Raw genomic sequence first — 57,671 nt, forward strand, 5'->3', positions numbered from 1 at the left:
TCACCCGTCCGCCGCTCGCCACCTCAGGAGTAAACTCCCTTGTGCTGCCGCTCGACTTGCATGTGTTAGGCCTGCCGCCAGCGTTCAATCTGAGCCATGATCAAACTCTTCAATTAAAGTTTTGTTGCTTCTGTCTTACGACTTCAGCGGCTCAATGAATTCTGATTTTTTGTTTCTAACTAAAGAAACAAACTGTACATATTACTATGAACACTCATTGTTACATTGATTTAAATTTTTGACTGCCAACCCGAAGGTTAAGCAGTTTCGATTAACTCAACACCTGTGAGTGTCCACACAGATTTCTTGTTTTATCTTGTTAAAGAGCAACTCAATATTCGTAAGAGAACTTGAGTACCACACTGAGCGTCGAACGCTTCCAGTTGGCTAGGGCTGCGTATTCTACGCATTTCCCGTTTCGCGTCAAGGAGTTTTTNAAGAAACAAACTGTACATATTACTATGAACACTCATTGTTACATTGATTTAAATTTTTGACTGCCAACCCGAAGGTTAAGCAGTTTCGATTAACTCAACACCTGTGAGTGTCCACACAGATTTCTTGTTTTATCTTGTTAAAGAGCAACTCAATATTCGTAAGAGAACTTGAGTACCACACTGAGCGTCGAACGCTTCCAGTTGGCTAGGGCTGCGTATTCTACGCATTTCCCGTTTCGCGTCAAGGAGTTTTTTCAACTTCTTGCTGCGCTTGAATTAAGTGCTTAAAAGCGACTCAATTCAACCTAACTCGTCAGGCTGCTTAACGCCGTCTGCCGTGTCAGTGGATGCGCATTATAGGGAGATTAAGAAAGTCCGCAAGGGCTTTTTGTAGGAAAATAACGATTAATGGTTTAGACGTTTACTTATCAAACGATACGTATAAAAAAGGGGCTAAAAAGCCCCTTTATCTCGATTAAGTCTGACAATCTATATGAGTCACGCTCAGCTAGATCATCATAAATACTGTTATCTATGGACTAAAGAAGCGAGATTCTTGCTCAACTTCGACTTCTTCACCGTCGATATGAGTTTTCACTTTTATCTCGATATTAGTAACTGAACGAGACAGCTCAACCGGATCGATACCCACGCTAATAGGGAGAGTTAACACTTCACCACCCGCAATAGTGACCGAAGTTGGACCGTACCATTTATAGTTGTCTAATCCTTCGACACTCATAGTGTATTCGTGGGATTGCTCTGTCTTATTAAGAATCTTCAAGGTGAAGGTGTTTTCAATCAAACCTTGATTGTTCTCTCTATAGAGCTGGTTGCGGTCACGAATGATGTCCATACGCACAGGCGCTATGGTCGCACTGGAGTATATAAAGACTAATATCATCGCTATCAGTACCACGCCATAACCGACAAGTTTAGGTCGCAGCACTTTTTGCTTAATTCCTTCTAACTTGTTCTCGGTGGTATAACTGATAAGCCCTTTTTCATATCCCATACGATCCATGGTTTGATCGCAGGCATCGATACAAGCGCCGCAGTTAATACACTCATATTGCAGACCATTACGAATATCGATTCCCGTAGGACATACCTGCACACACAAGTCACAGTCGATACAGTCGCCAAGCCCTAGCTCTTTAGGGTCATCTTTGCGTGAGCGCGGACCACGAGTCTCACCACGTTTAGTATCGTAACCCACGATAAAAGTATTCTTATCGAACATGGCCGCTTGGAAACGAGCATAAGGGCACATGTGGATACACATGATTTCACGCATCCAACCCGCATTGCCGTATGTGGCAAGTGTAAAGAACACGACCCAGAAGTAGATACCGCCAGAAGCATTAAGCGTAAATACATCGACATAGACTTCACGACTTGGCACAAAATAGGACACAAAGGTCATCGCCGTCATCAGTGAGAGCAATAGCCAGGCCGTATGTTTTGCCGTTTTACGCCAAAGTTTGTCAAAGCTCCATGGCATTTGATCTAACTTAATGCGTTTATTGCGTGCGCCTTCAAGTTTTTCCTCGAACCAGATGAACATAAAGGTCCATACTGTTTGAGGGCAAGTGTATCCACACCAAACACGGCCAAGATAGGTAGTCACAAAAAACAGAGCGAAGGCAGCGATCATAAACAACGCTGCAAGCAAGGTGAGATCCTGCGGCCAAATCGTTAAACCGAAGACGTGAAACTTTTGTTCGCCCAAGTTAAACCATACGGCTTGACGGTCGCCCCAAGGGATCCAAGGTAAAAGCAGGAAAAATAACATGGCGATCCAGCCCATGCGGCGACGTACGCTACTCCACAAACCGTCTATGGCTCGGACATAAATCCGATTACGAGGATTAAAGCGATCGGCTTTACTCGCATCTGGCTGGTGAATCTTAATTCGATTGGTTTTCGAATAGTCCTTGTTGTTAGATTCTGAGTTCATCGTTACAGCCTTTTACTGCTTTAATATTGGACGAAAACTAGCTTATTATACCCATATTCTTAATGGTTATTCACTTATGTTGGACTAAAAGATGAAAGGTTGGATCATATTGGCGCTACTCGCGGGTGCTTTATATTACTTATACACAGAAACAGATAAATTAGATGTTCCTATTGCAAAGACTGAGGCGATGATCAAAGAAATAGAGAATAAAGTTGACTCTATGACAGGAACAAAAATTATTAAAATCGACCATAAACTGACTAAGGTAAGAACCGACATAATAGAACGTTTATCCTCATTAGAACTCGAAGCCTTCAATCAAATTCCAATGACACCCGAGTCTATTGCCGACTTTAAGGCTAACTATTGCGGTACTATGGCACCTCAACATCCAGTGTTTAGCAAAGATAATCAGCTTTATCTATGTGATCACCTCTAATCATTACAGACTCATAGGCAAACGGGATTTTGCTATATAGCGCTAAGGTTTAGACTTAGGTGATTGACCTTATATATGATTCCGCCTAGCCTTTGAGGCATTACAGCATAAAGGCCTATGAATCATGACCCAACAAGTATCAGACATTTTTGATCCCACCCTATGGGATGAAGTCAGTGGATTTCATTTCGACGATATTACTTACCACAGAGCCAAAGCGCACGGCACAGTACGCATTGCCATTAATCGCCCAGAGTGCCGCAACGCCTTCCGACCTAAAACCGTTGATGAATTATTTATCGCACTCGACCATGCACGCCAATGGTCTGATGTGGGTTGCGTACTGCTTACGGGTAACGGTCCTTCGGCAAAAGATGGTGGCTGGGCGTTCTGTTCGGGTGGCGATCAACGTATTCGCGGCAAAGATGGCTATAAATATGAAGGCGCCGAAGAAGGTAAGGCCGATCAAGCCAGAATGGGCCGCTTACATATATTAGAAGTACAACGCCTTATCCGCTTTATGCCTAAAGTGGTCATCGCCGTTGTGCCGGGCTGGGCGGTGGGTGGCGGCCATAGTTTACACGTAGTGTGCGACTTAACCTTAGCCTCGAAAGAACACGCAATATTTAAACAAACCGATCCCGATGTTGCGAGCTTCGACTCAGGTTATGGCAGTGCTTATCTCGCCAAAATGATAGGTCAAAAACGTGCCCGCGAAATCTTCTTCTGCGGATTTAACTACAGTGCTGATGAAGCCTTCGACATGGGTATGGTTAATAAATCCGTTCCCCATGCAGAGCTAGAAACCGAAGCATTAATGTGGGCGAAAGAGATTAACTCTAAATCACCTACGGCTATGCGTATGCTTAAATACGGCTTCAACATGACTGATGATGGTATGGTCGGTCAGCAATTATTTGCCGGTGAAGCGACGCGTTTAGCCTATGCGAGCGCCGAAGCACAGGAAGGACGCGATGCCTTCCTCGAAAAACGCGATCAAGATTTTTCAGCCTTCCCTTGGCACTACTAATTTTAGAATCGTATTAATTTACGTTTAAATACTCAAAGCCCTCCATCGTGAGGGCTTTATGTTTTTTACAACGGATAAATAGATAAAACCGTTTAAACTAATCTGAAAACACAGCTTTTAATTTTAATGAGAATTGTTATCATCTAGATATTCCCGATGGGAGCCTATTTAGAGGACAAGATCATGACTAAGACACTCACTTTTGCTGTACTACATTTTAGCGTCGCTTTTACCGTAACCTATTTATTAACTGGCAGCGTGGTCGTCGGTGGCGCAGTAGCCTTAGTAGAACCCGCGATTAACACTGTAGTGTTTTACTTCCATGACAAAGTGTGGAAACGCATTGAGGCAAAAAAGCAGCACGAGCTAGATGCCATTCCAGCATAGAAAGCTAAGCCACCAGCATTTGCTATTGCTGTAAGTTAATCGTCATTTTGTCGTGAATCTAAATGAAAAAACCGCCAATAAAGGCGGTTTTCATTTAAATACCTCTATTTATTCTACTGTTACAGATTTTGCCAAGTTACGTGGTTGATCCACGTCAGTACCTTTGATTAATGCAACATGGTACGACAATAGCTGTAAAGGAATAGTGTAGATCAGTGGCGCCATAAAGATGTCACAGTGTGGCACAGGGATCACTTTCATCGTGTCATCCGACTCGAACTCGGCATCCACATCGGCAAACACATACATTAAGCCGCCACGGGCACGCACTTCTTCAACATTCGATTTCAGTTTTTCGAGCAATTCATTGTTTGGCGCAACGACAATCACTGGCATATCGGCATCAATAAGCGCTAGTGGGCCGTGTTTTAATTCGCCAGAGGCATAAGCTTCAGCATGAATATAAGAAATCTCTTTCAGCTTTAACGCGCCTTCCATCGCAATCGGATATTGATCGCCACGGCCAAGGAATAATGCATGGTGTTTATCGGCAAAATCTTCAGCCAGTTCAGCAATCGCAGCATCTAAACCTAAAGCTTGTTCCACTTTTGCAGGCATAGATTGTAGGCTTTGAGTAATTTGGGCCTGCATTTGATCAGACATACCATTGTGGCGACCGATCACCGCAGTCAACATTAATAAGCCAGCAAGCTGAACTGTGAAAGCTTTAGTCGATGCCACGCCAATCTCTGCGCCTGCTTTCATCATGTAAGCCATGTCAGATTCGCGAACCAGTGATGAACCTGGCGCATTACAAATCGTCAATGTGGCTTTGTAACCCATTTCTTTCGCTAAACGCATGGCCGCTAAAGTATCGGCAGTTTCACCCGATTGTGAAATCGTCACCAACAGGCTATTTGGGAATAAGTGCGACTTGCGATAACGGAATTCAGAGGCAATTTCGACGTTACAAGACACGCCAGCCCAATCTTCTAACCAGTAACGTGCCGCCATGCCCGCATGGTAACTAGTACCACAGGCGATGATTTGCACATGTTTGATATCTTTTAAAAACTCAGCAGCGTTGTCACCAAAAGCCGTGTCTAGCACTTGCTTATTAGCAATACGACCTTCAATTGTGCGCGTCAGTGCCAATGGCTGCTCGTAAATTTCTTTAAGCATATAGTGGCGATATTCGCCTTTGTCACCGGCATCGTGGGTAATTTCAGATTCTTTTACTTCACGCTCAACAGCATTACCGTTTAAGTCGAAAATACTCACGCTGCGACGGGTCACTTCGGCCACATCACCTTCTTCGAGGAAAGCAAATGAGCGAGTGACGGGTAATAAGGCGAGTTGATCTGAAGCGACAAAGTTTTCACCTAGACCAAAACCAATCACCAATGGACTACCAGAGCGAGCAACAACCATACGTTCACTATCACGACGGTCGATAACGACTGTGCCATAGGCGCCTTCGAGTTGTTTAACCGTGGCTTGTACGGCACCAAGTAGAGTGTTATGGGTTTTCAGCTCATGGTGCACTAAGTGACAAATCACTTCGGTATCGGTATCTGAACTAAAGTTGTAACCTAAACCTTTAAGCATTTCGCGCAGTTTATTGTGGTTTTCGATAATACCGTTGTGCACCACGGCAATATCACCTTCCGATAAATGCGGATGAGCATTACGCTCACTCGGCTCACCGTGGGTCGCCCAACGAGTGTGCGCGATACCGGTTCCGCCTGCTAATGGGTCAGTTTCAAGCGCAGCCGACAACTCTTGTACTTTGCCAACGCGGCGCGTACGGTTGAGTTCACCATTGTGAATAACGGCAACGCCTGCGGAGTCATATCCGCGATATTCTAAACGGCGTAAGCCTTCTACCAGAATTTCAGCCACATCCCTTTGCGCCACGGCGCCTACGATTCCACACATAGTCTTTACCTATAAATTAAAATGAAGTTGTTAAGCTATTTTGTCTAATGAGCATAGGGCGCTAACATAACTCGCACGCCCTGATCTGAAATTTGTTTTAACGCACTCTCGTCGATACGTGAGTCGGTGACCAACACACTGACCTTGGCCCACGGTAACTCTAAGTTAGGGATCCGCTTGCCGATTTTGTCTGAATCCACCATAACGATTACCTCGCGGGAAACTTCTGCCATCACTTTGCTTAGGCCTGTTAACTCGTTAAAGGTGGTGGTCCCGCGTTCAAGATCGATACCATCGGCACCAATAAACAGTTGGTCGAAATTATATGAACGCAACACTTGCTCGGCGACTTGACCTTGAAAGGATTCAGAATGCGGGTCCCAAGTGCCACCGGTCATCAATAAGGTTGGCTCGTTTTCGAGTTCATGGATGGCATTTGCAAGGTGTAGCGCATTCGTCATGACCACCAGCCCACGCTTATCGTTCAGCTGTTCAATCAAGCCTGACGTCGTAGTGCCGCTATCGATAATGATGCGATTGTGATCTTTAATCAGCTGCGCGGCAGTTTTCGCAATAGAAAGTTTATTAGGCGCGATCTTGGCAGAGAACTGTTGAGTAACTTCGTCTGGAATCGCCACGGCGCCACCGTAACGGCGCAATAGCAGGCCAGTTTTCTCAAGCGCGGCGAGATCCTTACGAATCGTCACTTCTGAGGTTTCAAAACGTAACGACAGTTCATCAACGCTCACTTCACCCTGTTCGTTCAATATGGTGATTATGCTGTGGCGACGCTGCTGTGTGTTTCGTTTATTCATAAAACCTTTCAGTTAAGTTTCGATTCGAAAGGTGCATTATAGTGAAACGAAACTTTTTTGCTAGTCATACGAAACACACTTTTGCATGATCCAAGCAATTTTTTTATCTGTCTAGCCAGTCAACTTGGAAATTAGCCCATAAAAAAGCAGTTTATCCTTTAGGGATAAACTGCTTTAAATGGATTAAAAATCCTAATAAGTATTAGAACTTAGCTTCAACTGCAACACTGAAGTTACGGTCTTGGCCAATAGTGACCATATTGTACTGACCACCATCGATATAATCGGTATCGAAGAGGTTTCTCACGTTGGCGCGAAGGCTCACATCTTTGCCCATGATATCCATAGTGTAGGCTGCACCTATATCGAAACGCACATAACCATCTTTAGTAATAGTGTTATCGAGATCGGCAAAACGCTCACCCACATAGATAGCACCGAAGTTCATAGCAAAATTGTCAGTCACTTCGTAACGGGTCCAGATATTGGCCGACCACTCAGGGGCATCAATCGGAGTTTTACCTTCACGGGCATCTCCCGTTTGATACTCTGCATCTAAATACATCATGGAAGAAGTCACAAACCAGCTATCACCGATTTGACCCTGTGCTCCCATTTCAAAGCCACGATGTTTCTGTTCACCACCCTGAGTAGTGATATCGGTATAATCACCAATTGGTGTTGATAATTTCTCTGAAATTGTGATGTTTTCGAGCGTAATATCGAATACCGCTGCGGTTAATAACAGGCTATCGTCAAACAATTCCCACTTAGTACCCAGTTCATATTGAATACCGTATTCTGGCTTTAAATTCAGGCCATCGTTGACATCGAATTCGTTATTTACCGCGCCTTGTGGTGTAAAGCTTTTTGAATAGTTAACGTAAATATTGCCATTACTCATTGGCGAGTAGATCACACCAAACTTAGGCGATACGGCATAGCTATTTTCGCCATAACCATCTTTTTTCTGTTCGTCGTAACGCACGCCAGCAAGCAATTTCCATTGCTCATTAAGCGTCATTAAGTCCTGTAAATAAAAACCGTAATACTTGTATTCGCTTGGGGTACCTTTTTTGCCATTGTGGTAATCAAGATCTGGCTCAATTACCGTTTGCCCAGGAATAACGGTTTGAGTTGCCCCACGCTGAATTTGCTGCTGGTAGAAATAGTCTAAGTAGTTAGCACCAATAAGGAATTGGTGCTCCATGCCCGCTAAGGTAAATTCACCCGTAAAGTCCACGAAAGCGGTTTTATGCTGCCAATCGTCGTAACGATCGAATGGTTTGATGCTATACCCCTTAGTGAATGGGTCTTCCGTATATTGGGGAGCAGAATCAAAACGTTGACGATTAAATTGTTGATCGTTATAGCCGACTTTAACTTTCCAATCATCACTCATCTGCCAAGTTAGATCGGCACCTAAGTTAGAGACTGTGTTATCGGTAAAGGCCCAAGGTGCATCCCAAACTGTTTTACGTTCACCGATAACATTACCTTGTTTATCTAACCAACCACCCGCATCTATGCCCGCTTTATCTTGGGTGTGATCGTACTTCACAGATAACAGAACATCATCACTGATATCAAATTCTAAGTTTAAGTAACCCAACCAGCGATCACGCTCTTGGTTTTCATCTGTGGTCGAATATTCACGCCAGTATTTAGTATCTTGCTTCACTAACACGCCGCGGTAACGAAGACTCTGAGCATCATTTAAACTGCCGCCCGCATCTAGCTGAGCACGGGTTGAACCGTAGCCATCCGTATCAAAACCAAGATCTAACATTGAATCATAGGTCGGTTTCTTAGTGACCATATTCACTAAACCACCAGGGCCAGATTGGCCGTACAACATGCTCGAAGGACCTTTCAATACTTCGACTTGCTGTAAAGTTTCAATTGGTTGTACGTAGTGAGACCATTGTTGATGGCCATTAATAAGATAACCGTTACCCGAATCAATCTCAAAACCGCGGATACTGAAGACTTGGCGGTTCCAGCGCGTGGTTCCCGCCGTCACACTCGAATCATTAACTAATACTTCCGCTAGATTGGTTGCCAACTGTTCATCAGTCACAAAATCTGGGATCACATTAACTGACTGTGGAGTATCCATTAAGTTGATATCGCCACGCATGGCACCCGATGCACTACCGACTTTATAGTCATTAAAAGTACGGCCAGTCACATTGATGCGCTCAATATTTTTATCGTTCGCCACATCTGCAATAACCGGCATAGCCATTAATGCCGAGCCTACAGCTAAACCTATAACTGAATATTTAAATACCATTGCCAACACCTCAAATAGACCTTTCGTCTTAAAATTGCAGGCAATATAAATGAGAAGTGTTTTTATTTTCTCTTCTTTACGAAAATTTACAATTGCGTGTGATAGTGATCAAATTAACTTAAAAACCAACAATTTGCCCATACCACAAAAACATGAAGAAAATCTTAATTATTAAGCATTACTTAATAAAAAGGCTTTTTAGTGCAAAACATTGAACACAATAAAGATAAAAGCGGCACATGGCCGCTTTTTTGACATTAAGTTGAGTTTTAAAACTTACTTTTTAATTTTCACTGGACGTTGCCAACCAGTGAGGTGTTTTTGTTTAACACGAGTGATCACTAACTCATTCTCACCTACATCACGGGTAATCGTTGAACCGGCCCCTAAAGTTGCCCCTTTACCTATGGTCACTGGAGCCACCAACTGAGTGTCAGAACCGACAAAGACGTTATCTTCGATAACAGTAAGATGCTTATTCGCGCCATCATAGTTGCAGGTAATAGTACCAGCACCAATGTTGACGCCATCACCAATGATGGCATCGCCTAAATAGGCTAAGTGTCCAGCTTTGGATCCCACACCAATCACCGCTTTTTTCACTTCAACAAAGTTGCCTATATGTGCATCTTGCTTAAGTTCTGCTCCCGGACGTAAACGTGCAAATGGGCCAGCACTGGCTGCAACGCCAAGCGTAGCACCTTCTATAATAGAGTAAGGCTTGATCTCAGCATCATCGGCAATCTCGCAATCAATTAAAATCGCGCCTGCGCCAATAGTGACATTATTACCCAAGGTCACTTTGCCTTCGAATATCACATTAATATCGATCATCACATCCATACCAACAGTGACTTCACCACGGATATCGATACGGCTTGGGTCGCGAAGGTTCGCCCCCGCCAACATGAGCTTTTCGGCTTCACGAGCTTGGTAAGCACGTTCAAGTTGCGCTAATTGCACGCGATTATTGGCGCCTTCGACTTCAATGGCCGATTGTGGCTGAGCAGTATCAATAGCAACGCCATCAGCGTGCGCCATAGCAATAATATCCGTTAGATAATATTCGCCTTGAGCATTATTGTTCGATAAACGGCTCAACCAAGTTTTAAGTTGTTTACCCTGAACCGCCATGATGCCGGTGTTAATTTCGTTGATCAGCAACTGTTCTGCTGTCGCATCTTTTTGCTCAATAATTCCAATGACTTTTCCTTGCTCACGGACAATACGGCCATAACCCATAGGATTCGCTAAATTCACTGTTAAAATAGCAACACCATTTTCAGGACGGGCGGCGAGTAATGCTTCGAGAGTCGATGTTTGGATCAACGGCACATCGCCATAAAGAATAAGTACTGTATCGCTGTCGGCGATATGTGGGCTAGCCTGTGCAACCGCATGACCTGTGCCTAATTGATCGGCTTGCAATACCCAGTTAAGTTGTTGCTCACCCAAACAGGCTTGTAGCTTGTCGGCACCATAACCATAGACTAACTGAATAGAGTCACTGCCAACTTTATTAGCGGTATCGATGACATGTTGCACCATGCTCTTATGGGCGATGGGATGTAATACCTTAGGAAGATCAGAGCGCATCCGTGTTCCCTTGCCAGCCGCTAAGATCACTACATTTAATGCCATTACCATATCCTTGAAAAAATACCCAAGAGGGTGAAAAATTGCGGTCGATTTAGTGGCGCAATTTTAACGGAAAGCACATCGAAAAGCGAAGTAGATAGCGATGCTAATCAATCAAAGACATGCAAGAATGCCAATCTATCCCATTTTTAGACACAAAAAAGGCGACCATAGGGTCGCCTTTTTTCACAAACAATAACCTTATCTGGCAATGTTTTTCTTGATGGTTTCAACAACACGTAATTGAGCCATAGCCTTAGCTAACTCAACCATAGCCGCGTCATAATTGAAGTCAGCGCCAGCAGTTGCCATATGGGCTTCTGCACGACGCTTAGCTTCTAATGCCGCTTGCTCATCAATATCTTTGGCACGCATAACCACATCAGCCAATACGGAGACAGAAGAAGGCTGCACTTCCAGAATACCACCTGAAAGGTAAAACACTTCTTCACTGCCGTCTTGCTTGACGATGCGCGCCATGCCAGGTTTGATATAACTAAGCAAAGGAGCGTGGCCATGCATTATGCCCAACTCACCTTCAGAACCAGTCACTTGCAGCGAAGCTACACGACCAGAGAAGATTTTGCTCTCTGCGCTTACAATATCAAGATGTACTGTCATGGCTGCCATCCCGTTCTCCTTAAAAAACTAAGTATGAATACTTAGTTATTTCTTTTTGTTCGCTTTCTCGATGACTTCATCGATTGAGCCAACCATGTAGAACGCTTGTTCTGGCAGGTGATCAAACTCACCGTTCAAAATACCCTTAAAGCCACGGATAGTGTCTTTCAGAGAAACGTACTTACCAGGAGATCCAGTAAAGACTTCTGCTACGAAGAAAGGCTGAGATAAGAAACGCTCAATCTTACGAGCACGGAATACGACAGTCTTGTCTTCATCAGACAATTCATCCATACCCAGAATCGCAATAATGTCTTTCAGCTCTTTGTAACGTTGCAGTACAGTTTGCACGCCGTTAGCAACGTCATAATGCTCTTGGCCAACAACCAATGGATCTAATTGACGTGAAGTCGAATCCAATGGGTCAACCGCAGGGTAAATACCCAGAGAAGCAATTTGACGTGACAGTACAACAGTCGCATCTAAGTGAGCGAAGGTTGTTGCTGGTGACGGATCGGTCAAGTCATCCGCAGGTACGTATACCGCTTGTACAGAAGTAATAGAACCCGTCTTAGTTGAAGTGATACGCTCTTGCAGAACGCCCATCTCTTCAGCCAATGTTGGTTGATAACCTACCGCAGAAGGCATACGACCTAACAGTGCAGATACTTCAGTACCGGCTAAGGTATAACGATAGATGTTGTCAACGAACAACAGTACGTCACGACCTTCGTCACGGAACTTCTCTGCCATAGTCAGACCAGACAGTGCAACACGCAAACGGTTACCTGGAGGCTCGTTCATCTGACCATAAACCATGGCCACTTTGTCGAGAACGCCAGAATCTTTCATCTCGTAGTAGAAGTCGTTACCTTCACGAGTACGTTCACCTACACCGGCGAATACAGAAAGACCCGAGTGGGCTTTAGCGATGTTGTTAATCAGTTCCATCATGTTAACTGTCTTACCAACACCCGCACCACCGAACAAACCGACTTTACCGCCCTTAGCGAATGGACAAACAAGGTCGATAACCTTGATGCCAGTCTCTAACAGTTCAGTAGAGCTTGATTGATCTTCGTATGAAGGAGCTGTACGGTGAATGACATAACGCTCTTCTTCACCGATTGGACCCGCTTCATCAATAGGCTCGCCTAATACGTTCATGATACGGCCAAGAGTGGCGGTACCAACTGGAACAGTAATAGGTGAACCTGAGTTTACTACTTCAAGACCACGACGCAGACCGTCAGAAGAACCCATAGCGATGGTACGAACTACACCACCACCTAGCTGTTGCTGAACTTCCAGCACCAAACCATTACACGGGCCTTCACCTACGATTTTCAGAGCGTCATATACTTGAGGTACGGCATCTTGTGGGAACTCTACGTCCACAACCGCGCCAATCACTTGGACAACAGTACCTGTGCTCATGATTAATCCTCTAAAACTTGTATTCGTTACCTAACCTAAACCGCAGAGGCACCAGAAACAATTTCCGACAGTTCCTGCGTAATCGCAGCCTGACGGGCCTTGTTATAGACCAGTTGCAAGTCGTTGATAAGCTCACCCGCGTTGTCTGTTGCCGACTTCATTGCCACCATACGGGCAGCTTGTTCAGAGGCAATGTTTTCAACAACACCTTGGTAAACCTGAGATTCTACATAACGGACCAATAAAGTATCCAAAAGTGCTTTTGGATCTGGCTCGTAGATATAATCCCAACGATGAGCAGTTTCATCATCTTCTGATTTAGGCAAAGGTAGCAGCTGCTCGATCACAGGAGTCTGCGTCATAGTATTCACAAATTTGTTAAATACCACGTACAGACGATCCAGCTTGCCTTCGTTGTAAGCTTCTAGCATGACACCGACTGTCCCGATCAAGTCAGCGAGCTTTGGAGCATCGCCTAAACCTGAAGCGTGAGCAGACACTTGTCCACCGAAGTTTTTGAAAAACTGCACACTACGTGCACCGATAGGGCAAAATTCAAATTCTGCACCTTGGGCTTTCCAGCTTTTCACGTCTGCAATAACCTTTTTGAAAAGGTTAACGTTCAGACCACCACAAAGGCCACGGTCGGTTGCTACAACAATGTAACCAACCCGCTTAGCCTCTCTCACCTCCAAATAGGGGTGTTTATACTCGAGAGAACCTTGCGCGACGTGACCGATCACCTTACGCATGCTTTCCGCATATGGACGGCTCGCAGCCATGCGTTCCTGCGCTCTGCGCATTTTGCTGGCTGCCACCATTTCCATGGCGGACGTGATCTTCTGAGTGTTTTTCACACTCGCGATCTTGGTTTTAATCTCTTTAGCGCCGGCCATCTCTACTCTCCAATCTGGACCTGAGGTGTCTTAAGACACCTCTATCATTGTTACCAGGTTTGGGTTGCTACGAACTTGTCGAGGCCAGCTTTTAATTCAGCTTCGATATCAGCGCTATAATCGCCAGTATCATTGATAAGCTTCATTAAAGGAGCATGCTCGCTGTTCATGAACGAGAGCAGAGCGGCTTCGAAATTACCGACCTTATTCAGCTCAACACTCTTCAGGTAACCTTTTTCAGCTGAGAAAATAGACACAGCTTGAGCGGCTACGCTCATAGGAGCATATTGCTTTTGCTTCATCAGTTCGGTAACACGCACACCATGCTCAAGCTGAGCACGTGTTGCATCGTCAAGATCAGATGCAAATTGCGAGAACGCAGCAAGCTCACGATACTGTGCTAGTGCGGTACGAATACCACCAGACAGTTTCTTGATGATCTTAGTCTGAGCCGCACCACCAACACGAGAAACAGAAATACCTGGGTTAACCGCTGGACGTAGGCCAGAGTTAAACAGATCGGTCTCAAGGAAGATCTGACCATCGGTAATAGAAATTACGTTGGTCGGTACGAATGCAGAAACGTCACCCGCTTGCGTTTCAATAATCGGCAGCGCGGTTAAAGAACCAGTTTTGCCAGTTACTGCACCTTTAGTGAACTTCTCTACATAAATCGCGTTAACGCGTGATGCACGCTCTAATAAACGTGAGTGTAGATAGAATACGTCACCTGGGTAAGCTTCACGGCCTGGTGGACGCTTGAGCAGTAACGAAATTTGACGATAAGCAACTGCTTGCTTAGACAAATCATCGTATACGATCAAAGAATCTTCACCGCGGTCACGGAAGTATTCACCCATAGAACAACCAGAATATGGCGCTAAGTATTGTAGAGCAGCGGCTTCAGAAGCAGTTGCAACAACAACGATAGTGTTAGCTAACGCACCGTGTTCTTCTAGCTTGCGTACTACGTTAGCGATAGTAGAAGCCTTTTGGCCAATCGCGACGTATACACATTTAATGCCAGAATTTTTCTGGTTGATAATTGCGTCGATCGCCATTGCTGTTTTACCAGTTTGACGGTCGCCAATGATCAATTCACGTTGACCACGCCCGATCGGGATCATGGCATCAACGGCTTTGTAACCAGTTTGAACTGGTTGATCAACAGACTGACGTTCAATAACACCTGGTGCGATAACTTCAATTGGCGAGAAACCATCGTTATCGATAGGTCCTTTACCGTCAATTGGCTCACCTAGAGTGTTAACAACGCGGCCAAGAAGACCGCGGCCAACTGGAACTTCCAGAATACGGCCAGTCGTTTTCACTTTTACGCCTTCTGCTAAATCAGCATAAGGACCCATTACTACGGCACCGACAGAATCACGTTCAAGGTTCAACGCGATTGCAAAACGGTTACCAGGCAGTTCGATCATCTCACCTTGCATCACGTCGGCTAGGCCGTGGATGCGGATGATGCCGTCACTTACCGCAACGATAGTACCTTCGTTACGAGATTCGCTAACGACTTCGAACTGCTCGATCCGCTGCTTAATCAGATCGCTGATTTCAGTGGAATTCAGTTGCATGCTCAAACTCCCAATTACGACTGCAGCTTATCAGACAGACGCGATAACTTACCGCGGACCGAGCCATCGATGACTAGGTCTCCTGTCTTAATGATTACACCGGCGATGAGCGCGGCGTCAGTGCTACAATTCAGCTTAACTTTGCGTGCGAGACGTTTCTCTAAAGAAATACTAATCTGCTGTTGTTGTTCAGAGCTCAACTCAGTTGCAGAAACCACATCGGCTTCTACTTCTTTTGCCCACTCATTACGGTATTCAGTAAATAACTGAGATACAGCAGGTAGCACCTTTAAGCGACCGTTTTCAGCCATTACCTTTATCAGGTTCTGACCTTGCACATTGACTTGCTCACCACACACACTAATAAAGAGTGCTGCGAGCTTAGTGCTGGCTAAAGAGCCAGCTAACAGTGGTTGCATGGTTTCGTTTTCACTCACCAATGCGGCAAACGTGAGCATTTCAGCCCAAGAATCCACTGCATCTTGTTCAATAGCAAAGTCAAAAGCTGCCTTTGCGTAAGGGCGAGCGATGGTGGTTAATTCAGCCATAACTCAACTCCCTTATCAAATTTCAGCGACTAGTTTATTAACTATGTCACTGTGGGCGGCTGGATCAATAGAACGCTCAAGGATCTTCTCAGCACCCATGATGGCAAGAGTAGCAACCTGCTTACGCAGATCCTCTTTGACGCGATTACGTTCAGCTTCAATTTCTGCTTTACCCTGAGCGATGATTTTAGCACGCTCAGCGTCTGCTTCGGTTTTGGCTTCTTCAACTATTTGAGCTTTACGCTTGTTAGCTTGCTCAATAATTTCATTAGCCGTTACCTTGGCTTCTTTTAGTTGGTCAGTCGCTTTCGCTTGTGCCAACTCCAGGTCTTTTACCGCACGATCAGCATCAGCTAGACCGTCAGCAATCCTTTTTTGGCGCTCTTCGATGGCATTCATCAAAGGGGGCCATACAAACTTCATGCAAAACCACACGAAGATGATAAAGGCGACCGTCTGACCGATTAGGGTAGCGTTGAAATTCACAACAGCCTCCTATTTAGAGTTAAGACAGAAGCGTTTTTTACAGCATTGCACCCAGTGGGTTGGTAAATAGCATAAATAATGCGATACCAACACCGATCATAGTTACGGCATCAAGAAGACCCGCTACGATGAACATTTTAACTTGTAGCATAGGAGCCATTTCTGGTTGACGCGCAGCGCCTTCCAAGAACTTACCGCCTAATAAGCCGAAACCGATTGCAGTACCAAGAGCACCCATACCAATCAGCAGAGCAACAGCGATAGCTGTCATGCCTAAAATCGTTTCCATCTGTATCTCCAGTATCTAAATCTATATTAGTTGATGATTTAGTTTAAAATTTCTTCAGCAATCCTTAATGATCTTCATGCGCCATGCTTAAATAAACAATGGTCAACATCATGAAGATAAACGCCTGCAGCGTGATAACCAAAATGTGGAATATTAACCAGCCCAGTTGCAGAGTCACACCTAGGGTAGATAATAACAAGTTGGTACCATACATCAGCGCAATAAGGATGAAGATCAACTCACCTGCGTACAAGTTACCAAAGAGTCGCAATGCCAATGAAATTGGCTTAGCAATCAAAGTAACAGTCTCTAATAGGAGGTTGACGGGTATCATTGCCTTATGGTTAAAGGGCTGTAGTGTCAATTCTTTAACAAACCCAGACACACCTTTGACCTTAATGCTGTAAAAAATAATCAGCACGAACACACCAATAGCTAAGCTAAAAGTAATGTTAACGTCAGTCGTCGGAACCGCTTTTAGATAGGGAATACCCATTAAACTTGCTGCGTGAGGCAGCCAATCTACAGGGATCATATCCATGAAGTTCATCATGAATACCCATACAAAAATGGTCAGAGCTAAAGGCGCGATCAGAGCATTGCGACCATGAAAACTTTCTTTCACGCTGTTATTTACGAACTCGACGATAATCTCAACAAAACATTGCAGTTTGCCAGGAACACCGGAAGTCGCTTTTTTACCAACGCTGCGGAAAATCCACAGGAACAGAACACCAAGACCAACCGAAAAGAACAACGAATCAATGTGCCATGTCCAAAAGCCTTCACCAACACTTAAGTTGGTAAGGTGATGTTGGATATAGCCCTGCGGTGTTAACGCTTCACCAGTTGCAGCCATGATTCATCCCACTTAACTTTGCTTGAAGTATAAAGGAGCTGTCCAATGCACGATTAGCGTCAGCACATAACAAACAAAAAGCGGCATAAAAGCGACCTTAAGATTGATAAACACAAACGAAAACATTGCGATGGTTAACAGCAACTTTACCGCTTCCCCCCAGTAAAAAGTCTTTATGACTTTTGCAGCTGAACTTGCTCCCGTGTGGGAGAAAGCGAGGGTTGCGAATACAAAATTAGGGAGCACAGCGATTGAACCACCTGCTAATGCAGAATAGCCAAACTGAACTCCCCACACGGCGAAAAAGAGAATTGAAGCACCCCCAGCGACCGCCGCCTGCATCATCACCAATTTATAGGCTGACCACCGGCCACGACGCGCTAAAACCTTACTCAATTCATCCTCTCCGCATTCATACTTTTTGTTTCGATGACCGGATGACAAATACCCGTATTAATGTCGATGCACAAAAAGCTTGCGAAAGTATACCTTTTCACGCCTTCATTGCAACTTTGAGATAAGGAAAAACAACACTTTTAACGTGATCTCGCGCCAAACGAGTTAAAATGTAAGATTAGCATCTGTCACAAATTTACATTAAAAACTGTTAATCTACAGACATTAATGAATTTTACTAAGAATTCCGTCTAATTCAGCCAGATTCTGATAGTTAATTACAATTTTACCCGTGCCCTTACTGCTATGAGCGATCGAAACCTTGGCACCTAATCTTTCAATTAACTGCTGCTCTAAACGACAAACATCTTGATCTTTAGTCGTAGTTTCGGCTTGTTTAGGCGGATTTAAGGTTTGATTAATTAATCGTTCAGTTTCGCGAACGGTTAATTCCTTAGCGGCCACTAATCTCGCAAGATTTGTTTGTTCTTCTCCCTCAATTGCCAACAAAGCGCGAGCATGACCCATATCAATGTCGCCATACTCGAGTAGACGCTTAACCGGCTCATTTAAGCCGTTTAAACGTAACAAGTTAGATACACTCGCTCTGGATTTTCCCACAACATCGGCAACCTGTTGGTGAGTCAGTTCAAACTCTTGCATTAAACGTTGCAATGCAATGGCTTCTTCCATGGCATTTAAGTCTTCACGCTGGATGTTTTCAATCAAAGCAATAGCAACAGCGGCTTCATCAGGTACTTGCTTTACTATGCAGGGGATTTTATTCAAGCCAGCAAGTTGCGCAGCACGCCAACGACGTTCACCCGCAATGATCTCATACATGTTATTCGTCACTTGTCTCACAACGATAGGCTGAATAATGCCTTGGTTGCGGATAGAGTGTGCCAGTTCTTCCAACGCTTCGGGGGACATGTCTTTACGAGGTTGATACTTACCTGGCTGTAATAAGTCTAAATCGAGATGGATAAGCTCTTCTTTTTTATCGACAACATCAGCTTCGTCAGTGTGCTTTTTACTGGCGGCATGACTGTTACTCAGTAGGGCATCTAACCCTTTGCCTAATCCTCTTTTTTTCAACGTCATGGTGATCCTTTACGCTTGCTTAGCCTGAGTTTGTTGTTCTGAACGACGGATCATTTCACCCGCAAGCGCTAGATACGCCTTAGCGCCAGCACTCGATTTATCGTAATACATAGCAGGCGCTCCAAAACTTGGTGCTTCTGCTAGCCTCACATTACGTGGGATAACGGTACGATAGACTTTGTCACCAAAATGTTGTTTTAGCTGATCGGACACATCATTAGACAAACGATTACGCGGATCATACATAGTACGTAAAATGCCTTCGATGCCAAGTCCAGGATTAACCATAGCAGCAAGCTTAGTGATGGTATCAATCAGCGCAGTTAAGCCTTCGAGGGCATAATATTCACACTGCATAGGCACGAGTACAGAGTCGGCCGCAGACATAGCATTTACGGTCAACATGTTCAATGAAGGAGGGCAGTCGATGAAGATATAATCATATTGATCTTTGATCGGTGCGAGCGCGTTACGCAAACGAACCTCACGGGCAAAAAACTCCATCAATTTGATTTCTGCCGCAGTGACATCGCCATTACTGGCGATCAGATCATACTTACCTGCAGTGTTTTTAATGACGATCTCGTCGAAGGATTTTTCTTCAACCAATAATTCATAGGCTGTATTAGCTACGTCATACTTATCGACACCGCTCCCCATGGTGGCATTACCTTGAGGATCGAGATCGATCAATAATACTTTACGTTTTGTTGCTGCTAACGAAGCGGCGAGGTTAACGCAAGTAGTTGTTTTTCCTACGCCACCTTTCTGGTTAGCCACGGCAATCACTTTACCCACAATATCACCCTGTATGTAAATGCTGGTTTATTGCCCTTGCTTATAAATGATTTATTTATCACTTTTAAGCCTGTTATTCTTTGATTATCTTCAATAAATGTCTTTTTTCATCGAGTTTAGGCACCTTAAGCTCGATAACTTCTTTCACCACAAATCCACTTGGAATATGTTGCATCTCTTCATCATTCAACTGGCCTTTAAGTGCATAAAACTGTCCATGTTCGGCGGGGAGATGATGGCACCAAGTCAGCATATCTTGGATTGAGGCAAATGCACGACTTAATACGCCGTCGAATTTATCCTCCGGTTGATAAGCTTCTACGCGGCTTTCAACTGAGCTGATGTTATATATGCCTAATTCAAAAGACACTTGTTTTTGAAAACGAATACGTTTACCTAAGCTATCCAATAACACAAATTGTTTATCAGGATTCATAATCGCTAATGGGATCCCAGGTAAACCCGGTCCAGTGCCTACATCGATAAAACGTTCACCTTGCAGGTGTTTTGAAACCACTAAACTGTCCATGATATGACGGATCAGCATAGCTTCAGGATCTCTCACCGATGTCAGGTTATAGGCTTTATTCCATTTGTTGAGCATGCCAACAAAATCAATTAGTTGTTTTTTTTGCTCGGCGGTTGCGGGCAAATTAATTTCGGCTAAATAAGCCTCTAACTGGGCAGATAACACTGAGCAACCTCAACAAAGATACGATTATGAACGCGAAGGCTATTATGAAGCCCGAAAACGATGAAGGGAAGCCTGAATGCTTCCCTTCTATGACCTAAGCAGCGATTAAGCTAGCTTTTACGCACTCTTACGTAATAAGCCACGCTTTTTGAGGTGAACCAACAAAATTGAAATAGCCGCAGGCGTAATACCAGAGATCCGTGAGGCTTGGCCTATGGTTTCTGGCTTATGGTTATTTAACTTAGCAATCACCTCGTTCGATAAGCCCGGTACTTCTTTGTAATCGAGCGTCAAAGGTAAACCAGTGTTCTCATTACGCACAGCTTTGTTGATCTCTTCCTGCTGACGTTGAATATAACCAGAATACTTAACTTGAATCTGAACTTGCTCGGCCGCCTGTGGATCTTCAAGCCCTGGACCAAAACCTTCGATCTGCATCAACTTGCTGTAATCCATTTCTGGACGACGCAGTAATTCTTCAAATGATGCTTCGCGAGAGATCGGCGTATTCAAATGTGGGTTTAACGCATGGATCAAAGGTGAATTTGGATGCACCCATTGAGCGCGCAAACGTTGTAACTCAAGTTCGATCGATTCTAATTTCTCACTAAATGCCGCCCAGCGAGTATCGTCAACTAAACCTAATTCGCGACCTTTTGCCGTTAAGCGAATATCAGCGTTATCTTCACGGAGTAGCAAACGGTATTCGGCACGGCTAGTAAACATACGGTACGGTTCTTTGGTACCCAGAGTCGATAAATCGTCAACTAGTACTCCAAGATACGCTTCGTCACGGCGTGGACACCAGGCTTCTTTGCCTTGCACTTGCAGCGAGGCATTCATGCCTGCTAACAAACCTTGAGCACCTGCTTCTTCATAACCTGTAGTGCCGTTTATTTGGCCAGCGAAGAATAAACCGTTGATCGCTTTCGTTTCTAATGAGTTTTTCAGATCTCTTGGATCGAAATAATCATATTCGATCGCATAACCTGGACGCATGATTTCTGCGTTTTCCATGCCTTTAATCGAACGTACTAAATTCAACTGTACATCGAAAGGTAAGCTAGTAGAGATCCCGTTAGGATAGATCTCATTGGTATTTAAACCTTCTGGTTCGATGAAGATCTGATGCGAAGATTTATCCGCAAAGCGGTGGATCTTGTCTTCAATCGATGGGCAATAACGTGGACCAATACCCTCGATGACGCCTGAATACATAGGGCTTCTGTCTAAACCACCACGAATAATTTCATGGGTTTTTTCATTGGTGTGAGTGATCCAGCAAGAAATTTGCTTTGGATGGTGACTGACATCCCCCATAAATGACATGACAGGTAACGGAAAATCACCTTTCTGTTCAGCCATTTGAGAAAAATCGATCGTGTTTGCATCGATACGTGGCGGTGTACCTGTTTTTAAACGGCCGACTCGGATCGGTAATTCACGTAATCGATTTGCTAAAGCAATCGCTGGTGGATCGCCTGCACGGCCACCGCTGTAGTTTTCTAAGCCTATATGAATTTTGCCGCTTAAGAATGTACCTGTTGTTAATACAACAGCTGGAGATTCAAAGGCTAAACCCATTTGGGTAACCACGCCAACTACTTGATGATTTTCAACAATTAAGTCATCTACGGCTTGTTGGAAAATACGTAAGTTAGGTTGGTTTTGTAATATATTTTGGATTTTTTGACGATACAGTGCACGGTCAGCTTGTGCACGTGTTGCTCGTACTGCTGGGCCTTTACTTGAATTTAAGGTTCTAAATTGGATCCCTGCATAATCGGTTGCGATTGCCATTGCACCACCTAAGGCGTCAATTTCTTTCACTAAATGGCCTTTGCCTATGCCACCGATTGCTGGATTACATGACATTTGTCCTAACGTATCGATATTGTGCGTTAGTAATAATGTTTTTGATCCCATTCTTGCTGCTGCCAACGCGGCTTCAGTTCCGGCATGACCACCACCAACAACAATAACATCAAACCGTTCATGAAAATGCATGCCACTACCTTCAATTGCTAAGAGACTCAGTACGAGCCGATCATTTTAGCATTTGCTTCGTCTTAGGTGAATGATCATTTTACGCTGTTCGATCGAGATGATCCGGACTAATAGATCTTAAGATCTTTATATAGATCTTCTTATTATGTTTACTATTAGGATCGCGCTTTTCTGTGCATAACCCAAATTCATTATATAAATCATTAATTAGCGCGATCTTGATCCTGTGATCTGATCGCGATCTAATGTCATTAAACATGGGGATAGATCGCCTACTTATCCACAAGGCGGATCATTAAGCAGATCGGACTGTGAATAGTACAGAGGTTGATCAGATCTAAATAATAGCTTATCCACATGTTTATACTTTAAATAAGTAAATTGTGGATAAATAGGATCTAAACTGTACATAGATAGGGACCTTATCCAATAAGCGATCTTAAATGTCCTGTTGCCATTGTGCTAACCATGCAAGGGCTGGGTCTTCCGGCACAGGATCAAGCTGTACATCGATCTGGATCTTATCCACAAAGGCTTTTGCATCGCAGTCTTGAATGGCCGAAATTAATTTTTCTGGGCCTTGGCAAAAGGTATCGTAACTTGAGTCACCAATTGCACATAAGGCAAAGTTTACTTGGCTGAGATCCGGTTTTTGCTCGGTAATTTCGTTGAAAAAAGGCTGAATATTATCTGGAAGATCACCAGCTCCATGAGTTGATGACACGATAATCCACAGTGCATGGGTGTCTATTTCGCACAATGTTGGGGTTAAATGAACTTGAACTTGGTGTCCTTGCTCCGTTAATTGGGCCATCATTTCGTCGGCAACATACTCTGCACTGCCCAATGTTGTACCAACGATTACTTCAATCTTTGCCATTATGATTTCTCAGTGTGTTGTTGTTTTTAAAACTAATTTCAATTAAATAGATAGCTGAATGGCTATTATTATGTTCATCATAAAGGAAATGTGGATAGGACCACAGAAGCAATACGTGATTTTTGCAGTTTTTGCATCCTTTATATAAGGTTGGTTTCGCTTACATGTTACCTTTAGCTTCTTGATACATAATTAATATATTTAAAAAGTTAATTTCATTTAAAATCAAATAATTATAATAGGATGAACCATGACAACACCCGTAAATGCGCCCCAGTGGCCACGGCAAATTCCTTACATCATAGCCAGTGAAGCTTGTGAACGTTTTAGCTTTTACGGTATGCGGAATATTCTTACCCCATTCTTGATGACAGCACTTTTGTTGTCTATTCCAGAAGAACTGCGCGGAACTATGGCTAAGGATGTGTTCCATTCCTTTGTCATTGGAGTGTATTTTTTCCCGTTACTCGGTGGTTGGATTGCCGATCGTTTTTTCGGTAAATACAATACTATCTTATGGTTAAGCTTGATTTACTGTGTTGGTCATGCGTTTCTCGCTATTTTTGAACACAGTATTCAAGGGTTTTATACGGGATTATTTTTAATTGCGCTCGGATCGGGTGGGATTAAGCCCTTGGTTTCTTCCTTTATGGGAGATCAATTTGATCAAACCAATAAAACATTGGCGCAGAAAGCGTTTGATCTGTTTTATTTTACGATTAACTTTGGCTCCTTCTTTGCCTCGTTATCGATGCCATTACTATTGAAATATTATGGTGCTGCGGTCGCATTTGGGATCCCTGGTGTCTTAATGTTTATTGCAACGGTGTTCTTCTGGTTAGGCCGCAAACGTTATGTGCATATGCCACCCGAACCGAAAAATCCCCATGGTTTTTTACCTGTTATTCGTACCGCATTACTCACTAAAATCGCAGGTCAAGCCAACATAGGTTTAGTGTTAGCTTTAGTTGGGATAATTTCTGCAGCGTATGCCTTAGTGAATATTCCAACCTTAGGTATCGTTGCTGGTTTGTGTTGTGCGTTAGTGCTAGTGATGGGATTTGTTGGCGCAGGGGCTTCATTGCAACTCGAACGCGCTAGGGGGATCCATCCGGATATCGCCGTTGATGGGGTACGCTCAGTACTACGGATCTTAATCTTATTTGCGTTAGTGACTCCTTTTTGGTCTTTGTTCGATCAGAAAGCGTCCACATGGATACTGCAAGCAAATGATATGTCTAAACCGGATTGGTTTGAACCCGCCATGATGCAAGCTTTAAACCCATTATTAGTTATGTTATTGATCCCATTTAATAACTTTGTGTTATATCCGGCGATTGAGCGCATGGGGATAAAGTTAACTGCTTTGCGTAAAATGGGGGCTGGGATTGCCATCACGGGCGTGAGTTGGATAGTCGTTGGTAGCATTCAATTGGTGATGGATGGCGGCTCGGTATTATCAATATTTTGGCAGATTGTGCCCTATGCTTTGCTCACCTTTGGTGAAGTATTAGTCTCTGCCACTGGGCTAGAGTTTGCCTACAGCCAAGCGCCTAAAGCCATGAAAGGCACTATTATGAGTTTTTGGACCTTATCGGTGACCGTCGGTAACTTATGGGTGCTACTAGCGAACGTCAGTGTGAAAAGTCCGGCAGTGACGGAACAAATTGCCCAGACGGGGATTAGCATTACCGCATTTCAGATGTTTTTCTTTGCTGGTTTTGCCATCTTGGCGGCATTGATGTTTGCGCTTTATGCAAGATCCTATCAAATGCAAGATCATTACCGCCACGTCGAATCATGAGTTAGTCGATGAGTGGAAATATTCAGTTGTAGATAAAAAATCAGCCCATATTGTATGGGCTGATTTATATGGAAATAATATTAAGGTTAGTTATTTTCCGATACAGAAAGAGCTAAAAATTTTGCCTAGTAAATCGTCAGAAGTGAAGCGGCCAGTGATTTCTGATAATGCTAATTGGCACATGCGTAACTCTTCTGCCAGCAGTTCTCCTGCTAGATACACTTCTAATTGTTCTTTACCTAATTGCAGATGGCTTGCGGCGAGTTCAAGGGCTTCTAAGTGACGACGCCGAGCGATAAAGCCACCTTCGAGGTTACTCTGGTAGCCCATGAGTGATTTTAAATGCAGCTTTAACTGTTCAACACCTAAGCCTGTTTTCGCCGAGATCCGGTAAACACTATAACCTTGTTCCTCTGTCATCATTAAGTCTTCGCCAGTGAGATCGGCTTTATTGCGGATCACTGTCACACCTAAATTTGAGGGCAGGCGATCGACAAAGTCAGGCCAAATATCATGGGGATTAACGGCGGCTGTGGTGGTGCCATCAACCATAAATAACACCCGATCGGCACTGTTTATTTCATTCCAAGCGCGTTCTATACCAATTTGTTCAACGGTATCTGTCGTATCACGTAGGCCTGCGGTATCGATAATGTGCAGTGGCATGCCATCTAAGTGGATGTGCTCGCGTAATACATCCCGTGTTGTACCAGCAATTTCGGTAACAATAGCCGATTCTTTACCGGCTAAGGCGTTTAATAAGCTGGATTTTCCGGCGTTAGGACGACCCGCAATCACGACTTTCATGCCTTCGCGGATGATAGAACCTTGTTTAGCACTGGCTTGCACTAGGTCGAGTTTGTCGATGATTTTATAGAGTGCATTGGCAATTTTGCCATCACTTAAAAAGTCGACTTCTTCATCGGGGAAATCAATCGCAGCTTCTACATATAAACGTAGGTTAGTGACTTGATCCACCAGCTCATGGACTTCCTTAGAAAATTCACCCTGGAGTGATTGCAGCGCACTTTTAGCCGCTTGCTCACTGGTGGCATCGATAAGATCGGCAATCGCTTCGGCTTGGGTTAAGTCTAGCTTGTCGTTCATAAAGGCTTGTTCGCTGAACTCACCGGGTTTGGCGATACGAATGCCACCGACTTCCATTACACGTTTGATCAGCATGTCTAGAACGATTTGGCCGCCGTGGCCTTGAAGTTCCAATACATCTTCGCCAGTAAAGGAATTGGGGCCTTTAAAAAACAGCGCTATGCCTTGGTCGATTACTTGGCCTGTTGCACTTTTAAAGTCGCAATAATCGGCATATCTTGTTTTAGGAAGATGACCTAATACGGCCATAGCGACATCACTGGCCTTGTTGCCTGAAATTCGGATGATGCCAACGCCGCCACGTCCAGGCGCGGTGGCTTGAGCCACGATAGTGTCAGTTGTCACGGAAATACCCACCAAACTAATATCTACCAAATCATGTAAAGGAAAAGGCGGCTAATTAAGCCGCCTTTAGTATTATTTTCACTTTATGCTTTGCTAAAGGTAGGGCTTATTTTAAGCCTTTTTTCTCAAGACCTGCATAAATAATCTTCTGCTGCGTGATGGCAACTATGTTACCTACTAACCAGTACAGTACTAGACCTGATGGGAACCACAGGAAGAATACGGTAAAGATTACTGGCATCCATTGCATCATTTTCACTTGCATTGGATCCATTGTCGGCGCAATTGGTTGCATCTTCTGCATTACAAACATAGAGACGCCCATCAGCAGCGGCAGTATGTAGTAAGGATCTTGTACCGATAAATCGTGGATCCACAGCATAAATGGTGCATGACGTAATTCGAAGCTTTCTAGCAATACCCAGTATAAGGCAATGAAGATTGGCATCTGTAAAATAATAGGTAAACAGCCACCCATAGGGTTAACTTTTTCTTTCTTATACAGTTCCATCATGGCTTGACCCATCTTTTGACGGTCATCACCAAAGCGTTCTTTCAAATCTGTCAGCTTAGGTTGCAGGTTACGCATCTTAGCCATTGAGGTGTACTGCGCTTTTGTCAGCGGGAACAGTAAACCACGAACGGTTAATGTGATCAGAATAATTGCCACACCCCAGTTACCGACGAATGATTGATAGAACATCAATAGCCAGTGAATAGGAACTGCTAACCACCATAAGAAACCGTAATCGACCACGAGATTTAAGGTTTCAGAAATCGCTGACAGTGCCGCTTGATCCTTAGGACCAACATAGAACTGTGAGCTAATTTCTTGGCTGGCACCAGGTGCAATATCGTATACCGCGCCGCGGAAACCAATATTAGCTAAACCGCCAGCACTGACACTAGAAAAAATAGTGTTGCTGTCAGTTGCGGGTGGCACCCAAGCTGAAACGAAATAGTGTTGTAACATGGCTGCCCAACCGCCTAAAGTGGCTTGGTTCAGGTTACTTTTGGCCATGTCGTCAAAGTTGTATTTTTCATAGCGCACATCATTCGTTGAGAACGCACCACCACGATAGGTAGGCATCATCATGCTGCTTTCAGATGGCTTGATCGTTTGTTTAATCTGACCGTACATCTGAACTTGCAGTGGTGCTGCTGAAGTGTTGTTGATTTTATAGTCAACATCTATGTTGAACTTACCGCGATGGAATACGAACACTTTAGTGTAAGTCACACCATTGTCAGCGATATAAGTTAACGGTACTTCTAAGGTATCTTGGCCTTCGGCTAAGGTATATTCAGTTGCCGTTGTGCTAAATGCGGCACGGCCTTTTGCGCTGCTATCGATACCATCGCGACCAATTAGGCCGCTTTGAGCGATATAAGTGAAATCATTCGTTTGCTCAAGCAATACGAATGGTTGATCTTTCTCTAGTTCTTTTTTGTGCGAAACTAACGCAGCAAAAACGATGTCACCACCCACTGGATTGATCTGAATGTCTAACTGATCTGTTTTTACCGTAATCAGTTTGCTGTTTGCAGTAACTGCTGCAGCAGGAACACCTGTATCAGCTTCTGGAACATCGGCACTGTGCGAGCTTGCCGCGTTCGCCACTAAGGACGATTCGGTTGCAACGGGTTTAGGAGCTTTGTCTGCTTGCCACTGTTGCCACAGCAAAAAGCTGACAAACAGTAGTCCTATGAGCAATATATTGCGTTGAGATTCCATAGCCTATTTATTACACCTATCATTTTTAGGGGGGACGGGATCACTACCGCCGGGATGTAAAGGGTGACATTTTAATATGCGTTTCAATGCAAACCAACAACCTTTCGCGGTTCCATGCACTTTTATTGCTTCAATAGCGTAGTGAGAGCAGGTGGGATTGAAACGGCATCGAGGGCCCAGTATAGGGCTTATGAATACTTGATAGCCACGAATTAACGTGGTCGCTAGCCATTGTAGCGGCGACTGAGTTTGCGCCATAGCTTTTCTATCAATTTGTTGATTTCAGCGTTTTCCATTTCCATCACGCCATTTCTGACAAGCACAACAATATCAAGATGAGGAATGTCGTGTTGATTCAAGCGAAAACTATCTCTGATCACGCGCTTAATACGGTTACGTTGATTGGCGCGTTTTACATAGCGTTTAGCAACAGTAAGGCCCATACGCGGATGTTGTTCCGTGTTAGGAATAGCGAGCAAGGTAATTTCAGCAGAAGATGCTTTGATGGGATTGGAAAATACAGATTTAAATTGCGCGGGAGTTAACAAACGTAACTCCCGCGAAAAGGTATAGCTAGTCAACTAGTTACCCACTTATTAAGCAGATAAACGAGCGCGACCTTTCGCACGACGACGTGCAAGCACCTTACGGCCGCCTACAGTAGCCATACGAGCGCGGAAGCCGTGAGAACGCTTGCGCTTCAGGTTGCTAGGTTGAAAAGTACGTTTACTCATGATGGCAATCCGTCTTTGTTATTAGTGAACATATCCTTATCTCTAGGATAGAGGTAAGGGCAAAAAAGAGGCCGAATTGTAATCACAATACTTAGTCACGTCAACAACGAAAGTAAGTAAGTGCTTTATTTCTGCCAGCGTATCCTTAGATCAACCCCCAGAATACACCATAAGATGTGGATAACTCTGTGTACGGACACTACATGTAGTAGTGCAGGGGATCTTCGAGCCGATCGAAGGGGCGCCATTATAGATCAATGTGGATCGCTTAATAAAGCAGGATTTGCGGTTAGTGCTGAATAAAAGGATCGTTTTGGATCTTTGATGATCGAGGATATCCACATAGAATGATCTCGCTGGGGATAAATATTTTTTAAGGATAGCGATCCTTGAGATCTCGCTATAGAATACATCTCTTTTTTGATGATCTTTTGGGGATAACTAAGTGGCTGTTTCACTTTGGCAACAATGTATCGGACGACTGCAAGATGAGCTTTCTGCTCAGCAGTTCAGTATGTGGATCAGACCGTTACAAGCCGAAATGGATGGAGATACTCTGGTGCTTTATGCGCCCAACCGCTTCGTGCTTGATTGGGTCAGAGATAAGTACATCAATATCATTAATCAGTTCTTTACTGAGCAAATGGGTAGCGACGCGCCTAAATTGCGTTTCGATATAGGTAGTCGTCCTTCGGCGAAAAAGCCTAGTGTTCCAGCACCGATTGCGCCAACTCGTGTAGCGAATACCCAAACTAAAGCGACGGTAGGCACGACGTTTAATGTCCAAGCCGAGCCTATGGCGAACGCGAATCACCGCAGTAACATTAATCCGAGCTACCAGTTTGATAACTTCGTAGAAGGTAAGTCTAACCAATTAGGTAAGGCTGCGGCGTTACAAGTGGCTGAAAATCCGGGTGGTGCTTATAACCCACTATTTTTATATGGCGGAACAGGTCTAGGTAAGACTCACTTGTTGCACGCTGTCGGTAACGGGATCATTAAAAATAATCCTAATGCCAAAGTGGTTTACATGCATTCCGAGCGTTTTGTCCAGGACATGGTTAAAGCGCTGCAAAACAACGCGATCGAAGAATTTAAACGTTATTACCGTAGCGTCGATGCCTTGTTTATCGATGATATTCAATTTTTTGCCAATAAAGACAGATCCCAAGAAGAATTCTTCCATACCTTCAATGCGTTGCTTGAAGGAAATCACCAAATTATTTTGACTTCAGATCGTTATCCAAAAGAGATCGACGGTGTTGAAGACAGATTGAAATCGCGTTTCGGTTGGGGTTTAACTGTGGCAATTGAGCCACCAGAGTTAGAAACCCGCGTAGCGATTTTGATGCGTAAAGCTCAAGAGAGCGGCATTAACTTGCCCGATGAAGTGGCTTTCTTTATTGCTAAGCGTTTACGTTCAAACGTACGCGAGCTAGAAGGGGCATTAAACCGCGTTATCGCCAACGCTAACTTCACGGGTCGGCCAATTACTATTGATTTTGTTCGTGAAGCCTTACGTGACCTCTTGGCACTTCAAGAAAAATTAGTCACTATAGACAATATTCAGAAAACCGTAGCTGAATACTACAAGATCAAGATGGCTGATATGTTGTCTAAGCGTCGTTCACGCAGTGTCGCGCGCCCAAGGCAAGTTGCAATGGCGTTATCCAAAGAATTAACTAACCAAAGCTTGCCGGAAATTGGTGATGCTTTTGGTGGTCGAGATCACACCACAGTGTTGCATGCCTGTCGTAAGATTGCTCAGCTACGGGAAGAGAGCCACGACATTAAAGAAGATTATGCTAATTTGATTAGAACCTTATCTTCTTAAAACAAGGAATTTGGACACGATGAAATTCTCAATTGATAGGGATGCCCTATTAAAGCCGTTGCAATTGGTGTGTGGTGCGGTAGAAAGACGCCATAACTTGCCCATTTTGTCTAACCTCCTTGTAGAAGTAAGTGGTCACTCACTTAAGCTGACTGGTACAGATTTAGAAGTCGAACTCGTGGGCCAAGCAGTGGTTCACGGTGATATCGAAGAAGGTCGTACTACGGTTCCGGCGAAGAAACTGCTCGATATTGTTAAGTCTTTGCCAGAACAAAGCGAACTGAAAGTCGAACAACAAGATAATAAATGGTTGCTGCGTTCAGGTCGTAGCCGTTTTTCCTTAGCGACTTTGCCCGCAGAAGAATACCCCAACGTTGAAGCCTTCCAAGCTGAGATTGAATTTAGCTTGAAGCAGGGCGTGTTGAAGTCAATTATCGACTCGACGCAGTTTTCAATGGCTAACCAAGATGTACGCTATTACCTCAACGGTTTATTGTTTGAAACTGAAGGTAATGTGTTGCGTGCGATAGCGACCGACGGCCATCGTTTAGCCTTAAGTCATCGTACGATTGAAGCACAATTACCGGAAAAACAAGTCATTGTGCCTCGTAAAGGCGTAATTGAAATGGCGCGCTTATTGGAGTCTGACGATCTCGATATCACCATTGCTATTGGTGATAATGCTATTCGTGCCACCACGGCTAACACAGTATTTACCAGTAAATTAGTCGATGGTCGCTTCCCTGATTATCGCCGTGTATTGCCAAAGGGCGGTGATAAAATTGTGATTGCGAGTCGTAATCACCTGAAGCAAGCGCTGACGCGGGCTTCTATTTTATCCAATGAAAAATTCCGTGGTGTGCGTATTCAACTCGAAAATGGTCTGCTCAAGATCACCGCTAATAACCCTGAACAGGAAGAAGCGGAAGAAATCATCGATGTGGAATACAACAATCAGGCCTTAGAAATTGGTTTTAACGTCAGTTACTTACTGGACGTGCTCAACAACCTTAAGTCCGATGATGTGCGTATCACGCTCATTGATGGTAACTCCAGCGCCCTAATCGAAAACCATTTGGAAGAAGATTCCATGTATGTGGTTATGCCGATGCGCTTATAAACCATCGATTTTTACGTTACCCGTGTCTGTACCTCTGTCTTTGATGTCTATGCCGCTTAACGGCGGCACAGTGTTTAATGCACAGCATTGGCCATTCCTTCACTCATTTACTGATAGTCTTAGCCTGTGGCAGCGATTGAGTTGCTCGTTAAGTGCTATGAATCCTTGCCTACGCCGTTTACGCGGCTTAATGAGTAATGCATGAGCCTGACCCGTCTCAATATCGAAGCGTTTCGCAACATTCAGTCCGCACAGTTAATCCCAGCACCTGGGATTAACGTGATTTATGGTCAAAATGGCAGCGGAAAAACCAGTATTTTAGAAGCCATTTATTTCCTCGGTATGGGGCGCTCGTTTCGCAGTCATTTATCCCAACGAGTGATTAATCACGATGACGATAAGTTAACGCTATTTGCGACTTTAAATTTAGCGCGCGGTGACAGTAAAATTGGTTTACGCCGATTTCGCAATGGTGAGACGGAAGTGAAAATCGACGGCGAAAAAGTCAAACGTCTGTCGACCTTAGCCGAAGCTTTACCTATTCAAGTGATCACACCTGAAAGCTTTTCTTTACTGTTTGAAGGCCCAAAATCCCGTCGACAATTTATCGATTGGGGCGCATTTCATGCTGACCCACAGTTTTATGGCGCTTGGACGAATGTTCGTCGCGTTCTTAAACAAAGAAATCAATTACTTAGAAACGGTTCAGCTTACAGTCATATTCAATTTTGGGACCAAGAGTTTGTGCGCTATGCCGAGCAGGTCACCGAAATACGAAACCATTATGTAGACTCGTTAAATGAGCTACTTAAGGGTATAATCGGGGAGTTTTTACCGAGTGTAGATGTGAAGGTTTCATTTACGCGCGGCTGGGATAGTAAAACGGATTTTGCAGAACTACTCGAAAACCAATATTCCAGAGATTTGGCCACAGGTCATACCGTCAGCGGTCCCCATAAAGCTGACCTTAGACTTCGTGTAGGCACTTTGCCGGCGCAGGATGCCCTGTCCCGTGGTCAATTGAAATTATTAGTCTGTGCACTGCGTATTGCACAGGGAAAGTTGCTCAAACAACAAATAGATAAAAACAGTATTTATCTTGTGGACGATCTTCCGTCCGAGTTGGATGCACAGCATAGGCAGCTATTGCTTAAGCAGTTAACGGATACCGGAGCACAAGTTTTTGTGACCGCCATTGATCCTGCTGCAATAGTCGATTCGTTACACACGCCTCCCAGTAGGATGTTTCATGTGGAACAGGGACGTGTAACGGTAATTGAATAACCATTGAGAGAATAATATGTCAGAGAATAGTTACGATTCTTCGAGTATTAAGGTCCTTAAGGGCCTTGATGCAGTACGTAAGAGACCTGGGATGTATATTGGTGACACCGACGACGGTACGGGTCTACATCATATGGTGTTCGAAGTAGTCGATAACTCTATCGATGAAGCCTTAGCCGGCCACTGTAGCGATATTACGATTACTATCCATGTAGATGGTTCGGTTTCTGTTAAGGATGACGGCCGTGGTATTCCGGTCTCTATCCATGAGGAAGAAGGCGTATCGGCGGCAGAAGTTATTATGACGGTATTGCATGCCGGCGGTAAGTTCGACGATAACTCCTATAAAGTGTCTGGCGGTCTCCACGGCGTGGGTGTATCGGTTGTAAACGCTTTATCTAAAAAGCTGCAAATGACCATTCGTCGTGCTGGCAAAGTATACGAGCAGTTTTATACTCACGGTGTGCCTGATGCGCCGATCAAAGAGATTGGTGATGCAACCAAAACCGGTACCGAAATCCGTTTTTGGCCAAGTGAAGATACCTTCAGCGATGTTGAATTTCACTTTGAAATTCTGGCAAAGCGTGTGCGTGAACTGTCTTTCCTTAACTCAGGCGTGGGTATTCGTCTGGTTGATGAACGCGACAATAAAAATGAATTTTTCAAATACGAAGGCGGTATTAGCGCATTCGTCGATTACCTGAACCGTAATAAAACGCCAGTCAACAAAGATGTATTCCACTTTATGCAAGAGCGTGAAGATGGCATTACCGTTGAAGTGGCTATGCAGTGGAATGACGGTTATCAAGAAAATATTTTCTGTTTTACCAACAACATCCCACAGCGTGATGGTGGTACTCACTTAGTCGGTTTCCGTAGTGCGTTGACACGTAACCTCAACAGCTACATGGAAAACGAAGGCTATAACAAGAAAGGCAAAACCAGCGCGACTGGCGACGATGCCCGTGAAGGTTTGACAGCTGTTATCTCTGTTAAAGTGCCAGATCCTAAGTTCAGCTCGCAAACCAAAGACAAACTGGTTTCTAGTGAAGTGAAAACCGCGGTTGAACAAACCATGGGTGAGAAGCTGAACGATTATCTGCTGGAAAACCCAGCCGATGCGAAGTTGATCGTCGGTAAGATTGTTGATGCTGCCCGTGCCCGTGAAGCGGCGCGTAAAGCCCGTGAAATGACCCGTCGTAAAGGCGCACTCGATTTAGGTGGTTTGCCAGGTAAGCTGGCCGATTGCCAAGAAAAAGATCCTGGTCTTTCAGAAATTTACATAGTGGAAGGTGACTCTGCTGGCGGTAGCGCTAAGCAGGGACGTAACCGTAAGAATCAAGCGATTTTGCCACTGAAAGGTAAAATTCTAAACGTTGAGAAAGCACGCTTCGATAAGATGTTGTCTTCTCAAGAAGTGGCCACACTGATCACGGCGCTCGGCTGTGGTATTGGTCGCGACGAATATAACCCTGATAAAACCCGTTACCACAACATCATCATCATGACGGATGCTGACGTCGACGGCTCGCACATTCGTACTTTGCTGTTGACCTTCTTCTTCCGTCAAATGCCTGAATTGATTGAACGTGGTTATGTGTATATTGCTCAGCCACCACTATTTAAAGTGAAAAAGGGCAAGCAAGAACAGTATTTGAAAGATGAGCCTGCATTGACTCAATACCTCACGACTCAAGCATTGGATGGCACTGTTGTGTATCCAACGCAAGGTGCGATTGGTATGTCAGGTGAGCCGTTAGAGCGTTTGGTGACTCAGTATCGTGAAGTGGAAGCCATTGTTGCTCGTTTAGAGCAGCGCTATCCAACGCACATTACTAACCGTATGCTTTACCATCCAATGATCACCAACGAGATGTTGGCCGATGAAGGCAAGATGAAAGAGTGGATCGATGCCTTTATCCATGAGCTGGTGGAAATGGAAAACAGCGGTGTACTGTATTCTGCTGAGCCGATTCTCGATCCTGAGCGTAAAGTGTATCTGCCTAAGATCACCATTCGTAAACACGGTATCGATACTAACTATCTGTTTACTTATGACTTCTTCCAATCAAGCGATTATCAACGTATCGGTAAGTTAGGTGCGGCGTTAGATGGCATGATTGAAGAAGGCGGCTATGTACAACGCGGCGATCGTGTTAAAGAAGTCGGCAGCTTCCTTGAAGCGCTAGATTGGACGATTTCTGAAGCCAAACGCGGCTTATACATTCAACGTTATAAAGGATTGGGTGAGATGAACCCTGAGCAATTGTGGGAAACTACAATGGATCCTGAATCACGCCGTATGTTGCAAGTCACGATTGATGATGCCGTGGGTGCCGATCAGTTGTTCACTTGTTTGATGGGTGATCAAGTTGAACCTCGTCGTGAATTCATCGAAGCGAACGCATTGAACGTGGCTAACTTAGACGTTTAATGCTAGATGTATAATATTAGACGTGTAATGCGTGTTAAGTGACACGCGTTAGTACTTGAATGATTAAGGGAAAGCCAAGGCTTTCCCTTTTTATCTCTATGATTTATCTTTTTATCGATCAATACCCGCTTCATCCGCTGCAACAATTTCAATCTCTGCTTTAGCCGCATTAATCCACGCCTGCATTTCCGGACAGCTGATCACATGCTGCATATAGGCACGGCTTGCCTGCGAGACTTCAATATCGTAGGTAAGAAAACGCATAACCACAGGGGCAAACATCATGTCGGCAATCGACCATTGGCCAAATAACCAAGTACCTTCGGAATTTGATGGGGCAAACTCGGCCATCTGTGCAGACCAAATCGCATCGATGCGCTCAATGTCTTTGCTGACCGCATCAGTGAGCTCAACATAGCGCCTCGCGCGTATGTTCATTGGTAGAGCGTTACGCACGGCATTAAAGCCTGAATGCATTTCACTGGCAATCGATCTAGCCTTGGCTTTTTGTTTAGGATCTTGCGGCCATGCGCTACCTGCAAGATAGGTGTCGTTGAGGTATTCACAAATTGATAGTGAATCCCATACCCTAATGTCACCATCGACTAATGTCGGTACTTTTAAAGTCGGCGAAATGGCTTCGAGTTGCTGATAGAAGCTGTCGGTATCGAGTTGCAGTAATACTTCGTTGAACGGTACGCCAGATTTTGCGGCCATAAACCAAGCCCGCAGTGACCAGCTAGAGTAGTTTTTATTGCCAATATAAAGATCCATTGTTTGTCCTTGAGTGAAATGCCGAGTGTTTCTGCAAAGCTACTATATGGACTCATTTCACCTATGACTAATGAATATTTTACCCTTTCTACATCCGCTAATACGCGTCATTTCTCTTGAGCTTACGAGTCACTTTTATTGAATTTAAACGACTCACAGCATTGAGATAATTTAACCATATCTTAATTACTTTGTTCGATGGATTCTGTCGAGATGAAGGCTAATTGGCGAGATAAATGGATGTGGCAGCGAGTGATTTACCCCATAAGTGCACTGATTTTTATGCTATCGGCGGTGGCAAACGCCGATGAGGCAAATAAGTTATTGAATATGTGTAAGGCCTGTCATGGCGAGTCCGGTGTGAGTCGTTTTGAGCATATTCCTAACATCGTATGGCAAAACTCAGAATACCTATTGAAGCAACTGCGAGCCTTTAAGGCGGGGGAGCGCCAAGATCCCACTATGACTAAAGTCGCCCAACTCTTGACTGAGGCTGATATGCAGCTGATGACGGATTACTTTTACCTCGGAAAGGATAAATAACATGGATCTTAATCGTCGGGTTTTTATTAAAGGTGCGGTAGCGACTTCTGTTTTATCTGCCTTACCCGTTAAGTGGGTATTTGCCGATCAGCTTCCCGCAGAGGTCATTCCTCTGGATATATCAGCATTAACTTGGACTAAGGGTGAGGACTTGCCGAGTTATTTCAAAGTGTTAAACACTCATCCACTGAATGCGTTTCCGCCGGAGCATAAGCTCGCTCCTGCTGTGACGCCTGCCGATGCCTCGTTTATCCGTTGGAATGGCATAGTGCCTGACTTTAAGGCGTTAGATGCTAAAACTTGGACTTTTCAAGTGGATGGTGAGTCTGTTATCACCCCAAAAACCTACACAATTGATGAACTTAAGCGTCGCTTTAAGCATTACACATTGCAGTTGCTGATTGAATGTGGCGGCAATAGTCGCTCTGGCTTTTTTCCTAGTACTAAGGGTAATCAGTGGAATAATGCTGGCGTATTTTGCTCCGAGTGGACAGGTGTTTTAGTGAGTGATGTGCTTAAGGATTGCGGTATTAAATCTGATGCTGTTTACACAGGCCACCACGGTGTTGATCGGCATTTGAGCGGCAAAGGTGAGGCGATTTCACGCGGCGTACCAATAAAGGCGGCGCTCGAAGAGCTTGGGCTTATTGCATGGTCGATGAACGGTGAGGACATTCCGTATTTACATGGATATCCCTTACGTATTGTGTTTGGTGGACGGCCAGGCTCCGTTTCGCAAAAAGCGGCGACGGGGATCAGTGTGCGTAATAAAGTCCATGATGGACATAAAATGGAAGCACCAGCGTATCAACTCCCTAAATATCCTATAGCGCCAGGTGAGTCCGTTGATGATAAAGACTATAAAATCATTGAAGAAATGATAGTGAAGTCATTGATCACTCAACCCCAATCTGGAACCGAATTAGCTGTGGGTCAAAAGATGACTATCGCAGGCCATGCTTGGGCGGGATTGCGGGAAGTGGTTAAGGTGGAAGTCAGTTACGATTATGGCACCCGTTGGTTTGCCGCTGAATTAGAAAAACCTAAAAACATAACAGCATGGCAGCAATGGAAGATTGAATTGCAATTACCGTCGCAGGGCTATTATGAAATCTGGGCCAAAGCGACCGATAGTGAAGGTGATAGTCAGCCTGTCGTACAACCGCAATGGAATCCTAAGGGATATATGTTTAACGGCTGCCACCGTATTGCCGTTAGGGTGGTGTGATGAAGTCGCATATCAATAAACTGATATTGCTTGGGCTAGTGGCATCCGGTATTTCGCTAGCCGCTGAGTATCCAGTGGACCCTAAATCGGGTTTGATCATGGCTCCTGGCTGGGAGTTAGTGAACTATCAATGTAATGCTTGCCATACCAGTATGATAGTCGTGCAAAACCACGGTGATAAAGCCTTTTGGAAAGAGGCTTTGCAGTGGATGATAGACACTCAGGGTTTATGGGACTTGTCGGATACTTGGGAGCCCACCTTGAGTTATCTAAGCACTCATTATGGGCAGGCTGAAATGGATATGACGATCTTCAGACGTCTACCTTTAGAACCGAACCTGCAGCCTGTGCTAGTTAAGCCTTTCCCTAAGGAACCAAAATGAAAGCGATTATCATAAGTTTGATTGCGCTATGTGGCTTATCTACAGAGGTTAATGGAGAGGTTTATCAATCAGATATAGAGCGAGGTCAGGCATTGGCTACGGCACAGTGTGAGTCATGCCATGGCAATGCGGTGATCGCTATGGCCAAGCAATTCCCAAACTTAAAGGGACAAAAATTAGCTTATCTTAATAAACAGCTCGTCGATTTTAAAACCGGTTTACGACTCGATCCTTTGATGCAATCACAAGTCAGCGCGTTAAGCTCTGAGCAATTACAAGATGTGGCGCTGTTTTATAGCCAGCAAGTTACACCGAACCTAAGTGCGAATTAGCGCGAGCATAGTGTGTTATTTGAATTAAACCGATATAGGGTTTAGTAGGGAATACGGGGTGATATTTTGTAGATTTGATTATGTAGTGGTTCGTTAACCTAGGCTACGTTGTAGTCGATAGAAGTAGTCATGCCACTCTGCTTGCGCCGTTGCGGCTTGTTCATCGTCGACTAATTCGAATGTTACTGTCTGCCCTGGGCGAGTTTGCGCGAGTTTCCACAGATCGGCTTCAATAATCACGGCGATTTGAGGATGATTGCTGGTGGTCTTAGCATCGGCAAGTAACACTAAAGGTTGCCCTGAAGCTGACACTTGAATGACTCCTGGCTTGACTGTATGTGATTGAATGGGAAATGGTTTTGCTAAGGTCAATATTTCCCCGTTGAGTATTGCACTTGCACGATTGCTTTCTGCCGAAAGTTGCCACTGTGTTTGCCAGAATATTTGCTGAGATTTCAACGAGAAGGCTTGGGTGTGCTTTGTTGCGAGTGCGCGAATATGCCCATTCCAACTTTTTTGAATTGCGCCAACTTGCCTTCTTAGTGGATGTGCGGAACCTAAGGTCAGGTTATCGCCAGCTTCTAATGCGCGACCATGAAATCCACCGATACCTGAGGTTAAATCAGTTGCAGCAGAATCCATCACTAACGGCACTCTAACGCCGCCATCAATCGCAACATAGGCACGCATGCCTTTATTTCCCCCTCTAAGACTGAGTTTTTGTCCTGCCTTAATGGAGTAGCGCCAGCCGCAAACAATGGGTTTATTGTCTATGCGGGCATCGAAATCGGCACCCGTTAAGGCAATCCAAGCATCACGTTTAAACAAAAAAATCGATTGGCCGAAGGTCAATTCCAGTACGGGTGTATTGTCTGGATTTGAGAGTAGGCGGTTTGCTAAACACAGTGCAGGTCTATCTAAGGCACCAGCTTGGGTTACGCCTAAATGTCGATATCCCATGCGTCCGATATCTTGAACTGTGGTTAGTGCACCCGCTTTTATTACCTCGATCATCAAATTTTCCGTTGTTAGCTCGCGAGTAGATTGTTAATCACTTAAAGGGAGACAAAATACGTATCCCTTTATGAATGGTAGGCATATTGTCAGTTAAATGATGCTGGAATGTAAGTTTTTTGAGGTTTCAACTTGTAACCAAGATTGTCTTTGTAAAAGCAGTAATGGTGGGATAGAAGAAGTCCGAAATGAATTGAATATGTTACACTTAAGCTAAGTATTAGCCTCTCTACAATGCCTTAATACATGGCTTGAGCTGATCAAAATGGATTTATGATGGGCAATATTTAACTGACTTTTTAACAATTATTTATAATGACAGGTTGATGCTTCTTGATTAAATCACTTTTTAACAAACTCTTTAATATTCGTGATACGGCGACCGTTGAGAGACCCAAAAGTTTTTCAACGACGGACTTAGGTAAGTCGCTTGAACCTGCGCGAAAGCCAGCTAAATCTCTCGAAGATATTAGCGTGGTATCTGTCGATTTATCTGCACTCTTTTATAGTTTGTTATTTCCGACACGGGTTAAGGACACTGGCGGTGTAGCGAATAATCTTGAACGTAGAGTCATGGCTGAGATAGAGCAGGCCTTAGCGTCGCCACAAGTCATCGCCGAAAAAGTGTTAAAGCTGCCGTCAAAGGTATTGGAGTTAGATCGTAAATTGTCCGACCCACAATTTGATATTAAGGATCTATTAGCGCTTATCGAGCGAGATCCTTTATTGAGTGTGGAGGTGCTTAAGCTGTGTAATTCTCCCGCGTTTAAACGTAGCGATAGGGATATCACCAGTTTACAGCAGGCTTTGGTACAGCTTGGCCGCGAACAGTTGAGAAAATTTGTCACCACTTGTTTAGTGCGTGAAATGTTGGATATCAAACCAATCTATTTTCGTCGTTTTGGGGCTGAAATTTGGCGCCATTCGATGCAGGTTGCTTTTCTTGCCAGTGAGTTAAGCGATGAAGATCAAGATACGGCTTTTTTATTGGGCCTATTACACGATGTCGGCAAGTTAGCCATTTTTAAAATGCTCCTTGATGCATTTGTACAGGCAGAGCCGGGAGAACAGCCTAATTCTGGATTATTTAGACAAGTGATGACGACGAAATCGTTAACCTTGAGTTCATTGCTTGCTAAGCATTGGCAGTTACCCAATACCTTTGAAACAGAATTAGACAAGCTCGCCAGTGTGAACTCGCGCCCGCAAGCGGGGCTCGCCGCAGTGGTATGGCGGGCGAATGTGATCAGCGAGATTTCTATGCTGCATCAAGCAGGGCAATTATCCCCTGAGATACTGGCGAATTTACTGCAGCAAGTTAACTTGGATCATGCCCAATTTGATGGCTTACATCAAAAACTGCTGCAGTTTTGATTGGGCAATTTAATACATTTGGTATAAGAAATCAGGACAATAAAAAACGCGCTATTGAGCGCGTTTTTATAAAGCGATAATTTTATTAAACCTTAGTATCGTTATTGCAGTAGTGATATATCCGCTACGTGCAGGAACTGCTCGCGTAGATTATTCAATAATGCTAAACGATTGTTTTTCAAAGCTTCATCATCCGCCATAACCATCACATCTTCGAAAAACTGATCCACGCTTTCACGCAGGCCAGCTAACAAAGTTAAGGCTTGCTGGTAATCAGCATTGGCAAACAAAGGTGCCAACTGTGGTTGTAGTTCGTTCAATTTGGCCGCCAATGCTTGCTCTGCGGCTTCGGTCAACAAACTTGCATTGATCCTTGTCGGTAAAGCGCCTTCAACCTTAGCCAGAATGTTGGATACACGTTTGTTCGCTGCTGCAAGTGCGCCAGAAGCTTCTAGGCTTCTAAAGTGTGATACCGCATTGATACGACTATCAAAATCAGCTGGGCGTGTTGGGCGACGTGCTAGCACTGCTAAGATTACATCAACACCAATACCTTTATCTTGATACCAAGCGCGGAAGCGTGCCATTAAGAATTCAAGTACTTCCTCTGCAGCGTTTGCGTTGCTTAAGTTAGTACCGTGGAGCTCCTGAGCTTTAGCAATCAGCGTTACTAAGTCCAGTGGCAGTTTGTTCTCTACGATAATACGCAGCACACCAATGGCGGCACGGCGTAGGGCAAAGGGATCGGCTGCGCCTTTTGGTGCTTGGCCAATACCAAAGATACCGACTAAAGTATCGAGCTTATCTGCTAATGCGACTGCGCAAGATACGCCAGCACTAGGCACTGTATCGCCAGAGAACTTAGGCTTGTATTGCTCTTCCATTGCAACCGCAACGGCTTCGGTTTCACCATCGAGGCGGGCGTAGTGCATGCCCATAGTGCCTTGAGTGTCGGTAAACTCCATCACCATATTGGTCATCAAATCGGTTTTAGATAACAAACCTGCACGGGCTGCATCAACCGCATTCGCGCCAGTTTGTCTGGCAATAAAGGCGGCTAGGGCAGAAATACGATTCACTTTGTCTTTTAAGGTGCCGAGCTGTTGTTGGAACAGGACGGTTTCTAGGCTAGGTAAACGTGATTCCAGCGTGTGTTTTTTATCGGTATTAAAAAAGAACTCGGCGTCGGCAAGACGTGGACGAACGACTTTCTCGTTACCTGAGATAATTTGCGCGGGATCTTTAGATTCGATATTGGCTACAAAGATAAAGTTTGGCAGTAACTTGCCCGCGTCATCAAAGACTGGGAAGTATTTTTGATCGCCCTTCATGGTGTAGACCAAAGCTTCAGACGGTACACTTAAGAATTTTTCTTCGAAGCTAGCGGTCAATACTACTGGCCATTCAACCAAAGAGGTGACCTCTTCAAGCAGGCTATCTTCGATATCGGCTGTGCCACCAATCTTAGCGGCGGCTTTTTCGGCATCGGCTTTGATTAATGCTTTACGGCTTTCGTAATCGGCGATGACTTTGCCTTTTTCTTTTAGGTCGGCAAGGTAGTGATCAGCGTGTACTAATTCAAACTGCTTGAGCCCCATAAAGCGGTGACCGCGAACAGTGCGTGCCGATTTGATACTCAGCAATTCACCTTCAATCAACTCACTGCCTAACAACATAGTTGCTGTGTGCACAGGGCGAATAAATTGGGTTTTATTATTGCCCCAACGCATTGGCTTAGGAATGGGCAATTTATCGAGGGCTCGTTGCGCCATAGCAGCGATCAAACTTTTGGTTTCGACGCCTTCAACTTTGGCGTTATGGACTAACCATTCGCCTTTATCTGTAACTAAACGTTCGGCTTGTTCAACAGTAATACCATTACCACGTGCCCAACCTTCGGCGGCTTTAGTCGGTTTGCCTTCAGCATCGAATGCTGAACTCACTGCTGGGCCGCGTTTTTCAACGACTTTGTCAGCTTGTGCAAGGGCAAGTTCAGTGACGTTAATTGCCAGACGACGTGGCGCTGCGTACCAAACGGCTGAGCTGAACGCTAAATCGGCTTTGGTGAGTTCTTCAGTAAAGTTAGCTAAAAAGGATTCAGCTAGTTTACGCAGTGACTTAGGGGGTAATTCTTCCGTGCCTAACTCTATGAGTAAGTTTTCAAAATTCATGTTTTTACCTCTACTTACACATTGGGAAGCCAAGCGCTTCGCGTGCCTGATAATAAGATTCAGCGACCGCTTTCGCCATAGTACGAACGCGTAAGATGTAGCGTTGGCGCTCGGTAACTGAAATGGCATGGCGGGCATCGAGCAGGTTGAAGGCGTGTGAGGCTTTCATCACTTGCTCGTAGGCGGGCAGAGGTAAGGGTTTTTCTAGCGACAATAAATGCTGACACATTTTTTCGCACTGATCGAACAGGGTGAACATAAAATCCACATCGGCGTGTTCGAAGTTATAGGTCGATTGCTCGACTTCGTTTTGATGGAACACATCGCCATAGGTGATTAGGCCTAGTGGACCATCGGTCCATACGAGATCATAAACACTATCTACGCCTTGGATATACATGGCCAGCCGCTCTAGGCCATAGGTGATTTCACCTGTGACAGGGCTGCATTCGATGCCGCCGACCTGTTGGAAGTAAGTAAACTGAGTCACTTCCATACCATTAAGCCAAACTTCCCAGCCTAAGCCCCAAGCACCTAGTGTTGGTGATTCCCAGTTATCTTCCACAAAGCGGATATCGTGGATTTGAGTATCAATACCCAGTGCTTGCAGTGAGCCTAAATACAGCTCTTGAATATTGTCAGGTGAAGGCTTCAACACGACTTGGAATTGGTAGTAGTGCTGCAGACGGTTAGGGTTTTCACCGTAACGACCATCCGTAGGGCGGCGCGATGGCTGCACATAGGCACTGCTCATAGGTTCTGGCCCTAAAGAACGTAGGAAAGTTTGTGGGTGGAATGTACCCGCGCCGACTTCCATATCTAGAGGTTGAACAATTGCACAGCCTTGCTGTGCCCAATATTCCTGCAGGGTGAGAATGAAACCCTGAAATGTTTTTACGTCGTGTTTTGTCGTCATGTCTACTTGTCTACTGCCGTCAGCCTGAATAGAAAATGGGTTCGATTATACCTTGTAGATATCTGCTTATGTAGGTTATTTTTTACCTTCTTAATTAAAACAATAAGGTTATATACCATGGAAGAGATCCGCTGTGGCTGGGTCAGTGATGATCCCTTGTATCGTGAGTATCACGACAAAGTGTGGGGGCGACCTGTTTATGATCCAAAGGAGCTGTTTGCTAAGTTGTGTTTAGATGGTCAACAGGCCGGATTATCTTGGATAACTATCCTGAAGAAGCAACAAAACTATGAACAGGCCTTTGCTAATTTTGAACCTGAGATTATTGCGACTTTCGATGAGGCGAAGGTAGAGGAGCTCATGTTGAATCCCGGTATAGTGCGCAATCGCTTGAAGGTGAACTCTATCATCAAGAATGCTAAAGGTTATTTAGCCTATACAGCCGATGGGAAGGATTTCTCTGCATTTTTATGGAGCTTTGTGGGCGGAAAACCCATAGTTAATCAGATTACGGCAATGTCGCAGGTTCCTGCACAAACACCAGAATCTGAAGCCATGTCAAAAGCGTTGAAGAAACTCGGATTCAATTTTGTCGGCCCAACCATTTGTTATGCCTTTATGCAGGCGGTGGGTATGGTGAACGATCACCTTGTCGAGTGTATTTCCTATCAGGCCTGTGTTGATTCCTGTGCTGAGCATAGCCACTAGAATCATTAATCGTTGATCTGACTGATATTAAAGAAAACTCTTGTAGAGTATCCAAATACAAAAAAGCATGTTCCACGTGGAACATGCTTTTTGAGCTTCGCTGGAACTCATCTTGTTAAACTTAAACGGTCTCAACAGGAAAGCTATTTTCCTTAGACTTGAAAGTTGCCCTTAGAGTTTCTCAAAGAAAAACGGCTTACGCTGTGCTTTATCCCCATTAAGTTCATTCATAGTCTCTGCATCAAATAACTTACCATTGACCATAGTATGAGTGACTCTGTCGGTGACTCGAATGTCGGCTAATGGATCACCATCAATAACGATCAAGTCTGCGAGCTTACCTTCTTTGATAGAACCGAGTTGCTGCTCCATGCCAAAGGTCGTCGCTGGATTAATGGTGGCCGTTTTCAACACTTCCATATTGCTCATGCCGCCTTGGGCAAACATCCACATTTCCCAATGTGCCGCTAAACCTTCACGCTGACCGTGGGCGCCAATATTTGGGTGAACCCCTAACTTATTGAGCTCGTTAGCAACCTTAGCAACATTGAAATGATTGTAGTGGCTCTCTGGAGCATGGGGGCGTCGCATTGATCTTGCTTGCAAAATATCGGCTGGCACATACATGGATAGGCGTGGATGGGCCCACACATCGGTTTTATCATACCAGTAGTTTTCACCAGAAATACCACCATAGGCGACCACTAAGGTTGGCGTGTAACCAACTTGAGTCTGGCTCCAAAACTGTTTGATATCGTTATAGATTGAACCAACGGGGAGTGAGTGCTCAATCGTAGTATGTCCATCGGCGACCATGCTTAAATTATGTTGCAGCAAGCTGCCACCTTCAGGGACAACCATCATTTCAAGTTCACGTGCTGCAGCTATGACTTGCTGTCTCTGATTGCGGCGCGGTTGGTTATAGCTTTTTACGCTAAAGGCTCCGACTTTTTTCAGGCGTTCAAGATGAAACTTGGCATCATCCAGTGAGTCTATGTGCGATGTGTAGCCAGGCGCATTTGCGCCATAGAGTATGGTGCCGGTGGAGAATATTCGTGGGCCAACAATATTGCCTGCTTTTTGTTGCTCAGATGCGGCAAAGATTTCTGTGGTGTCATTCGAGGGATCGTGAATCGTGGTGACACCCAAGGATAAACCGGAATACAGCGCCCAGTTCTGTTGTGGCACAATTTCATCATCTGCTTGCGGTCCATGGGCGTGGGCATCGAATAGTCCTGGCATAATGGATTTGCCTTTGATGTCGATGATCTGCGCATCCTTAGGAATCGCAACATTGGCATCACCTACGGCGACAATATGATTGTCTTTGACTATGACCACACCATTATCAATCACCTGGTCATTTTCCATCGTAATCACTTTACCGCCGACGAAGGCGATTGTTCCACGTGGAACATCGGCCTTTTCGGTAAAGCCTAAATCGATAATGCTTGGTTGTGCCTTTTCATCTTTGTCGCGATATTGAGTGTCAACCTTGGCTTGGTACAACTCGGGGCCAAGAGTCCAATATAGTTGGTCGCTTTTACTGTTCCAACTGATACTTTCGCCCGCACGGGTACTCAATTGGCTTACAGGTAGATTGTTGGCATTGGGGCCAATCTCAACTGTCTCGCCGTGTTTAGCAAAAGGTGTTACCCAAACTTTAAAGCGTTCAGCAAAGGCGAGTTGCTCACCATCGGGTGAAACCCTAAATTCAGTTGCATGTTTGCTGCTGTAATGAACCCGCTTATCGAAGCCGTCTAAGTTGATCGATGATAATTGCGGCGTTTCATCTTCGCTGCTATTCATAAAAAAGACGCGATCGGCATTGGCACCGAATTGAGCTTGATAGCCATCGGTACTGATCTTGCTATTTTGTTTACCTTTAATATCGACTTTATATAGCCCGGGCTCCTGCGACCAAGTTCTTGGTGTGAGGTTACCGCCTTGAGTTTTACGATACACTACGAGTTCACCATTGGGTGAAAAGGTGGGTTCGACATACTTTCCTGGCTCAGATGTTAGCTGCTTAGGTTTGCCACCTTTTGCGCTAATCACTTGTACTGTGCCTTGGTCTTGGTCATTCCAAGTGGTAAAAACAATATTTTTACCATCGCGCGACCATTGGGGATAAAGTTCTGTAATATTTTTGTCTAGATCAGTCAAGCGTGACATTCTGCCATCGGGTAAGGATTTTAACCAAATTTTCCCCAGTGCTTCGAATACGACTTTGTTGCCATCCGGTGAGACTTGCGCCATACGTAGCATTTTTACATCGAAAACGTCTTTATCGATATCTTGCTTAAAGCGCACTGAGGGCTGTACGGCTAACTCAGTTTTTACACTAAAGGGGATATCTGTGAGTGTTTTATTGGCAACATTCAGGCGGTTAATTTTGCCTTTGGCCCAGAAGAAAATATCCTTGTTATCTTGTGTCCATGCCATTGTTGGATAGACGCCATGAATGGCCCACGTCTCTTGCATATCCCTGTCTAGCTCGCCAAACAGTTTAGTCGTCTCTCCCGACTTAAGCTCGAGTAGGTAGAGTGACGACTGAAAATCATCGCGCTTAATATAGGCGAGCTTAGTGCCGTCTGGGCTCGGCGTTGGCCGAATTGCACCACCCGTGCCTTCGATTAATACTTCAATCTCACCAGTCTGAGTATCGTAGCGTTTGATTTTGTAGATACCGTTGACCGAATCCTTTGAGTAATGGAAGGTTTTACCCGGCGTGTCATCCTGACTAAAGTAGATATAGCGACCATCGGGTGAATACGCGGGTTCACCTAAATCTTTCTCATCATTAGGACGCTCGGTCAATTTAACGCCTTCACCACCCGCAACGTGGTATAGCCACACTTCGCCCGCACCCAAACTACGACTGGCGGTAAAGTGCTTACGGGCAACCAGATACTGGGAGTCTGGGCTCCAAGCTGGACTGTTTAGCAGCCTGAAGGTTTCTTGGGTAACTGTTCTTGGGTTTTTACCATCAGCATCCATAATCCAAATGTTATCACCACCATCACCATCGGACGTAAAAGCAATGTGCTTGCCATCAGGGCTATAGACGGGCTGCATCTGCCAAGCTATGCCTTGGGCTAATGGCTTAGCTTCACCGCCTGTTACTGGAATTTGGTAGATGTCACCGAGTAAGTCGAAGACGATATGCTTACCATCTGGACTGACACTTAAGTTCATCCAAGTGCCTTCATTAACATCAACTTTGACTTGCACTAAGGGAGCATTCGCTGGAGCGTTAACATTCCAAGTCGATTCTTTCGTTTCTGTGGCGTTAACTGCGAGGGTATTCATCCCAAGAGTGAGGGCAATATAAAGCGGGGTAAGTTTAGAGTTAAACATGTCACTTCCTGTTATCGTTCTTATGGGCTACATGATCGGTATTAATCACAAGATAAAGTTTTGTTAATACTTGGTGTAGTTATCGCATAAATAGATAGGAAGGAAAACGTAAATACTGTTTCAATTGATGTTCGAGCTAGAAAGCTGATATTTATATTAGGATTGGGACAACAGAAATAGAACCAAGTTATTTGGTTCTATTTATAGAGGAGTATGGAGAACTAGCTGAGATAGGCTGATTGGATTAGCTAGGAAAGAAAATTGCTATCTCATCACCTAGGTGGATCATGGCATCATTTAATACCCTGCATGTAACACCTCCTCGCCAATCTGGGGTGAGTGCGGCTTCTAAACCGACATGTGCAATTTCCATTTTTTTACAGGGATCGGTCTCACCTGTAATTTCAAGTAGTAACTCACCAATCTGTAAATGTTTACCAACATCTGCACTGCTAAATACCAGACCATCAACGAGCAGATTTGCTCTGCGAGTCGTCCAAGGCAATTCTGCCTCGATAGCACGACAGGCTTGTTGCCATTGTAGTTTGGAAAGCACAGTGACTTGGCGTTTGCCAGGACGACCAAATACATCTTTCTCTACACCATTTAACTGGGTGACATTGGCACAGAGAACCTCATTCATTTGGCCGCGCTTTACAGTTTTATAGGCAATTGCCAGCAGTTTTGGCATAGTTTCTCACATCCTTTTTTAATGATTAAGTCGCTAAAACGATACGACTTAAAGTCCTTTTTTGATCAAATATTGGTATGGCGGCTGAGCCGTTTCGCTGGCGATAAGGGTGTGATCCATAAACTCACAGAAGCTTGGAATATCGCGTGTCGTTGCAGGGTCATCGGCAATGATCAGCAGTGTCTCGCCAGCAGCCATTTGTCTTACCGTTTTACGCACCATCATTACAGGTTCTGGGCAACGTAAGCCAAGTGCATCGAGTCTATGCTGTGCGGTTGAGAAAGCGTCGTTCATATTACCTCTACTGAACGGTTAAGCAGAATTAGCTAATGTTACTCTAGCCCCCATGATAAACCAAGTTGGCGGTCGCAATTTGTGATGTGGTTTGATTGGTGTGCTTTTTGTCGTTACCAAAGCTAGAGATAAAATGTTCCACGTGGAACAAACTTATGGCTTATGGTAATTAACATTACTCAACGGCTTTATCAGCAGCGCTTTGAGATTGAGAGATTGGATGGATGACAGCTGTACTATTCTCTGGTGCTAAATCATTTGCTGCCGCCATAGTTTGTTGCTGCAATTTGGACGCCCGTTTGTAGCTATACATTTTTTGATCGGCTTTATGAATTAAGCTATTGGCTTCTTCATATTCATAGGGGCCAGTATCTGTAATGCCAAAGCTTAAGGAAATATTGTTTAGACTGAGTTTTATTTTTTGATTAAACCGAGTGATGAAATTGTCGCGAGCTTGTTCCTCACGACAGTTAGGCATGATGATACAGAACTCATCTCCACCATATCGAAAACAATGATCTTCAGCACGAGTGGTTTCTTTAATCGCTTTTGCGACAGCACAAAGTACTTCATCACCTGATCTATGGCCTTGAGTGTCATTAAATAATTTAAAATCATCTACATCTAAGTAGATGACACATACAGGCTCGGCGCGTCTTTGGGCAGCTCTGAGTATGCGAGTTGCGGTTTCTTGTAAGTGCCTTACGTTGAGCAAACCTGTTAAGGGATCGGTTTGCGACAGTTCTTCTAACTGCTGGGTCCGCTCTTTGACTTTGCTTTCCATGCTTTGGGCATATTTCTCGGCCTTATCTTTAGCGTTCTCAATCTCGGAGACTAAACTGCGAATATAAGTATCGAATACTAGTGTGACATCAAACAGCACGAGTTTATCAATTGCGGCTCGAATACGTTCGGCTTGACGTACATCTTGTACTGAGCCGTTGATCACGGCATAGATCAACTCCTTGAGTGTGTGCACCGCAGACAGGTAAAGTTTGGGCTCAACACCAATTCGTTTATGGACTAAACCAATCCGCAGGCGATTGTTTACGTACTCAAGATCATAAACACCATTAAATAAATCAATCACATATCTTCTCTGTGCGGTACGCAGGCGGGCAAGGGTGTCTGAGTCTCCAATCAAGAGCGCAATTTCTGACACACTGGTTTGTAAGCCGTAAAAGTCATCGACGATTTTATCGATGTTTTCTTCGATGATAGGCTTAAAGGATTGCAGGGCCTTTACATCTCCCCCAGTAAAAGAGAAGAGCGCTTTACGAGACTCGATCTCCAGCTCAGTGATCCGCATTTGTTCGAAAAGGGTCTGTTTCGTTTGTAGCATCAGGCATTCCTCTGGTAAAACAACGAATTGCATCCTTGCACTACACTGCCTAGATTTGGCTGATGATTGCTTGCCTGTTGTCGCCCACAATAGCCAGTAATGCCCTTGTAGTTAAGTCGATAACGGACTGATTTTCAAATGAACAGCAGAAGAAATGAGAAATATTAATATTTACGATGGCAGAAGATTTGGCATAAAAAAAACCGGAACAAGTTCCGGCTTTGATAATTATTCGATTAACGAATTAAACACGTTCGAACACAGTGGCGATACCTTGGCCTAAACCAATACACATGGTCGCTAAACCTAAGGTCGCGTCTTTGTCTTCCATCAAGTTGATCAGCGTCGTAGAGATACGCGCACCTGAACAACCCAGTGGGTGACCTAGTGCAATCGCGCCGCCGTTGAGGTTGATTTTGTCGTCAACCACATCCGCTAAGCCTAAATCTTTCACACAAGGTAAAGACTGAGCTGCAAACGCTTCGTTCAGTTCAATCACATCTAAATCGGCAACTGTGATACCGGCACGAGCCAGCGCTTTTTGCGTGGCTGGAACAGGGCCGTAACCCATGATAGCCGCATCACAACCCGCAACCGCCATAGAGCGAATACGTGCACGAATTGGTAAGCCAAGTGCGCGCGCTTTAGATTCTTCCATGATTAACATGGCTGAAGCGCCATCAGACAGTGCTGAAGAAGTACCCGCAGTGACAGTACCGTTAACTGGATCAAATACCGGACGCAGTGCTGCTAGAGATTCCATAGTAGTTTCTGGGCGGATCACTTCGTCTTGCAGTACTTTAATTAAGGCACCGTTAGCATCGTGACCTTCAATGCCATAGATTTCCTTGGCAAAACGGCCTTCAATCGTCGCAGCATAAGCACGTTGATGAGAACGTACTGCAAAAGCATCTTGCTGTTCACGGGTAATACCGTGCAGTTTACCCAGCATTTCAGCAGTTAACCCCATCATGCCAGAGGCTTTTGCCACGTTATTAGCAAGACCTGGGTGGAAGTCGACACCATGGCTCATAGGCACGTGGCCCATGTGCTCTACGCCACCAATAATAAAGGTGTCGCCCATGCCAGTCATAATCGCCCGCGCAGCTTGATGGATAGCATCCATTGACGAACCACATAGGCGGTTAACCGTCACAGCGCCAGCGGTCTTTGGAATGCCGGCTAATAGTGAAGCATTACGGGCAATATTGAAGCCTTGCTCTAGGGTTTGTTGCACACAACCCCAAATCACGTCTTCAATTAGGTTTGGGTCGAGTTGCGGATTACGCAGCAACAGACCTTTCATCAATTCGGCAGACAGAGTTTCTGCACGTACATTACGAAATACGCCAGCCTTTGAGCGGCCCATCGGAGTACGAATGCAGTCTACGATAACAGCTTGTTTCATGATTAAATTCCTTTCCCGCTAATTAGGCTTTGTAGTAGCTACCGTTATTGGCTGCTAATGTACGCATCGCATCTGTGACTTGATACAGACCGCCCAAGTGAGCATATTTGTCTGCTAAGGCCACAAAGTTTGCGACACCCATGGTATCCAAGTAACGGAACACGCCGCCTCTGAATGGCGGGAAACCTAAGCCATAAACCAGGCCCATATCCGCTTCGGCAGGTGATGCGACAATGCCTTCTTCTAAACAGCGCACGGTTTCGATGATCATAGGGATCATAGTACGGGCAATAATGTCATCGGCTTCAAAGGCTTTTAAGTCGCCAAAGGCCGCTTTCAATAGGCCGTAGCTCGTAGGATCGACATCTTTCTTCGGTTTACCACGGCTATCGACTGAATAGACATAGAAACCTTTGCCATTTTTCTGGCCAAGACGTTTGTTCTCAAACATCACATCAATCGCATCAGTGCCTGATTTACCCATTCGATCAGGGAAACCTTCAGCCATAACGGCTTGGGCGTGATGACCTGTGTCTAAACCCACTACGTCGAGCAGGTAAGCAGGGCCCATTGGCCAACCGAATTGTTTTTCCATTACCTTGTCGATTGCAGTAAAGTCGCCACCTTCGGCAAGTAAGCCATTAAAGCCTGCAAAGTAAGGGAAGAGTACGCGGTTAACGAAGAAGCCTGGGCAATCGTTTACCACGATTGGGGTTTTGCCCATTTTGCTGGCGTAAGCCACAACAGAGGCGATGGTTTCTTCAGAACTGTGCTCACCACGGATAACTTCTACCAACGGCATTTTGTGCACTGGGTTGAAGAAATGCATACCGCAGAAACGCTCAGGTTTCTTCATGCTCTTAGCGAGCAAGTTGATTGAAATCGTTGAGGTGTTTGACGCGATAATTGCATCTTCACTCACATAGCCTTCAACTTCGGCTAAAACCTGTGCTTTAATTTTTGGATGTTCAACAACGGCTTCAACGACGACATCACTGTGTTTGAGCGCAGCATAATCTAATGAAGGCGTGATGTTGTTCAGCACTTTGGCCATTTTTTCTGGCGTTGAACGACCACGAGCAACTTGGGCAGACAGCAGTTTGGCGGCTTCATTGAGGCCTAAATCTAATGCTGGCTGGGCAATGTCTTTCATGACAATCGGTGTGCCTTTGCTGGCGCTTTGGTAGGCGATACCGCCGCCCATAATGCCAGCACCTAATACGGCAGCGTTTTTCACTTCTTTGGCTAATTTACCCGCTTTTTTCGCTTTGCCTTTAACGAATTGATCATTAAGGAAGATACCGATAAGCGCTTTAGCAACGTCAGTTTTAGCCAGTTTGATAAAGGCTTGATGCTCGATTTGCAGTGCTTCGGTGCGGCCTTTAGTCGATGCTTGCTCAATCACGCTTACTGCGGCCATTGGTGCTGGGTAGTGTTTACCCGCAACAGCAAACACCATGCCTTTAGCAGTGGTGAATGACATCATAGCTTCGAGTTTTGGCAGCGTTAGGGCAGACAGCTTGCGGTTACGACGCGCTTGCCAATCTAACTTTTCAGCAACAGCATCTTTGAGCATTTGAATCGCAGCCGCTTCTAATGCTTCTGGCGCAACCACAGCATCCACAGCACCGACTTTCAGTGCATCTTCAGCGCGTTGGTCGTTACCTGTGGTGATCCATTCAAGTGCGTTATCTGCACCAATCACACGTGGCAGACGAACTGTGCCGCCAAAGCCTGGGATGATGCCGAGTTTAGTTTCAGGTAAACCGATTTTGGCTGTGGTATCTGCGATACGAAAATCCGTTGCCAGAATGGTTTCACAGCCGCCACCTAAGGCAAAGCCTTTGATTGCAGATGCTGTTGGGAAAGGTAAGTCTTCGAGTTTGTTGAAGACAGCGTTGGCTTGTTCAACCCAAGAGAGCAGTACGGCGTCATCTTGTGCGAATAGGCCTAAAAATTCGGTAATGTCGGCACCCACAATAAAGGTATCTTTACTTGAGGTCAGCACTAACGCTTTGATATTGGAATTTTGCTTGATGCTGTCTAATGCGGCATCGAGCGAAGCGAGGGTTTCTCTGTCGAATTTGTTCACCGAACCGGGTGCGTTAAAGCACAGCTTGGCAATATTATCCTCGAGTAACTCAACTTGAATTGTAGGACTTTGGTAGATCATTGCTTGCTTCCTTTTGGCTTAAAAGTGATACCCACCATTATGTGTTGGTGCTAGTACGACTCTCTATCTCACAGCAGCTTCGGCCATCATTTGACCAGTTGTATGCCAGTGTGCTTCGAAATTCGATAAATTACAACACCCAATTTAAACGACTGTTTAATTTCTTGTCGGCTAGAGTGATTTTTCACCTTTGTGATACACTGCACAGAGTGTAGAACACCTAGAGTGCGTTAAATCACTTTGCGGATAAATAGGTCTTTGTCGCTGTTTTCCTTAGACGTTTAAACGCTGCAGCCATGCTAGGGTTGAATAGAATTATTAAAAATAATCATGATGTTATCGCTTTTATGTTCTTTGTTTAGCAGCCATGTATTTTAGATTGAGTGACAGTTTAACGTTTTGATTGAATCTGTTGTTCATGATCAGATTAAGATTATGTGGGCAAATTTGGCTCATAATATTAACTTTTATTCATTGCAGGAGATGACAAATGGATCAGTTGGCTCATCACTATCGTGCCCATATTACCGAGTTAAACCGCCGAGTCGCAGAGATTTTGTCTCGAGAAGCCTTGTCTGGTTTAGTGATCCATTCGGGTCAGCCGCATCGGATGTTTTTGGATGATATCAATTATCCCTTCAAAGCAAACCCGCACTTCAAGGCATGGTTGCCTGTGTTGGATAATCCGAATTGCTGGTTAGTCGTCAATGGTCGCGATAAGCCGCAGCTGATTTTTTATCGTCCTGTGGATTTTTGGCACAAAGTTTCCGATGTGCCGGATATGTTCTGGACCGAGCATTTTGATATTAAGCTGTTAACTAAGGCCGATAAGGTCGCTGAACTGTTACCCAAAGACACAGTTAATTGGGCTTATTTGGGCGAGCATTTAGATGTAGCCGAAGTGCTGGGCTTTACCAGTCGCAATCCCGATGCTGTGATGAGCTATTTGCATTACCACAGAACCACTAAAACTGAATATGAGCTGGAATGTATGCGCCGCGCCAACCAAATTGCGGTGCAGGGACATTTGGCGGCTAAAAATGCGTTTTATAACGGTGCGAGTGAGTTCGAGATCCAACAGCATTATTTATCTGCCGTGGGTCAGAGCGAAAATGAAGTGCCCTACGGCAATATTATCGCTCTTAATCAAAATGCGGCGATTTTGCATTACACCGCGCTTGAGCATCAAAGCCCTGCGAAACGTTTGTCTTTTCTTATTGATGCGGGTGCGAGTTACTTTGGCTATGCGTCTGATATTACTAGAACCTATGCATTCGAGAAGAATCGTTTCGATGAGTTGATCACTGCGATGAATAAGGCGCAGCTGGAGCTTATCGACATGATGCGCCCCGGCGTTCGTTATCCTGATTTACACTTATCGACTCACGCTAAAGTCGCGCAAATGCTATTGGATTTTGATTTAGCCACGGGGGATGCCCAAGGTTTGGTTGATCAAGGCATTACCAGTGCTTTCTTCCCCCATGGTTTAGGCCACATGTTAGGTTTACAAGTACATGATGTGGGTGGCTTCTCCCACGATGAGCGCGGTACCCATATCGCGGCGCCCGAGGCCCACCCATTCTTGCGCTGCACCCGCATTTTAGCGCCAAACCAAGTGCTGACCATGGAACCTGGGTTATACATTATAGATACTTTGCTCAATGAGCTTAAACAAGATAGTCGTGGCATGCAGATCAACTGGCAAACGGTTGATGAGTTAAGGCCTTTTGGCGGTATTCGTATCGAAGATAACGTCATAGTGCATCAAGATAGAAACGAGAACATGACCCGTGAGCTCGGCTTAGCCGATTGATGTTTGAAAATAGATTAGGGCGAATTCGTGCTCGAAAGTTATAACGTTCCCTGTGATGAAATCGTCATTGAAGAAGAGATAAAGCATAGTCGCTTTATCTCTTTTCTCTTTCATTGCGATAGCGTCGATAAATTAAAGTTAGTACTTACTGACATAAAGCGTGACTATCCCGGCGCAAGCCACTATTGCTCAGCTTTTGTTGCTGGCGCACCGGATGATAGCGTCTTGATTGGTTCGAGTGATGATGGTGAGCCCGCTGGCAGTGCAGGTCGCCCTATGTTAGCTGTGTTGCAAGGGGCACATATTGGTGAAGTTGGCGCCGTTGTCGTGCGTTACTATGGCGGTACTAAGCTAGGCGTAGGTGGACTCGTTCGGGCTTATACGTCGGGCTTAAGGCAAGGCTTGATTCAATTACCGACGCGACTCAAACAGTTACGGTATCCCGCCAAGTTGCATTGTGATTATGCGCAGCTGCGCGATGTCGAGCATCTATTACAGCAAGTGGATGCTGTGATCATCGATAAGCAATTTGCCACAGCGGTCGATATTGTGTTTGAGATAGGGCGAGAGCAACAGGCATGGCTTTGTGAGTCACTGGCGACACTGAGTCAAGGAAGTTTGAGGCCCGAGTTTGAGCTGTGATGCCTGCGTAAATTATGCCAAAATAGCCCAAATGCTGAAAATACCTTTACAGCCAATGGAATAATTGAACTCGCGTAATGCAATATAAAACCATAATTAGAATCATAGGCCTGCTGATTGGTTTATTTTCAATCACTATGCTGCCACCAGCACTGATCGCTGTTTGGTATAACGATGGCGGCGGTACGGCGTTTATGCAGGCATTTTTTGTTAGCCTATTTATTGGTTTTTGGCTCTGGTATCCGAACCGCCACTGCAAAGAAGAATTGCGTACGCGAGAGGGCTTCCTGATTGTCGTGCTGTTCTGGACTGTACTGGGTTCTATTGGTGCCTTGCCGTTTATCTTTTCGAGTCAGCCAGACTTAAGCTGGACAGACAGCTTCTTTGAATCTTTTTCTGCGTTAACCACCACCGGAGCCACTGTCATTGTCGGGCTCGATTTTTTACCTAAGGCCATTTTGTTTTACCGCCATATGCTGCAATGGCTTGGCGGCATGGGGATTATTGTGCTCGCTGTGGCTATTTTACCTGTGCTCGGTGTGGGAGGAATGCAGCTTT

At 44.8% G+C, this 57,671-nt stretch carries 52 protein-coding genes and 1 rRNA gene (1 of these 53 running past the window's edge); 18 read left to right on the plus strand and 35 right to left on the minus strand.

Going from position 1 to position 57,671, the window contains the following annotated elements; translation table 11 throughout:
- A 16S ribosomal RNA gene (locus HUB64_RS00005) occupies positions 1 to 116 on the minus strand; the annotation flags it as partial.
- 853 nt (positions 117 to 969) lie between these two features.
- Entirely contained in the window at positions 970 to 2,397 is a 1,428-nt protein-coding gene (gene ccoG, locus HUB64_RS00010; RefSeq protein ID WP_105250769.1) for a cytochrome c oxidase accessory protein CcoG, read from the minus strand.
- Between the two features lie 91 nt (positions 2,398 to 2,488).
- Between ccoG and HUB64_RS00015 the strand changes: the two genes are divergently transcribed.
- The 3 genes from HUB64_RS00015 to HUB64_RS00025 all read left to right on the plus strand — a co-directional run bounded on the left by HUB64_RS00015 (position 2,489) and on the right by HUB64_RS00025 (position 4,256).
- Positions 2,489 to 2,839 (plus strand): hypothetical protein, encoded by a 351-nt coding sequence (locus tag HUB64_RS00015; protein WP_173248466.1) that lies wholly within the window; start codon positions 2,489 to 2,491, stop codon positions 2,837 to 2,839.
- A 124-nt stretch (positions 2,840 to 2,963) separates the two neighbouring features.
- Positions 2,964 to 3,869, plus strand: a complete 906-nt coding sequence (locus HUB64_RS00020; RefSeq protein ID WP_113941423.1) for a 1,4-dihydroxy-2-naphthoyl-CoA synthase — start codon at positions 2,964 to 2,966, stop codon at positions 3,867 to 3,869.
- Positions 3,870 to 4,052: 183 nt separating this feature from the next.
- Positions 4,053 to 4,256: a DUF2061 domain-containing protein gene (locus HUB64_RS00025; RefSeq protein WP_105250772.1), complete on the plus strand. Its 204-nt coding sequence runs from the start codon at positions 4,053 to 4,055 to the stop codon at positions 4,254 to 4,256.
- 108 nt (positions 4,257 to 4,364) lie between these two features.
- Here HUB64_RS00025 and glmS read toward each other — a convergent pair whose 3' ends face one another.
- The 18 genes from glmS to mioC all read right to left on the minus strand — a co-directional run bounded on the left by glmS (position 4,365) and on the right by mioC (position 23,550).
- Positions 4,365 to 6,194 carry a glutamine--fructose-6-phosphate transaminase (isomerizing) gene (gene glmS / locus HUB64_RS00030; protein WP_105250786.1) on the minus strand — a complete coding sequence of 610 codons (1,830 nt, stop codon included), beginning with the start codon at positions 6,192 to 6,194 and terminating at the stop codon, positions 4,365 to 4,367.
- A gap of 44 nt (positions 6,195 to 6,238) precedes the next feature.
- On the minus strand, positions 6,239 to 7,009 hold the full coding sequence (locus tag HUB64_RS00035; protein ID WP_007652285.1) for a DeoR/GlpR family DNA-binding transcription regulator: 771 nt from the start codon (positions 7,007 to 7,009) through the stop codon (positions 6,239 to 6,241).
- Between the two features lie 202 nt (positions 7,010 to 7,211).
- Positions 7,212 to 9,305: a TonB-dependent siderophore receptor gene (locus HUB64_RS00040; protein ID WP_173496096.1), complete on the minus strand. Its 2,094-nt coding sequence runs from the start codon at positions 9,303 to 9,305 to the stop codon at positions 7,212 to 7,214.
- Between the two features lie 276 nt (positions 9,306 to 9,581).
- The gene (gene glmU / locus HUB64_RS00045; RefSeq protein WP_173496097.1) at positions 9,582 to 10,946 is read right to left on the minus strand and encodes a bifunctional UDP-N-acetylglucosamine diphosphorylase/glucosamine-1-phosphate N-acetyltransferase GlmU; all 1,365 of its coding nucleotides are present in this window, start codon (positions 10,944 to 10,946) and stop codon (positions 9,582 to 9,584) included.
- Positions 10,947 to 11,144: 198 nt separating this feature from the next.
- Positions 11,145 to 11,573: a F0F1 ATP synthase subunit epsilon gene (locus tag HUB64_RS00050; RefSeq protein WP_105250790.1), complete on the minus strand. Its 429-nt coding sequence runs from the start codon at positions 11,571 to 11,573 to the stop codon at positions 11,145 to 11,147.
- A gap of 36 nt (positions 11,574 to 11,609) precedes the next feature.
- The gene (gene atpD / locus HUB64_RS00055; RefSeq protein ID WP_105250791.1) at positions 11,610 to 13,001 is read right to left on the minus strand and encodes a F0F1 ATP synthase subunit beta; all 1,392 of its coding nucleotides are present in this window, start codon (positions 12,999 to 13,001) and stop codon (positions 11,610 to 11,612) included.
- A gap of 35 nt (positions 13,002 to 13,036) precedes the next feature.
- A complete protein-coding gene (gene atpG, locus HUB64_RS00060) occupies positions 13,037 to 13,897 on the minus strand; it encodes a F0F1 ATP synthase subunit gamma (protein ID WP_006084762.1) in 861 nt (286 codons plus the stop codon).
- A gap of 50 nt (positions 13,898 to 13,947) precedes the next feature.
- A complete protein-coding gene (gene atpA, locus HUB64_RS00065) occupies positions 13,948 to 15,489 on the minus strand; it encodes a F0F1 ATP synthase subunit alpha (RefSeq protein ID WP_168827626.1) in 1,542 nt (513 codons plus the stop codon).
- A 14-nt stretch (positions 15,490 to 15,503) separates the two neighbouring features.
- On the minus strand, positions 15,504 to 16,037 hold the full coding sequence (gene atpH / locus HUB64_RS00070) for a F0F1 ATP synthase subunit delta (RefSeq protein WP_006083842.1): 534 nt from the start codon (positions 16,035 to 16,037) through the stop codon (positions 15,504 to 15,506).
- Between the two features lie 15 nt (positions 16,038 to 16,052).
- Positions 16,053 to 16,523, minus strand: a complete 471-nt coding sequence (atpF, locus tag HUB64_RS00075) for a F0F1 ATP synthase subunit B (RefSeq protein WP_006083841.1) — start codon at positions 16,521 to 16,523, stop codon at positions 16,053 to 16,055.
- 37 nt (positions 16,524 to 16,560) lie between these two features.
- A complete protein-coding gene (atpE, locus tag HUB64_RS00080) occupies positions 16,561 to 16,812 on the minus strand; it encodes a F0F1 ATP synthase subunit C (protein WP_006083840.1) in 252 nt (83 codons plus the stop codon).
- Positions 16,813 to 16,876: 64 nt separating this feature from the next.
- The gene (atpB, locus tag HUB64_RS00085; RefSeq protein WP_105250793.1) at positions 16,877 to 17,671 is read right to left on the minus strand and encodes a F0F1 ATP synthase subunit A; all 795 of its coding nucleotides are present in this window, start codon (positions 17,669 to 17,671) and stop codon (positions 16,877 to 16,879) included.
- 12 nt (positions 17,672 to 17,683) lie between these two features.
- A complete protein-coding gene (locus HUB64_RS00090; RefSeq protein ID WP_105250794.1) occupies positions 17,684 to 18,067 on the minus strand; it encodes an ATP synthase subunit I in 384 nt (127 codons plus the stop codon).
- Positions 18,068 to 18,292: 225 nt separating this feature from the next.
- Entirely contained in the window at positions 18,293 to 19,171 is an 879-nt protein-coding gene (locus HUB64_RS00095; protein ID WP_131524523.1) for a ParB/RepB/Spo0J family partition protein, read from the minus strand.
- A gap of 9 nt (positions 19,172 to 19,180) precedes the next feature.
- A complete protein-coding gene (locus HUB64_RS00100; protein ID WP_131524522.1) occupies positions 19,181 to 19,969 on the minus strand; it encodes a ParA family protein in 789 nt (262 codons plus the stop codon).
- A gap of 73 nt (positions 19,970 to 20,042) precedes the next feature.
- A complete protein-coding gene (gene rsmG, locus HUB64_RS00105; protein WP_173496098.1) occupies positions 20,043 to 20,663 on the minus strand; it encodes a 16S rRNA (guanine(527)-N(7))-methyltransferase RsmG in 621 nt (206 codons plus the stop codon).
- 117 nt (positions 20,664 to 20,780) lie between these two features.
- Positions 20,781 to 22,670, minus strand: coding sequence for a tRNA uridine-5-carboxymethylaminomethyl(34) synthesis enzyme MnmG (gene mnmG / locus HUB64_RS00110; protein WP_173496099.1), 1,890 nt, complete (start codon positions 22,668 to 22,670; stop codon positions 20,781 to 20,783).
- Positions 22,671 to 23,109: 439 nt separating this feature from the next.
- Entirely contained in the window at positions 23,110 to 23,550 is a 441-nt protein-coding gene (mioC, locus tag HUB64_RS00115) for an FMN-binding protein MioC (protein ID WP_105250799.1), read from the minus strand.
- 250 nt (positions 23,551 to 23,800) lie between these two features.
- Here mioC and HUB64_RS00120 point away from each other — a divergent pair, with 250 nt between their 5' ends.
- Positions 23,801 to 25,354 carry an oligopeptide:H+ symporter gene (locus HUB64_RS00120; protein ID WP_173248474.1) on the plus strand — a complete coding sequence of 518 codons (1,554 nt, stop codon included), beginning with the start codon at positions 23,801 to 23,803 and terminating at the stop codon, positions 25,352 to 25,354.
- 90 nt (positions 25,355 to 25,444) lie between these two features.
- On the opposite strand, the gene mnmE is transcribed toward HUB64_RS00120, so the two are convergent.
- The 5 genes from mnmE to rpmH form a co-directional block, all read right to left on the minus strand.
- Positions 25,445 to 26,806, minus strand: coding sequence for a tRNA uridine-5-carboxymethylaminomethyl(34) synthesis GTPase MnmE (gene mnmE, locus HUB64_RS00125; protein WP_113941427.1), 1,362 nt, complete (start codon positions 26,804 to 26,806; stop codon positions 25,445 to 25,447).
- 106 nt (positions 26,807 to 26,912) lie between these two features.
- The gene (yidC, locus tag HUB64_RS00130; protein WP_105250801.1) at positions 26,913 to 28,541 is read right to left on the minus strand and encodes a membrane protein insertase YidC; all 1,629 of its coding nucleotides are present in this window, start codon (positions 28,539 to 28,541) and stop codon (positions 26,913 to 26,915) included.
- Between the two features lie 3 nt (positions 28,542 to 28,544).
- Complete coding sequence (yidD, locus tag HUB64_RS00135; protein WP_006083829.1) at positions 28,545 to 28,799, minus strand: membrane protein insertion efficiency factor YidD; 255 nt, start codon at positions 28,797 to 28,799, stop codon at positions 28,545 to 28,547.
- Positions 28,766 to 29,122: a ribonuclease P protein component gene (gene rnpA, locus HUB64_RS00140; RefSeq protein WP_105250802.1), complete on the minus strand. Its 357-nt coding sequence runs from the start codon at positions 29,120 to 29,122 to the stop codon at positions 28,766 to 28,768. Before rnpA ends, yidD begins: the two co-directional genes overlap by 34 nt.
- Before the next feature lie 15 nt (positions 29,123 to 29,137).
- Positions 29,138 to 29,275, minus strand: a complete 138-nt coding sequence (rpmH, locus tag HUB64_RS00145) for a 50S ribosomal protein L34 (RefSeq protein ID WP_006083827.1) — start codon at positions 29,273 to 29,275, stop codon at positions 29,138 to 29,140.
- A gap of 445 nt (positions 29,276 to 29,720) precedes the next feature.
- Between rpmH and dnaA the strand changes: the two genes are divergently transcribed.
- The 5 genes from dnaA to gyrB are packed head-to-tail and all read left to right on the plus strand — an operon-like array spanning position 29,721 to position 35,947.
- On the plus strand, positions 29,721 to 31,109 hold the full coding sequence (gene dnaA / locus HUB64_RS00150) for a chromosomal replication initiator protein DnaA (RefSeq protein ID WP_006083826.1): 1,389 nt from the start codon (positions 29,721 to 29,723) through the stop codon (positions 31,107 to 31,109).
- Between the two features lie 19 nt (positions 31,110 to 31,128).
- Positions 31,129 to 32,229, plus strand: a complete 1,101-nt coding sequence (gene dnaN / locus HUB64_RS00155) for a DNA polymerase III subunit beta (protein WP_105250803.1) — start codon at positions 31,129 to 31,131, stop codon at positions 32,227 to 32,229.
- Positions 32,204 to 32,434 (plus strand): hypothetical protein, encoded by a 231-nt coding sequence (locus HUB64_RS00160; RefSeq protein WP_147250508.1) that lies wholly within the window; start codon positions 32,204 to 32,206, stop codon positions 32,432 to 32,434. The genes dnaN and HUB64_RS00160 overlap by 26 nt, the downstream gene beginning before the upstream one ends.
- Positions 32,431 to 33,513, plus strand: a complete 1,083-nt coding sequence (gene recF, locus HUB64_RS00165) for a DNA replication/repair protein RecF (RefSeq protein ID WP_105250804.1) — start codon at positions 32,431 to 32,433, stop codon at positions 33,511 to 33,513. Before HUB64_RS00160 ends, recF begins: the two co-directional genes overlap by 4 nt.
- A 16-nt stretch (positions 33,514 to 33,529) precedes the next feature.
- On the plus strand, positions 33,530 to 35,947 hold the full coding sequence (gene gyrB, locus HUB64_RS00170) for a DNA topoisomerase (ATP-hydrolyzing) subunit B (protein WP_113941413.1): 2,418 nt from the start codon (positions 33,530 to 33,532) through the stop codon (positions 35,945 to 35,947).
- Between the two features lie 111 nt (positions 35,948 to 36,058).
- Here the strand turns inward: gyrB and HUB64_RS00175 are convergent, their stop codons facing one another.
- Positions 36,059 to 36,721, minus strand: a complete 663-nt coding sequence (locus tag HUB64_RS00175; protein ID WP_173496100.1) for a glutathione S-transferase family protein — start codon at positions 36,719 to 36,721, stop codon at positions 36,059 to 36,061.
- A gap of 240 nt (positions 36,722 to 36,961) precedes the next feature.
- Here HUB64_RS00175 and HUB64_RS00180 point away from each other — a divergent pair, with 240 nt between their 5' ends.
- Genes HUB64_RS00180 through HUB64_RS00195 form a run of 4 tightly spaced genes read left to right on the plus strand, consistent with a single transcriptional unit; the run spans position 36,962 to position 39,207 of the window.
- On the plus strand, positions 36,962 to 37,264 hold the full coding sequence (locus HUB64_RS00180; RefSeq protein WP_173497864.1) for a cytochrome C: 303 nt from the start codon (positions 36,962 to 36,964) through the stop codon (positions 37,262 to 37,264).
- Position 37,265: 1 nt separating this feature from the next.
- Complete coding sequence (locus HUB64_RS00185; RefSeq protein WP_173496101.1) at positions 37,266 to 38,492, plus strand: sulfite oxidase; 1,227 nt, start codon at positions 37,266 to 37,268, stop codon at positions 38,490 to 38,492.
- Positions 38,492 to 38,875 (plus strand): cytochrome C, encoded by a 384-nt coding sequence (locus HUB64_RS00190; protein WP_173496102.1) that lies wholly within the window; start codon positions 38,492 to 38,494, stop codon positions 38,873 to 38,875. The genes HUB64_RS00185 and HUB64_RS00190 overlap by 1 nt, the downstream gene beginning before the upstream one ends.
- Complete coding sequence (locus HUB64_RS00195; RefSeq protein ID WP_173496103.1) at positions 38,872 to 39,207, plus strand: c-type cytochrome; 336 nt, start codon at positions 38,872 to 38,874, stop codon at positions 39,205 to 39,207. Before HUB64_RS00190 ends, HUB64_RS00195 begins: the two co-directional genes overlap by 4 nt.
- 93 nt (positions 39,208 to 39,300) lie before the next feature.
- Here HUB64_RS00195 and HUB64_RS00200 read toward each other — a convergent pair whose 3' ends face one another.
- Entirely contained in the window at positions 39,301 to 40,221 is a 921-nt protein-coding gene (locus HUB64_RS00200) for a biotin-dependent carboxyltransferase family protein (RefSeq protein WP_173496104.1), read from the minus strand.
- A 333-nt stretch (positions 40,222 to 40,554) separates the two neighbouring features.
- On the opposite strand from HUB64_RS00200, the gene HUB64_RS00205 reads away from it, so the two are divergent.
- Positions 40,555 to 41,595: an HDOD domain-containing protein gene (locus HUB64_RS00205; protein WP_173496105.1), complete on the plus strand. Its 1,041-nt coding sequence runs from the start codon at positions 40,555 to 40,557 to the stop codon at positions 41,593 to 41,595.
- Between the two features lie 101 nt (positions 41,596 to 41,696).
- Here HUB64_RS00205 and glyS read toward each other — a convergent pair whose 3' ends face one another.
- Together glyS and glyQ are read right to left on the minus strand one after the other, a co-directional pair.
- Positions 41,697 to 43,766 (minus strand): glycine--tRNA ligase subunit beta, encoded by a 2,070-nt coding sequence (glyS, locus tag HUB64_RS00210; protein ID WP_173496106.1) that lies wholly within the window; start codon positions 43,764 to 43,766, stop codon positions 41,697 to 41,699.
- Between the two features lie 10 nt (positions 43,767 to 43,776).
- Positions 43,777 to 44,682, minus strand: coding sequence for a glycine--tRNA ligase subunit alpha (glyQ, locus tag HUB64_RS00215; protein WP_006084781.1), 906 nt, complete (start codon positions 44,680 to 44,682; stop codon positions 43,777 to 43,779).
- Between the two features lie 117 nt (positions 44,683 to 44,799).
- Between glyQ and HUB64_RS00220 the strand changes: the two genes are divergently transcribed.
- A complete protein-coding gene (locus tag HUB64_RS00220; RefSeq protein WP_173496107.1) occupies positions 44,800 to 45,390 on the plus strand; it encodes a DNA-3-methyladenine glycosylase I in 591 nt (196 codons plus the stop codon).
- Between the two features lie 171 nt (positions 45,391 to 45,561).
- Here the strand turns inward: HUB64_RS00220 and HUB64_RS00225 are convergent, their stop codons facing one another.
- From HUB64_RS00225 to fadB, 6 genes are all read right to left on the minus strand, one after another.
- Positions 45,562 to 48,750: an amidohydrolase family protein gene (locus HUB64_RS00225; RefSeq protein ID WP_173496108.1), complete on the minus strand. Its 3,189-nt coding sequence runs from the start codon at positions 48,748 to 48,750 to the stop codon at positions 45,562 to 45,564.
- 244 nt (positions 48,751 to 48,994) lie between these two features.
- Complete coding sequence (locus HUB64_RS00230; protein ID WP_173496109.1) at positions 48,995 to 49,441, minus strand: MOSC domain-containing protein; 447 nt, start codon at positions 49,439 to 49,441, stop codon at positions 48,995 to 48,997.
- 48 nt (positions 49,442 to 49,489) lie between these two features.
- Positions 49,490 to 49,735 carry a sulfurtransferase TusA gene (gene tusA / locus HUB64_RS00235; RefSeq protein WP_173496110.1) on the minus strand — a complete coding sequence of 82 codons (246 nt, stop codon included), beginning with the start codon at positions 49,733 to 49,735 and terminating at the stop codon, positions 49,490 to 49,492.
- A gap of 175 nt (positions 49,736 to 49,910) precedes the next feature.
- Positions 49,911 to 51,077: a diguanylate cyclase gene (locus tag HUB64_RS00240; protein ID WP_173496111.1), complete on the minus strand. Its 1,167-nt coding sequence runs from the start codon at positions 51,075 to 51,077 to the stop codon at positions 49,911 to 49,913.
- A 244-nt stretch (positions 51,078 to 51,321) separates the two neighbouring features.
- Positions 51,322 to 52,485: an acetyl-CoA C-acyltransferase FadA gene (gene fadA / locus HUB64_RS00245; RefSeq protein WP_014609502.1), complete on the minus strand. Its 1,164-nt coding sequence runs from the start codon at positions 52,483 to 52,485 to the stop codon at positions 51,322 to 51,324.
- A 22-nt stretch (positions 52,486 to 52,507) separates the two neighbouring features.
- The gene (gene fadB, locus HUB64_RS00250; RefSeq protein ID WP_173496112.1) at positions 52,508 to 54,658 is read right to left on the minus strand and encodes a fatty acid oxidation complex subunit alpha FadB; all 2,151 of its coding nucleotides are present in this window, start codon (positions 54,656 to 54,658) and stop codon (positions 52,508 to 52,510) included.
- 490 nt (positions 54,659 to 55,148) lie between these two features.
- Between fadB and pepQ the strand changes: the two genes are divergently transcribed.
- The 3 genes from pepQ to HUB64_RS00265 all read left to right on the plus strand — a co-directional run.
- Positions 55,149 to 56,471, plus strand: coding sequence for a Xaa-Pro dipeptidase (gene pepQ, locus HUB64_RS00255; protein WP_173496113.1), 1,323 nt, complete (start codon positions 55,149 to 55,151; stop codon positions 56,469 to 56,471).
- A gap of 27 nt (positions 56,472 to 56,498) precedes the next feature.
- Positions 56,499 to 57,113, plus strand: coding sequence for a YigZ family protein (locus HUB64_RS00260; RefSeq protein ID WP_173496114.1), 615 nt, complete (start codon positions 56,499 to 56,501; stop codon positions 57,111 to 57,113).
- Positions 57,114 to 57,190: 77 nt separating this feature from the next.
- Positions 57,191 to 57,671, plus strand: the beginning of a protein-coding gene (locus HUB64_RS00265; RefSeq protein WP_105250821.1) for a TrkH family potassium uptake protein. The gene runs 977 nt beyond the window's last position; 481 of the gene's 1,458 nt are visible here — the first part of the coding sequence; it begins with the start codon at positions 57,191 to 57,193; its stop codon lies beyond the right edge, outside the window.

Origin of the sequence: Shewanella sp. ISTPL2, assembly GCF_013283205.1 — a bacterium.
GTDB classification, from domain to species: domain Bacteria; phylum Pseudomonadota; class Gammaproteobacteria; order Enterobacterales; family Shewanellaceae; genus Shewanella; species Shewanella oncorhynchi.

Excerpts from the sequence above, each read along its gene's own strand:
- HUB64_RS00200 (WP_173496104.1), bottom strand. The coding sequence starts at position 40,221 with ATGATCGAGGTAATAAAAGCGGGTGCACTAACCACAGTTCAAGATATC.
- HUB64_RS00185 (WP_173496101.1), top strand. The coding sequence starts at position 37,266 with ATGGATCTTAATCGTCGGGTTTTTATTAAAGGTGCGGTAGCGACTTCT.
- HUB64_RS00220 (WP_173496107.1), top strand. The coding sequence starts at position 44,800 with ATGGAAGAGATCCGCTGTGGCTGGGTCAGTGATGATCCCTTGTATCGT.
- gyrB (WP_113941413.1), top strand. The coding sequence starts at position 33,530 with ATGTCAGAGAATAGTTACGATTCTTCGAGTATTAAGGTCCTTAAGGGC.
- atpH (WP_006083842.1), bottom strand. The coding sequence starts at position 16,037 with ATGGCTGAATTAACCACCATCGCTCGCCCTTACGCAAAGGCAGCTTTT.
- HUB64_RS00175 (WP_173496100.1), bottom strand. The coding sequence starts at position 36,721 with ATGGATCTTTATATTGGCAATAAAAACTACTCTAGCTGGTCACTGCGG.
- HUB64_RS00230 (WP_173496109.1), bottom strand. The coding sequence starts at position 49,441 with ATGCCAAAACTGCTGGCAATTGCCTATAAAACTGTAAAGCGCGGCCAA.
- mioC (WP_105250799.1), bottom strand. The coding sequence starts at position 23,550 with ATGGCAAAGATTGAAGTAATCGTTGGTACAACATTGGGCAGTGCAGAG.
- yidC (WP_105250801.1), bottom strand. The coding sequence starts at position 28,541 with ATGGAATCTCAACGCAATATATTGCTCATAGGACTACTGTTTGTCAGC.
- HUB64_RS00025 (WP_105250772.1), top strand. The coding sequence starts at position 4,053 with ATGACTAAGACACTCACTTTTGCTGTACTACATTTTAGCGTCGCTTTT.
- HUB64_RS00190 (WP_173496102.1), top strand. The coding sequence starts at position 38,492 with ATGAAGTCGCATATCAATAAACTGATATTGCTTGGGCTAGTGGCATCC.
- HUB64_RS00195 (WP_173496103.1), top strand. The coding sequence starts at position 38,872 with ATGAAAGCGATTATCATAAGTTTGATTGCGCTATGTGGCTTATCTACA.
- HUB64_RS00020 (WP_113941423.1), top strand. The coding sequence starts at position 2,964 with ATGACCCAACAAGTATCAGACATTTTTGATCCCACCCTATGGGATGAA.
- mnmG (WP_173496099.1), bottom strand. The coding sequence starts at position 22,670 with ATGCATTTTCATGAACGGTTTGATGTTATTGTTGTTGGTGGTGGTCAT.
- atpB (WP_105250793.1), bottom strand. The coding sequence starts at position 17,671 with ATGGCTGCAACTGGTGAAGCGTTAACACCGCAGGGCTATATCCAACAT.
- glmU (WP_173496097.1), bottom strand. The coding sequence starts at position 10,946 with ATGGCATTAAATGTAGTGATCTTAGCGGCTGGCAAGGGAACACGGATG.
- fadA (WP_014609502.1), bottom strand. The coding sequence starts at position 52,485 with ATGAAACAAGCTGTTATCGTAGACTGCATTCGTACTCCGATGGGCCGC.
- pepQ (WP_173496113.1), top strand. The coding sequence starts at position 55,149 with ATGGATCAGTTGGCTCATCACTATCGTGCCCATATTACCGAGTTAAAC.
- HUB64_RS00050 (WP_105250790.1), bottom strand. The coding sequence starts at position 11,573 with ATGGCAGCCATGACAGTACATCTTGATATTGTAAGCGCAGAGAGCAAA.
- atpG (WP_006084762.1), bottom strand. The coding sequence starts at position 13,897 with ATGGCCGGCGCTAAAGAGATTAAAACCAAGATCGCGAGTGTGAAAAAC.
- HUB64_RS00240 (WP_173496111.1), bottom strand. The coding sequence starts at position 51,077 with ATGCTACAAACGAAACAGACCCTTTTCGAACAAATGCGGATCACTGAG.
- glyQ (WP_006084781.1), bottom strand. The coding sequence starts at position 44,682 with ATGACGACAAAACACGACGTAAAAACATTTCAGGGTTTCATTCTCACC.
- yidD (WP_006083829.1), bottom strand. The coding sequence starts at position 28,799 with ATGGCGCAAACTCAGTCGCCGCTACAATGGCTAGCGACCACGTTAATT.
- tusA (WP_173496110.1), bottom strand. The coding sequence starts at position 49,735 with ATGAACGACGCTTTCTCAACCGCACAGCATAGACTCGATGCACTTGGC.
- fadB (WP_173496112.1), bottom strand. The coding sequence starts at position 54,658 with ATGATCTACCAAAGTCCTACAATTCAAGTTGAGTTACTCGAGGATAAT.
- ccoG (WP_105250769.1), bottom strand. The coding sequence starts at position 2,397 with ATGAACTCAGAATCTAACAACAAGGACTATTCGAAAACCAATCGAATT.
- HUB64_RS00095 (WP_131524523.1), bottom strand. The coding sequence starts at position 19,171 with ATGACGTTGAAAAAAAGAGGATTAGGCAAAGGGTTAGATGCCCTACTG.
- HUB64_RS00160 (WP_147250508.1), top strand. The coding sequence starts at position 32,204 with ATGTGGTTATGCCGATGCGCTTATAAACCATCGATTTTTACGTTACCC.
- rpmH (WP_006083827.1), bottom strand. The coding sequence starts at position 29,275 with ATGAGTAAACGTACTTTTCAACCTAGCAACCTGAAGCGCAAGCGTTCT.
- atpD (WP_105250791.1), bottom strand. The coding sequence starts at position 13,001 with ATGAGCACAGGTACTGTTGTCCAAGTGATTGGCGCGGTTGTGGACGTA.
- HUB64_RS00120 (WP_173248474.1), top strand. The coding sequence starts at position 23,801 with ATGACAACACCCGTAAATGCGCCCCAGTGGCCACGGCAAATTCCTTAC.
- dnaN (WP_105250803.1), top strand. The coding sequence starts at position 31,129 with ATGAAATTCTCAATTGATAGGGATGCCCTATTAAAGCCGTTGCAATTG.
- glmS (WP_105250786.1), bottom strand. The coding sequence starts at position 6,194 with ATGTGTGGAATCGTAGGCGCCGTGGCGCAAAGGGATGTGGCTGAAATT.
- HUB64_RS00040 (WP_173496096.1), bottom strand. The coding sequence starts at position 9,305 with ATGGTATTTAAATATTCAGTTATAGGTTTAGCTGTAGGCTCGGCATTA.
- atpE (WP_006083840.1), bottom strand. The coding sequence starts at position 16,812 with ATGGAAACGATTTTAGGCATGACAGCTATCGCTGTTGCTCTGCTGATT.
- recF (WP_105250804.1), top strand. The coding sequence starts at position 32,431 with ATGAGCCTGACCCGTCTCAATATCGAAGCGTTTCGCAACATTCAGTCC.
- HUB64_RS00035 (WP_007652285.1), bottom strand. The coding sequence starts at position 7,009 with ATGAATAAACGAAACACACAGCAGCGTCGCCACAGCATAATCACCATA.
- HUB64_RS00180 (WP_173497864.1), top strand. The coding sequence starts at position 36,962 with ATGTGGCAGCGAGTGATTTACCCCATAAGTGCACTGATTTTTATGCTA.
- HUB64_RS00015 (WP_173248466.1), top strand. The coding sequence starts at position 2,489 with ATGAAAGGTTGGATCATATTGGCGCTACTCGCGGGTGCTTTATATTAC.
- glyS (WP_173496106.1), bottom strand. The coding sequence starts at position 43,766 with ATGAATTTTGAAAACTTACTCATAGAGTTAGGCACGGAAGAATTACCC.
- HUB64_RS00225 (WP_173496108.1), bottom strand. The coding sequence starts at position 48,750 with ATGTTTAACTCTAAACTTACCCCGCTTTATATTGCCCTCACTCTTGGG.
- atpA (WP_168827626.1), bottom strand. The coding sequence starts at position 15,489 with ATGCAACTGAATTCCACTGAAATCAGCGATCTGATTAAGCAGCGGATC.